The 57,671-nt window shown below is 44.7% G+C and carries 54 protein-coding genes and 2 pseudogenes (1 of these 56 cut by a window edge); 41 read left to right on the forward strand and 15 right to left on the reverse strand.

Annotation, left to right across the window (positions count from 1 at the left end):
• Positions 1 to 54 precede the first annotated feature (54 nt).
• From QMK20_RS07080 to QMK20_RS07160, 17 genes are all read left to right on the forward strand, one after another.
• Complete coding sequence (locus QMK20_RS07080; protein ID WP_283655166.1) at positions 55 to 891, forward strand: hypothetical protein; 837 nt, start codon at positions 55 to 57, stop codon at positions 889 to 891.
• An 80-nt stretch (positions 892 to 971) separates the two neighbouring features.
• Positions 972 to 1,328: a FlxA-like family protein gene (locus QMK20_RS07085; protein WP_283655167.1), complete on the forward strand. Its 357-nt coding sequence runs from the start codon at positions 972 to 974 to the stop codon at positions 1,326 to 1,328.
• Positions 1,329 to 1,600: 272 nt separating this feature from the next.
• Positions 1,601 to 3,070: a hypothetical protein gene (locus QMK20_RS07090; RefSeq protein WP_283655168.1), complete on the forward strand. Its 1,470-nt coding sequence runs from the start codon at positions 1,601 to 1,603 to the stop codon at positions 3,068 to 3,070.
• Between the two features lie 175 nt (positions 3,071 to 3,245).
• Complete coding sequence (locus tag QMK20_RS07095; protein WP_283655169.1) at positions 3,246 to 4,889, forward strand: helix-turn-helix domain-containing protein; 1,644 nt, start codon at positions 3,246 to 3,248, stop codon at positions 4,887 to 4,889.
• A 95-nt stretch (positions 4,890 to 4,984) separates the two neighbouring features.
• Positions 4,985 to 5,965 (forward strand): ABC transporter substrate-binding protein, encoded by a 981-nt coding sequence (locus QMK20_RS07100; RefSeq protein ID WP_283655170.1) that lies wholly within the window; start codon positions 4,985 to 4,987, stop codon positions 5,963 to 5,965.
• On the forward strand, positions 5,966 to 6,991 hold the full coding sequence (locus QMK20_RS07105; RefSeq protein WP_283655171.1) for an NAD(P)/FAD-dependent oxidoreductase: 1,026 nt from the start codon (positions 5,966 to 5,968) through the stop codon (positions 6,989 to 6,991).
• A 194-nt stretch (positions 6,992 to 7,185) separates the two neighbouring features.
• Entirely contained in the window at positions 7,186 to 7,611 is a 426-nt protein-coding gene (locus QMK20_RS07110) for a GNAT family N-acetyltransferase (protein ID WP_283655172.1), read from the forward strand.
• 63 nt (positions 7,612 to 7,674) lie between these two features.
• Positions 7,675 to 8,166 carry an 8-oxo-dGTP diphosphatase gene (locus tag QMK20_RS07115; RefSeq protein ID WP_283655173.1) on the forward strand — a complete coding sequence of 164 codons (492 nt, stop codon included), beginning with the start codon at positions 7,675 to 7,677 and terminating at the stop codon, positions 8,164 to 8,166.
• 2 nt (positions 8,167 to 8,168) lie between these two features.
• Positions 8,169 to 9,176, forward strand: coding sequence for a phosphotransferase family protein (locus QMK20_RS07120; protein WP_283655174.1), 1,008 nt, complete (start codon positions 8,169 to 8,171; stop codon positions 9,174 to 9,176).
• A 40-nt stretch (positions 9,177 to 9,216) separates the two neighbouring features.
• The gene (locus tag QMK20_RS07125; protein ID WP_283655175.1) at positions 9,217 to 9,738 is read left to right on the forward strand and encodes a GNAT family N-acetyltransferase; all 522 of its coding nucleotides are present in this window, start codon (positions 9,217 to 9,219) and stop codon (positions 9,736 to 9,738) included.
• A 199-nt stretch (positions 9,739 to 9,937) separates the two neighbouring features.
• Entirely contained in the window at positions 9,938 to 10,387 is a 450-nt protein-coding gene (locus tag QMK20_RS07130; protein WP_283655176.1) for a hypothetical protein, read from the forward strand.
• A gap of 16 nt (positions 10,388 to 10,403) precedes the next feature.
• A complete protein-coding gene (locus tag QMK20_RS07135; RefSeq protein ID WP_283655177.1) occupies positions 10,404 to 10,907 on the forward strand; it encodes a DinB family protein in 504 nt (167 codons plus the stop codon).
• 155 nt (positions 10,908 to 11,062) lie between these two features.
• Positions 11,063 to 12,097: an NAD(P)/FAD-dependent oxidoreductase gene (locus QMK20_RS07140; protein ID WP_283655178.1), complete on the forward strand. Its 1,035-nt coding sequence runs from the start codon at positions 11,063 to 11,065 to the stop codon at positions 12,095 to 12,097.
• Positions 12,098 to 12,480: 383 nt separating this feature from the next.
• Complete coding sequence (locus tag QMK20_RS07145; protein ID WP_283655179.1) at positions 12,481 to 13,146, forward strand: HD domain-containing protein; 666 nt, start codon at positions 12,481 to 12,483, stop codon at positions 13,144 to 13,146.
• A gap of 168 nt (positions 13,147 to 13,314) precedes the next feature.
• Positions 13,315 to 14,376, forward strand: a complete 1,062-nt coding sequence (locus tag QMK20_RS07150) for an SPFH domain-containing protein (protein WP_283655180.1) — start codon at positions 13,315 to 13,317, stop codon at positions 14,374 to 14,376.
• Positions 14,373 to 15,425, forward strand: a complete 1,053-nt coding sequence (locus QMK20_RS07155; protein WP_283655181.1) for an NAD(+)/NADH kinase — start codon at positions 14,373 to 14,375, stop codon at positions 15,423 to 15,425. Before QMK20_RS07150 ends, QMK20_RS07155 begins: the two co-directional genes overlap by 4 nt.
• Positions 15,426 to 15,501: 76 nt before the next feature.
• Positions 15,502 to 15,681, forward strand: coding sequence for a hypothetical protein (locus tag QMK20_RS07160; protein ID WP_014280513.1), 180 nt, complete (start codon positions 15,502 to 15,504; stop codon positions 15,679 to 15,681).
• 100 nt (positions 15,682 to 15,781) lie between these two features.
• Here the strand turns inward: QMK20_RS07160 and QMK20_RS07165 are convergent, their stop codons facing one another.
• Positions 15,782 to 16,894 carry a LuxR C-terminal-related transcriptional regulator gene (locus QMK20_RS07165; protein WP_283655182.1) on the reverse strand — a complete coding sequence of 371 codons (1,113 nt, stop codon included), beginning with the start codon at positions 16,892 to 16,894 and terminating at the stop codon, positions 15,782 to 15,784.
• Between the two features lie 333 nt (positions 16,895 to 17,227).
• Between QMK20_RS07165 and QMK20_RS07170 the strand changes: the two genes are divergently transcribed.
• The 13 genes and pseudogenes from QMK20_RS07170 to QMK20_RS07225 all read left to right on the forward strand — a co-directional run bounded on the left by QMK20_RS07170 (position 17,228) and on the right by QMK20_RS07225 (position 26,207).
• On the forward strand, positions 17,228 to 18,013 hold the full coding sequence (locus QMK20_RS07170) for a class I SAM-dependent methyltransferase (RefSeq protein ID WP_283656222.1): 786 nt from the start codon (positions 17,228 to 17,230) through the stop codon (positions 18,011 to 18,013).
• Positions 18,000 to 19,085 (forward strand): saccharopine dehydrogenase family protein, encoded by a 1,086-nt coding sequence (locus QMK20_RS07175; RefSeq protein ID WP_283655183.1) that lies wholly within the window; start codon positions 18,000 to 18,002, stop codon positions 19,083 to 19,085. Before QMK20_RS07170 ends, QMK20_RS07175 begins: the two co-directional genes overlap by 14 nt.
• A gap of 400 nt (positions 19,086 to 19,485) precedes the next feature.
• On the forward strand, positions 19,486 to 19,665 hold the full coding sequence (locus QMK20_RS07180; RefSeq protein WP_283655184.1) for a hypothetical protein: 180 nt from the start codon (positions 19,486 to 19,488) through the stop codon (positions 19,663 to 19,665).
• A 24-nt stretch (positions 19,666 to 19,689) separates the two neighbouring features.
• On the forward strand, positions 19,690 to 20,403 hold the full coding sequence (locus tag QMK20_RS07185) for an HAD family hydrolase (RefSeq protein WP_283655185.1): 714 nt from the start codon (positions 19,690 to 19,692) through the stop codon (positions 20,401 to 20,403).
• Positions 20,400 to 20,849: pseudogene (locus tag QMK20_RS07190) on the forward strand (GNAT family N-acetyltransferase); the annotation flags it as partial. The gene QMK20_RS07185 and the pseudogene QMK20_RS07190, both read left to right, overlap by 4 nt.
• A gap of 295 nt (positions 20,850 to 21,144) precedes the next feature.
• Positions 21,145 to 21,633: a ribosomal maturation YjgA family protein gene (locus tag QMK20_RS07195; protein ID WP_283655186.1), complete on the forward strand. Its 489-nt coding sequence runs from the start codon at positions 21,145 to 21,147 to the stop codon at positions 21,631 to 21,633.
• Positions 21,634 to 21,693: 60 nt separating this feature from the next.
• Positions 21,694 to 22,905, forward strand: coding sequence for a rhamnogalacturonan acetylesterase (locus QMK20_RS07200; protein ID WP_283656223.1), 1,212 nt, complete (start codon positions 21,694 to 21,696; stop codon positions 22,903 to 22,905).
• Between the two features lie 117 nt (positions 22,906 to 23,022).
• Positions 23,023 to 23,169 (forward strand): hypothetical protein, encoded by a 147-nt coding sequence (locus tag QMK20_RS07205; protein ID WP_283655187.1) that lies wholly within the window; start codon positions 23,023 to 23,025, stop codon positions 23,167 to 23,169.
• A gap of 56 nt (positions 23,170 to 23,225) precedes the next feature.
• Positions 23,226 to 24,170, forward strand: a complete 945-nt coding sequence (locus QMK20_RS07210; protein WP_283655188.1) for a class I SAM-dependent methyltransferase — start codon at positions 23,226 to 23,228, stop codon at positions 24,168 to 24,170.
• A gap of 48 nt (positions 24,171 to 24,218) precedes the next feature.
• Positions 24,219 to 24,635 (forward strand): HD domain-containing protein, encoded by a 417-nt coding sequence (locus QMK20_RS07215; protein WP_283655189.1) that lies wholly within the window; start codon positions 24,219 to 24,221, stop codon positions 24,633 to 24,635.
• Positions 24,636 to 24,667: 32 nt separating this feature from the next.
• The gene (locus QMK20_RS27580; RefSeq protein ID WP_404520071.1) at positions 24,668 to 24,784 is read left to right on the forward strand and encodes a TetR family transcriptional regulator; all 117 of its coding nucleotides are present in this window, start codon (positions 24,668 to 24,670) and stop codon (positions 24,782 to 24,784) included.
• Between the two features lie 277 nt (positions 24,785 to 25,061).
• Positions 25,062 to 25,619, forward strand: coding sequence for a hypothetical protein (locus QMK20_RS07220; RefSeq protein WP_283655190.1), 558 nt, complete (start codon positions 25,062 to 25,064; stop codon positions 25,617 to 25,619).
• A gap of 30 nt (positions 25,620 to 25,649) precedes the next feature.
• The gene (locus QMK20_RS07225) at positions 25,650 to 26,207 is read left to right on the forward strand and encodes a GNAT family N-acetyltransferase (RefSeq protein ID WP_283656224.1); all 558 of its coding nucleotides are present in this window, start codon (positions 25,650 to 25,652) and stop codon (positions 26,205 to 26,207) included.
• A gap of 5 nt (positions 26,208 to 26,212) precedes the next feature.
• Here the strand turns inward: QMK20_RS07225 and QMK20_RS07230 are convergent, their stop codons facing one another.
• Entirely contained in the window at positions 26,213 to 26,554 is a 342-nt protein-coding gene (locus tag QMK20_RS07230) for a GIY-YIG nuclease family protein (RefSeq protein ID WP_283655191.1), read from the reverse strand.
• A 33-nt stretch (positions 26,555 to 26,587) separates the two neighbouring features.
• Positions 26,588 to 27,346 carry a DUF2087 domain-containing protein gene (locus QMK20_RS07235; RefSeq protein WP_283655192.1) on the reverse strand — a complete coding sequence of 253 codons (759 nt, stop codon included), beginning with the start codon at positions 27,344 to 27,346 and terminating at the stop codon, positions 26,588 to 26,590.
• A gap of 358 nt (positions 27,347 to 27,704) precedes the next feature.
• Here QMK20_RS07235 and QMK20_RS07240 point away from each other — a divergent pair, with 358 nt between their 5' ends.
• The 3 genes from QMK20_RS07240 to QMK20_RS07250 all read left to right on the forward strand — a co-directional run bounded on the left by QMK20_RS07240 (position 27,705) and on the right by QMK20_RS07250 (position 36,375).
• Positions 27,705 to 29,714 (forward strand): fibronectin type III domain-containing protein, encoded by a 2,010-nt coding sequence (locus tag QMK20_RS07240; protein WP_283655193.1) that lies wholly within the window; start codon positions 27,705 to 27,707, stop codon positions 29,712 to 29,714.
• A 97-nt stretch (positions 29,715 to 29,811) separates the two neighbouring features.
• Positions 29,812 to 35,640 (forward strand): RHS repeat-associated core domain-containing protein, encoded by a 5,829-nt coding sequence (locus QMK20_RS07245; RefSeq protein ID WP_404580025.1) that lies wholly within the window; start codon positions 29,812 to 29,814, stop codon positions 35,638 to 35,640.
• 12 nt (positions 35,641 to 35,652) lie between these two features.
• Positions 35,653 to 36,375 (forward strand): hypothetical protein, encoded by a 723-nt coding sequence (locus QMK20_RS07250; protein WP_283655195.1) that lies wholly within the window; start codon positions 35,653 to 35,655, stop codon positions 36,373 to 36,375.
• An 856-nt stretch (positions 36,376 to 37,231) separates the two neighbouring features.
• On the opposite strand, the gene QMK20_RS07255 is transcribed toward QMK20_RS07250, so the two are convergent.
• Both QMK20_RS07255 and QMK20_RS07260 read right to left on the reverse strand, forming a co-directional pair.
• Positions 37,232 to 37,453, reverse strand: coding sequence for a helix-turn-helix domain-containing protein (locus QMK20_RS07255; protein ID WP_010349271.1), 222 nt, complete (start codon positions 37,451 to 37,453; stop codon positions 37,232 to 37,234).
• A 210-nt stretch (positions 37,454 to 37,663) separates the two neighbouring features.
• The gene (locus QMK20_RS07260; protein WP_283655196.1) at positions 37,664 to 37,876 is read right to left on the reverse strand and encodes a helix-turn-helix domain-containing protein; all 213 of its coding nucleotides are present in this window, start codon (positions 37,874 to 37,876) and stop codon (positions 37,664 to 37,666) included.
• Positions 37,877 to 38,160: 284 nt separating this feature from the next.
• On the opposite strand from QMK20_RS07260, the gene QMK20_RS07265 reads away from it, so the two are divergent.
• On the forward strand, positions 38,161 to 38,565 hold the full coding sequence (locus tag QMK20_RS07265) for a hypothetical protein (RefSeq protein ID WP_283655197.1): 405 nt from the start codon (positions 38,161 to 38,163) through the stop codon (positions 38,563 to 38,565).
• 47 nt (positions 38,566 to 38,612) lie between these two features.
• Here the strand turns inward: QMK20_RS07265 and QMK20_RS07270 are convergent, their stop codons facing one another.
• The 5 genes and pseudogenes from QMK20_RS07270 to licT all read right to left on the reverse strand — a co-directional run bounded on the left by QMK20_RS07270 (position 38,613) and on the right by licT (position 45,018).
• On the reverse strand, positions 38,613 to 38,918 hold the full coding sequence (locus QMK20_RS07270; RefSeq protein WP_283655198.1) for a hypothetical protein: 306 nt from the start codon (positions 38,916 to 38,918) through the stop codon (positions 38,613 to 38,615).
• Positions 38,919 to 39,075: 157 nt separating this feature from the next.
• Positions 39,076 to 40,347, reverse strand: coding sequence for an MFS transporter (locus QMK20_RS07275; RefSeq protein WP_283655199.1), 1,272 nt, complete (start codon positions 40,345 to 40,347; stop codon positions 39,076 to 39,078).
• Between the two features lie 326 nt (positions 40,348 to 40,673).
• Positions 40,674 to 42,136: pseudogene (locus tag QMK20_RS07280) on the reverse strand (glycoside hydrolase family 1 protein).
• 24 nt (positions 42,137 to 42,160) lie between these two features.
• Positions 42,161 to 44,071, reverse strand: coding sequence for a beta-glucoside-specific PTS transporter subunit IIABC (locus QMK20_RS07285; RefSeq protein WP_283655200.1), 1,911 nt, complete (start codon positions 44,069 to 44,071; stop codon positions 42,161 to 42,163).
• Between the two features lie 113 nt (positions 44,072 to 44,184).
• The gene (gene licT / locus QMK20_RS07290; protein ID WP_283655201.1) at positions 44,185 to 45,018 is read right to left on the reverse strand and encodes a BglG family transcription antiterminator LicT; all 834 of its coding nucleotides are present in this window, start codon (positions 45,016 to 45,018) and stop codon (positions 44,185 to 44,187) included.
• Between the two features lie 232 nt (positions 45,019 to 45,250).
• Between licT and QMK20_RS07295 the strand changes: the two genes are divergently transcribed.
• The 5 genes from QMK20_RS07295 (at position 45,251) to QMK20_RS07315 (ending at position 52,061) form a co-directional block, all read left to right on the forward strand.
• Complete coding sequence (locus tag QMK20_RS07295; protein ID WP_283655202.1) at positions 45,251 to 45,604, forward strand: hypothetical protein; 354 nt, start codon at positions 45,251 to 45,253, stop codon at positions 45,602 to 45,604.
• Between the two features lie 139 nt (positions 45,605 to 45,743).
• Positions 45,744 to 46,778: a hypothetical protein gene (locus QMK20_RS07300; protein ID WP_283655203.1), complete on the forward strand. Its 1,035-nt coding sequence runs from the start codon at positions 45,744 to 45,746 to the stop codon at positions 46,776 to 46,778.
• A 407-nt stretch (positions 46,779 to 47,185) separates the two neighbouring features.
• A complete protein-coding gene (locus QMK20_RS07305) occupies positions 47,186 to 50,077 on the forward strand; it encodes a 2-oxoglutarate dehydrogenase E1 component (RefSeq protein ID WP_283655204.1) in 2,892 nt (963 codons plus the stop codon).
• A 5-nt stretch (positions 50,078 to 50,082) separates the two neighbouring features.
• On the forward strand, positions 50,083 to 51,393 hold the full coding sequence (gene odhB / locus QMK20_RS07310) for a 2-oxoglutarate dehydrogenase complex dihydrolipoyllysine-residue succinyltransferase (RefSeq protein ID WP_283655205.1): 1,311 nt from the start codon (positions 50,083 to 50,085) through the stop codon (positions 51,391 to 51,393).
• Between the two features lie 137 nt (positions 51,394 to 51,530).
• The gene (locus tag QMK20_RS07315; protein ID WP_283655206.1) at positions 51,531 to 52,061 is read left to right on the forward strand and encodes a YfiT family bacillithiol transferase; all 531 of its coding nucleotides are present in this window, start codon (positions 51,531 to 51,533) and stop codon (positions 52,059 to 52,061) included.
• 121 nt (positions 52,062 to 52,182) lie between these two features.
• Here QMK20_RS07315 and QMK20_RS07320 read toward each other — a convergent pair whose 3' ends face one another.
• From QMK20_RS07320 to mnmL, 4 genes are all read right to left on the reverse strand, one after another.
• Positions 52,183 to 53,160 carry an alpha/beta fold hydrolase gene (locus QMK20_RS07320; protein ID WP_283655207.1) on the reverse strand — a complete coding sequence of 326 codons (978 nt, stop codon included), beginning with the start codon at positions 53,158 to 53,160 and terminating at the stop codon, positions 52,183 to 52,185.
• 26 nt (positions 53,161 to 53,186) lie between these two features.
• Positions 53,187 to 54,161 carry a type I phosphomannose isomerase catalytic subunit gene (locus QMK20_RS07325; RefSeq protein ID WP_283655208.1) on the reverse strand — a complete coding sequence of 325 codons (975 nt, stop codon included), beginning with the start codon at positions 54,159 to 54,161 and terminating at the stop codon, positions 53,187 to 53,189.
• A 160-nt stretch (positions 54,162 to 54,321) separates the two neighbouring features.
• On the reverse strand, positions 54,322 to 54,903 hold the full coding sequence (mnmM, locus tag QMK20_RS07330; protein WP_283655209.1) for a tRNA 5-(aminomethyl)-2-thiouridylate-methyltransferase MnmM: 582 nt from the start codon (positions 54,901 to 54,903) through the stop codon (positions 54,322 to 54,324).
• Positions 54,904 to 55,857 carry a tRNA modification radical SAM protein MnmL/YtqA gene (gene mnmL, locus QMK20_RS07335; protein ID WP_044646677.1) on the reverse strand — a complete coding sequence of 318 codons (954 nt, stop codon included), beginning with the start codon at positions 55,855 to 55,857 and terminating at the stop codon, positions 54,904 to 54,906.
• Between the two features lie 305 nt (positions 55,858 to 56,162).
• Between mnmL and QMK20_RS07340 the strand changes: the two genes are divergently transcribed.
• Both QMK20_RS07340 and trmB read left to right on the forward strand, forming a co-directional pair.
• The gene (locus QMK20_RS07340; protein ID WP_013370066.1) at positions 56,163 to 56,360 is read left to right on the forward strand and encodes a hypothetical protein; all 198 of its coding nucleotides are present in this window, start codon (positions 56,163 to 56,165) and stop codon (positions 56,358 to 56,360) included.
• Between the two features lie 104 nt (positions 56,361 to 56,464).
• Complete coding sequence (gene trmB / locus QMK20_RS07345) at positions 56,465 to 57,178, forward strand: tRNA (guanosine(46)-N7)-methyltransferase TrmB (RefSeq protein WP_283655210.1); 714 nt, start codon at positions 56,465 to 56,467, stop codon at positions 57,176 to 57,178.
• A gap of 23 nt (positions 57,179 to 57,201) precedes the next feature.
• Here the strand turns inward: trmB and QMK20_RS07350 are convergent, their stop codons facing one another.
• Positions 57,202 to 57,671 carry the 3' end of an MGDG synthase family glycosyltransferase gene (locus QMK20_RS07350; protein ID WP_481857716.1) on the reverse strand. Its footprint extends 664 nt past the window's final position, so the window shows 470 of its 1,134 coding nt (coding positions 665-1,134); its start codon lies beyond the right edge, outside the window — the gene reads right to left on this strand; its stop codon occupies positions 57,202 to 57,204.

Here is a 57,671-nt window from a genome sequence, read left to right on the forward strand (position 1 = left end):
ATGAAAGAGGGGTGGGCAACTAAAAAAATGATGTACACTGAGAGGGGATCTACTTTGTCACTATCCATTAACAGGCATCTGATCACGACTTCCTATGATACCTCGAATACGGTGAAGTCCAACGAGACTGGATTAAATAACACAGGTAACACCACACACAAGAAATCGAGTGATTCACTCGAATTGAGCACGGAATTTATGGAATATGCGGGTGGAATGCAAACCTCGCTTCCTACGGAAAATTACAGTTATGATTACAAATACGACCAGGATAAGCTTACGTTGACTACGGATCAACAGAAAACATTATTATCCGAGCTGCAAAGCTACCTGACCTCCTCAAGCGCCTTATCTGAAACAGATGAACCTACTAGAAGCAACACCAAGAACCCGCTGGCTTCGGTTACCGAGTTATTATCCAATCGGGATATTTCGACGATAACGGATGAGGAAGTATCGGATCTATTCGATAAAGTAGCAGAAACGATCCAGAATAATCGGCCTGCACCGCCGCCCAAAGATGACTCATTCCAGTCGGAAGTCAATAGCAGCGGTCTACCTCCTATGATGCAAGCGATGGGTGGAATTATGCCTCCGTTCGCATGGAATATCCAAGAGACCTCCAACCAAGAGGACAACAGCACTACATCTGACAAGGAACTTACCGTAGATGAAAAAAGATCTCTCCTGAGTGACTTGCAAAGTATTTTGAGTTCCAGTCTGGTGTCCGGCTCGACGTCTTCAGAGGATGATCAAGCAACGGATCTGTTGTCTGCATTAAAAAACGCATGGGGCAGTACGGACGAATCGAATGCGACAGATGAGGAAATATCGGCTTTATTTGATAAAATCGCTAAAGTTTTTGAACAATCTGTTTCATCATCTTCATAGTCATACTTTGCAATACCATTACTTAGAGTATAGTTAGCCCACAACTGTAAACACATACTATTATAAAGGCGGAATCTTTTATGAACATTTCATCGACATCCAGCAGTTCTATATCTATTGCAAGCACCTCATCTTCATCGAGTACCAATGATACAGCTAGTCTGGAAAAGCAAAAAGCTCAACTTGAAGCGGAGTACAACAAGGTACAGCAAAGTAAGGATAATAAAGACACAATAGAAACAAAAATGAAGCAGCTTCAGCAGCAAATTAAACAAATTGAAGCGCAAATTGCCCAGCAGAGCTCTCAATCCACCGGCACGTCAACTCCAAAAGCGCAACAGCCAGCTCTACCAAGCAACACGGAAACCACTCGTGTCAACACTGCTAACAGTAGCGACATTACCGGTGTTGGGAAGTCATTGGATATTTCAATCTAATCAAACTTTCTCTTCTCATTTTACGGCAGACAATAGACAACAGAAGACAGCAGTTAGCAGGCTCTCCGCCTCACCGGGGGGCCTGTTTTTTTAGCATTCAGCAAACCTTCAGTAAGCACTCATTTTATTTTCAATCTAGTGTTCTAAAATGAGTTTGTAGCCGATAAGGACAAGCAATTCACTCCTTATAAGCTCCCTGACACCTTGTAGAACCATCAAGTCTATGCATACAGGCTTCACCAAAAAATACTCTATGAAAAGGGATGGATTTTATGAAAAAGAAATTGAATGTAATCGCTACGGCTGTACTGCTGGCTTCCATTACTGCATCGTATGCTTATGCCAGCTCATCGACGGACGGGACGACCGCTACTTCTACTTCATCATCTGTAACAGCCACTCAAGAGGATCCCGCTACAGTAACTTCCACAGACACCAGTACCACAGGTACTAGCGCAACCGTAGAAGCCCCACCGGAAGGAACGCCTCCGGATGGCGAGCCACCCAGCGGACAACCAGGTGAAGGCTCGGACAGCTATACAGATAACGGAACAGCAAAATACACACAAAGCAGTAAAAGTGTAACCCTGTCCAAGCAGACGATTGCTGCGGATCAGGCAGATCAGTCGATTGTCAAAGTAACGGACAGTGGAAAATTAACACTTTCCAAATCCACTCTGACTAAAAAAGGCGCTACCTCATCGGACGATTACAGTAACTTTTACGGCCTGAACGCCGGGGTTTTAGCTGCTTCTGCCAGCACCATTCAGTTGTCGGATTCCACTATTAAAACGGATGCCAACGGAGCCAATGCGGTGTTTGCAACAGGAGAAGGCTCTACCATTAATGTAAAAGATGTTACCATTCAAACCAGCGCCGACTCCTCGCGTGGACTGGATGCTACCTTGAAGGGAACGGTTCATGCAACGAATATCAAAATCCAAACGGCTGGTGAGCATTCCGCCGCTATTGCGACAGACCGGGGTAACGGTACGATTAATGTGACCAAAGCAACGGGCAAAACAACAGGAAAAGGTTCCCCAGGCATCTATTCGACAGGTACGATTACTGTATCCAATTCGGATTTGAAAGCAACCGGATCGGAAGCGGCTGTCATTGAGGGTAGAAACAGCATTACGGTCAATAACACCAGCCTGTCTGGAGATGTAGATCGTGGCGTCATGCTGTATCAAAGCTTTTCGGGCGATGCCGAGGTCGGAACCAGCGTCTTTACGATGAATGATGGTACATTGACGGCTAAGGCGGGTCCGATCTTCTATTCTACCAATACAGAAGCTGTGGTTAACCTGAAAGGGGCCAAATTAAAAGGAAATACAGAAGTATTGCTGAACGCTGCTGCTGACAAGTGGGGAACCACAGGTTCAAACGGGGCGAATGTGACACTGAACGCAGATAACCAAACATTGCCAGGCAGCATCACTGCGGATAAAATCAGTTCCATTACAGCTAATCTGAAAAACAAGACAACCCTGAAAGGTTCTATAAATTCGGAAAACACAGCTAAATCGGTTACTTTAACCTTGGACAAAACGAGCAAATGGGTCGTTACAGCGGATTCCTATCTAACCTCTTTGACAGACAGCGACATTAAGCTCTCAAACATCGTGGATAACGGACACACCATCTATTATGATGCAAGTGCGAGTGCAAATAGCTGGTTGAATGGGGAGACCATTACTTTGTCTGGCGGCGGCAAGCTGACTCCAGTCAGTGCCTCATAAGTAGCTCGTTTGATAGAGCTGTTAGTTGAATCTATAAAAAAGATTGTGTTAAAATAGCTAAAGCCCATGTTGGATTCTTCCGTGCATGGGCGTATTTGTTTTAAATAATAAGAGCATTCATCTTAAAATCGTTGACATAATCATTTATATTTGCAGGAACAGGAGATTAACAATATTGACTCGAGTACAAGCACAACCAAATGAGAACGCATGGATTGCGAAATGGGAGTCAACTCAGCCGTTAACTGATAAATGGCTTACCGTAGGAGAAATACATTATTTTCTTAGCCATGCACTGATTCTCATTACAGACGGGCAAGCGGTTTGGAATATTAATGGGCAGCATGTCCATGTTGCATTTGGGTATTTGATTGCAATCGAAAAGGGATCGTTGATTGAGGTTCTAGAGGGTGGGAATCTTGATCTGGCTGGCTGGAAAATTCAGTTTGATACGTATTCTTTCCACCAAGAACGAGAAATCATGAAATTTGAATGGCATGTACCTACCGGGGAAGCCTATCAAAAAGTGCAGTTAACCCGCGGTTTTTTAGCGAGTATACGTGACCGTTTGAGTGAAGAACAAGTTTGTGATGGAATTAGTGAGATGATGGTTGAGAATCAACATCTTTTGTATGGATTATTGAAGAATTTATATCATAAACAGCCAACTGAGCAGCAGACCACTGAAAATGGAATTATACGTTCAATCACCTATATGCAAGAACATTACGATGAAGTGATTACACGTGAGCAATTAGCACAGATGGCAGGCATAAGTCAGTGGCATTATTCTCGGAAATTTAGTGAATTATGTGGCCAACCTCCTCTAGAGTATCTAGCGAAATACAGGATTTATCGCGCACAAGAAGAGCTGTTATTAACTTCAGCGAAATCTCAAGAGATTGCTAAAAAAGTAGGTTTTGAGGATGCTCATTATTTTAGCCGCCGCTTCAAACATTTTACAGGTGTGTCGCCAAGAAATTATGTTCGAACCTTGGAGCAACGCAAAATTTTATCGATATCACCGCTTTGTGCTGACGTTTTAATTGAATTAGGCATCATACCATATGCGGTTATGGTCACCCCCCTGCTATTACCACAGCATCAACGGCAATTATTTGAGAAACATCAAGTAGAATTGCTGGAAGTACCACAATACGATATGAATATAACTTTAATTCAACAAAAGAAGCCGGAGCTGATTATTGGACATCTGTTAACGGAAGATATAAAGAAGAAATTGCGCACAATCGCACCCATTATCACAGGTCTTACCATCAATTTGGATGTTTTGCTTGATCAATTTGCAGCCTTATTTAATAAAAAGGCAGCAGCAGAAAAGCTCCAGGCTCAAATGGAAGAAGTAGTGAGAGCAGCAAGAAAACAATTAAAAAGAATAGTAGAATCCTCTGCTACAGTCATGGTTCTAAGAGTAGAACCCTTTGGATATCGATATCTTGGGGGATATTCAAGCGAGGTATCTCAATTGCTGTATCAGAAGTTAGGACTATCACTCCCAGAACCGCTAAAGGCGGGAGAAGCATGGTTTAATCCATGTTCCCTTGAGCAACTACTTATGGCTAATCCTGACTATCTATTTGTGGAGAAACGTGTGATGGAGAATTTCAGCGCAGAGGAAAATATGAAGAAACTCATGGAGAGCAGTCAGTGGGAAAATGTAAGAGCAGTTAAAGATCATCGGGTGTTCTATATAGATACGAGTCTGTGGGTGGATGGTAGTGGAGTTGTCGGGTATACGATGATTATGGATCAAATCGTGAGCAGTTTAATGGATTCACCAAATAATAGAGCACAATAATCCACTTCAATACGCACTGTTAGCTATGGAAGGATATCTTCTTATTTGATAATCTTTGATAATGATAATTATTATCAATAGAAGAGAGGGCCATCATGTCAAAACGGGCGATGATACGATTGGGAACCGTACTGTTAGCTTTTACCTTCGTATTAGCAGCGTGTTCCAATGCATCAAATCAGAAGGAAGCGGCTTCTTCCGTAGAGAATCAGGAGAGCAGTGGAACAAGAGTCGTGAAGGATGCTTTTGGAGATGTGACGATCCCATCTCATCCGAAAAATATGCTTGTTATGAGTTCCAAATATGCAGAGTATTTAATTGAAATGGGAATTACGCCACAAATGGTTTCATTTGTTCCCGAAATAGAACCGGCTTATCGTCTGCCATATTTTGAAAAGCATGGAGTTAAAATGATTCAAGAGCAACAGTATCAAATGAATTATGAAAAATTGCTTAATTTATCGCCGGATTTGATTATCACACAAGGAGAGGGGATGGATGCACAAGTATATGAAAAGGTATCCAGGATTGCTCCAACTATTGCTTTACAGGCAGGTAGTGGCATGTATGACGCAATGCCCAAATTAGCAGACCTCTTCGATAAGAAGATAGAATCCGAAAAGGTATTAGCTGAATTTAGTGAGAAGGCGACAAGGGCGAGAGAAAAAATTCATCAAGCTATTGGGAATAAAACGGTGCTTATTCTTCGAGTAGACCCAAAACAATACCGTTATTTAGGATCACAAGCTGGCGAGAGCAGTGAATTCTTTTATAAAACACTTGGGCTAAAAATCCCTGAAATATTTAAAGACTCAAAAGACTGGTTTACACCATTTTCACTAGAGATTTTACCTGAAATCAAACCGGATTTTGTTTTCCTTGAGAAGAGAATGATACAAAATTATAATAGTGCAGATTCACTGAAAAGTTTGGAAGAAAGTCCGTTATGGAAGAACATGGACGCAGTTAAAAATAACCATGTATTTCCACTAAAAACAAGTGATTTCGTTGAAGGTGAAGGTCCAATTGGATCAAGTCTGCTTATTGACTATATCGTAGAAAAGTTGGTGCCTTAAATGAATACAGTGCAACGGGATATTTACGATATCACCATTATTGGCGGCGGCCCTGCTGGTATGTATGCTGCTTTTTATAGTGGAATGAGAGCGATGCGTACCAAATTAATTGACGCTAAACAGGAGCTAGGCGGATTTATGCGTACATATCCTGAGAAATTAGTCTGGGATGTGGGCGGAGTAGGTCCGATACGATGTGAAAGATTAATTGATGCTTTGGAGAGACAAGCGAAAACATTTGATCCCACCATTGTGTTAGGTCAGGAAATCGCACATTTTGAACGTCATGATGATGTCTTTGTACTGACATCAAAAACGGGTGAATGCCACTACACACGTACTATATTATTATGTGCTGGAAGAGGAATGACACAAGTTCAAAAGCTGGATGTTGAAGGGGCCAATCGGTATGAATTGACGAACCTTCATTACGTGATTACAGATTTGTCCAGATTTAAAGATAAGCGAGTTCTGATTTCAGGGGGCGGAGATTCTGCGGTTGATTGGGCGAATGAAATGGTAAAGCTGGCCAAAGAAGTTATTGTGGCTCATAGACGAGATGAATTTACTGCACATGAACTGCCTGTAGCCCAAATGAAAGCATCCGCTAAGGTCATGACACCGTACATGATAGATTGCTTATATGGTACGGGGGATTCTATTCAAAGCGTGTCTCTCAAGCATATCAAGACCGGTGCTATAGAGCAGGTTGAAGTAGATGAAGTTGTAGTCAGTCATGGATTTGATCGTGATTTTGGTGATGTATTGAAATGGGGACTAGACAGGGAAGATTATGGTGTCTCTGTTGATGCTCGAATGCGTACAAGCATTCCGGGAATCTTTGGGGCTGGAGACTTTATCACCTATGGCAGTAAGGTTCGTTTAATTGCAGGAGCATTTAATGATGCCGTATTAGCCGTAAATAGTGCTAAGCTCTATCTGGAACCAACCGCTTTAGATATGGCTGGTGTTTCGTCTCATCATTCTGCCTTCTTTGGAAAAAATAAAGCGATCTTACAAGGTTGATAAGAGATCACAGTAATTGACGAGATTTTTCTCGAATCATTACTGTGATCTTTTTGGTGTAATAAGAAAAATGAGAAGGTGACTTTACATGGAAATATTTATACAATATAAAACAGTAACTACGATGAAGCTTAACGTGAAAATCTTATTTCAAGCGATTATAAATTTTAATTTTAAATTGGAGGATTTATGCCATGACGCTGGAACCTCAAATGAGTCGAAGCAGTAAGGATGAAGCGCGATTTGTCAGGAACAAACTGATTGAATTTAACGCAAAACACATACCTGAAGATATCCAAACCCGATATGAGGAGATCAATCTTACCCTCAAAAACGACGATGGTCAGGTGATCGGTGGTCTTTTAAGTGTGCTGTGCTGGAACTGGGTGGAGGTAGATATTTTGTGGATAGATCAGAGCTACAGAGGGAAGGGCTATGGTTCACAATTGCTTGGTGAGATCGAACAAATCGCCAAAGATAAAGGGTGTACCTTTATACAACTCAACACATTTACTTTTCAAGCACCCGATTTTTATGAAAAGTATGGGTACGAAGTGATCGGCGTCATTGATGATGCCCCCCGAGGCTTTAAGCACTATTATTATAAGAAAAACATCTAGCGAGGACTCTAATATATGCGGCTAAAGGGAGTTATACTATAAAGAATAGGGATAAAGAAAGGTATGATCGGATTGACGACGGAAGTAACACACAAAATATATACCATGTGCATGATTCAGGATGGAACCAAGGTACTGCTCCTCAACAGACCGGATAAAAAGGGCTTTCCAGGTTACATCGCGCCAGGAGGGAAAGTAGAATTTCCAGAGAGCATTGTGAATGGGGCCATTCGTGAAGTGAAGGAAGAAACAGGATTAACCGTAACGGAAATTGTATTTAAAGGAATTGACGAATTTTGTGACCCTAGCAAAGGGTTAAGATACATGGTATTTAACTATTTGGCTACTGCGAGTGAAGGGGAGCTGCTAAAAAATCCTCCAGAAGGAGAACTGCTATGGGTGGATATGGAGGAAGCGCTCGATCTGCCGATGCAGGATTGGTTTAAACAGAGATTCCCATTGTTTTTCGCTCCCGGAACCTTTGAGGTGAGCCAGGTGTGGATACAGGACACGAATGAAACTTTGGAAGCAACGGTCAAAAACTATGGGGTGTAGAGATGACGACGACCATTTATTTTTCCTCTAACCGGTTGGGGGAGGTAGCAGATGATCAATTACAGAGGATGCTGGATCGTTTCAATCTGGGTCGCCTGCGATCTTCGGGGAAAACGGCAGAAGGCGTCATGGGACAAACCCTCTATATTTCTTCGACGGCTGGACAATTTGTATTGAAGGGCAACCCGCTTTTTCAAGGGCAATGGGTGGAAGAGCAGTTTATAGTGGAGCAGCTACATACAAGGACCCAAATTCCTGTGCCTGCACCGTATCTTGTGGATGAAACCGAGGATATTTTTGGCTGGAGCTATGCTGTTATGCCTTGTTTAGACGGTCAGCATATACATACGCCCGAGCTGCAAGCGAGACTGACACCGCCTGGTCAACAACAGATGGCTGAAATGCTGGCTACTGTACTACTGGAGCTTCATAGCTGGAAGGTTGAGAACAGTGGAGAGCTGGATACAATCAGTCTGGCTATTCGTCCTTTTGATGTCTCTTATCGGGCGTGGTTATATGGACGTATCCGTTACTGGCTAGAGGATGCCCGAAAATACTCAGACATTTCTGCACAGGACATAGCATGGGTAGAGTGTATTTTGGAAGGCTCACGCCAAGCATTCGATCAACTGGATACCAACACATTTGTAATGGGAGATTTTAAACCGCAAAATTTCCTTGTTAAAAACGGCGATGGTGGTTGGAGAGTCAGTGGGCTTTTTGATTTTACGACAGCCTATTTTGGTGACGGGGTTGCAGACCTTCCGAAAATAACCATAATGTATCTGGAGAATGGAGAGGAAGAGCTGGCCAGACGTTTTCTTACAGCTTACTTGAAAGGGATGGAAGATAAAAAAGGATTTGTAGAACGCTTCCAGGTGCATATGCTGCATCAGCAGATTTTAAATTGGGGCTGTGCCAAAGCGATGAAGCAGGTCACTTGGGATGACAAGCAATCTTTTACAGATTGGGCCCGTAAATTCACGGATATTGAGATATATGAACACTAGGCAAGAAGAATTGCGAGTTTAATAGGAGGAAGTGATAGGCGTGCAAACAGTGAGCTTGGTAAAGCCGGAAAGTGTATGGAAGGAAGCTTATCTTTCTTTTTATGAGGAATGGAAACAGAGTCAGGAGCTTATGGTACCGTGGGTAATTTCTACAGAACCGTATGATTTTGAAGGTATGCTGACGTTTTTGAGCAATCAGGAAAATGGAATTGGTCTGTCGGAAGGCTGGGTCAAAACCTCAACGTATTGGCTTGTGACTGCAATTGAGCAGGTCGTCGGAGTGGTAAACATCAGGCATGAGCTTAACGAAAAGCTGTTAAATACCGGAGGGCATATCGGCTACGGTATCCGTCCTTCCGCACGGGGGAATAGCTACGCTGTTACTATGCTTGCGTTGGCACTGGAAAAAGCAAAAGAGCTGGGGATTTCCAGAGCTTTGGTCGTATGCGACTCCGATAATATCGCCTCCAAAAAAACAATCCTTGGCAACGGAGGAACACCGGATCAGGATTACGTTGATGAAGATGGAAATCGTATGAATCGATTTTGGATAGAACTGTAAGTGGATTTTCGCATATACGCTTGCTCATACATGGGTCTGAATTCTCCACGGTTATTCGGAGACACCTTGCTATAACGTCCGATTCTGCCGTTGGAATCTGTTATATTGGCATTAAACGGAACCGAGTATCCCAAATAAAGATTTTGCGAAGTCGTGGTATACAACAAGAAAGTAAGAAGGAGGGTAGCGCGAAAAGCTTATGAAATTACAGCCTGAATATGCGCAAAACATCATTGTGGGTGTCATTTTTGAAGGACAATGGAACTGGTATGTGACCGAAAGAGAGTATTGGTTTCTGAATACAGAAATGGAGGAACGGTTTGGTATTCCCATTTTGGATGAAACAACGGCAGGAGCATTTTTGGGGCATATCTGTGAATATAGAGTAGCTGCTGATGAACTAACCTTACTGCTCAGTATGCTGGCTGATGCCATTGAGCATAAGGATGAGGTGTTAGAGTTCTGCCCTGCGCTGTATGTTGATTTTGACCAGAAAATTCTCTATTCGCTGTTTCCAGAGCCAGCATCGTTTGAGCATTATGTTCCAGCGGGATGGAATGGGGAATATCAAAACTTTTTGAACGAGGTGTCTCCGTCTGAGCGGTATTGGATTATAGATGGGAAGTCATTTTTTGAAAAATTCATATGAGAGGAGCAGGAATAATATGGATTCTTCCATACATGAGTTTAAAATCATCTCCAAGCACAGAATGAACGATCAATACTTGGTAAAGCTGCGGGCCTGCGTCGAGGTTTTGGACGAACAGGTGCTGTGGCAGGTTGGTGAAGGGGAAACGAACAGTATAGGTGGTATTATCAATCATATCATGGTGCATGTGCGTAGAAACGCAGCTAAGCTCATAGATCCGACGATTACATATAAGCAAGGGATGGAGGATAGCTTCACACCTTCGCTACAAGACAAGGTGCAGCTTATGGTTGAGGTGGAAGAGGCTTTTTCATCCTTCTGCGCAGCATTGGACAACACAGGCGCGATAGATATGTACAATGTTTACCATGTGGTGGAGCATACGGCTTATCATCTGGGGCAGATCATAGACCGCGCACAGAGACTGGCAAATTACCGTTTTCAATTTGTACAGACAGGACTTAATGAGAAGGCGTTACGTGCTATAGTGCAGCAATTCCTGAATACCTCAGAAAAATGAGAGAAACAACAGCCATATATACCGTATAAAAATGTAGTTCCAAGGTCACAAAAACTCCCGAAGCGGATATGTTTTTAATTCTTAATTGATATTGATAATTATTATCAATTATAATAGGAGCAGACATATCACGCTAAGGTAGGGAGAGTTGCAGAGTGAAAGAGTCCTTGGAATTATATGATGTAACGATAATCGGCGGTGGTCCTGCCGGTATGTATACCGCATTTTACAGCGGAATGAGAGATATGAAGACCAAGCTGATCGAAGCCAAGCATGAGCTGGGCGGACGGATGCGCATTTACCCGGAGAAGATGATTTGGGATGTTGGAGGTGTCACGCCGATATTATGTGAAAAGCTGATTGATCAGCTAGAGCAGCAGGCGCGGACGTTCGAGCCTACGATTGTGCTGGGACAGCAGATCACAGGTTTGGATCGGCAAGAGGATGGAACCTTCCTATTGACCTCTGCGACAGGGGAACAGCATTGGACACGTACGGTGGTGCTGGCAGTAGGCTATGGCATTCTCAAAATGGCCAAGCTGGAGATTGAAGGAGCTGACCGCTATGAGGTTACAAACTTGCATTATACTGTGCAAGAATTGGAGCCGTTCCGAGGCAAGCATGTCCTGATTTCCGGAGGAGGCGACTCGGCTGTGGATTGGGCGAATGAGCTGGAATCTATTGCCGCAAGTGTGACAGTAGTCCATCGTCGAGAGCATTTTGGCGGTCACGAGAAAAATATAGTTCGCATGAAGGCGTCTTCTGTTCATGTCCTCACACCTTACGCGGTGAGCCAATTGCATAGTAATAATGGCGAGACGATTGAACAGGTGACGATCAGTCATGTAGAGACGGGTGAAACACAAGTATTGAACGTCGATGCAATCATTGTGAACCATGGTCTGAAATCGGATTTTGGCCCGCTTCGGGATTGGGGACTGGATATGGGTGAGTGGCATGCCAGAGTGAGTGAGAAGCTGGAAACGAATCTGCCAGGGGTTTTCGGCGCAGGCGATTTTGTCGAGTACGGAAGCAAGCTGTATCTGATTGCGGGTACGTTTACGGATGCTGCCCTTGCGCTGAATAGCGCCAAGCTGTACATTGATCCCGCAGCAGATAAAGTGGCCTATGTATCTTCCCACAACAGCCGTTTCAAGGAAAAAAACCGCGAGCTTGGTGTCGTGGAGTAAGATACGTAAATAAGTCTGATAGGATAGAGATAGGATAGGCAAAACGCAAAAGAACTTCCGAGACCACTGTTGATGTGGAATTGGTAGTTCTTTTTTGTACGGTCACTAACTCCATCACAAAGGTTGGATGCCATACACCATATAGAATAAAATAGAGATAGCCTGTCCTTTTCGGCCTTATATAGCAGATTTTGAGTAGAAAGATAAGGAGCGGTGTACCCTTTTGGGACATATGGGTATGAGCTAGCAACCGGGCGATTAAAGCTGGCAGCCCGTAAGGCGCTTTCTATGATCCGCAGTAAGCAAATGATTAGGTAAATGAACAAGCGTTAGAAATTAAAATAACTCGCCTTGGAATACAAGGGTGGAGCAGAAGGTGACTTATGGAGAAACGAACGGAGCAACAGGAAGCTATTTTGGCAGATATTATTCAACAGGCAGAACCTTTTGTACAGCAGCAGTTGGAGCATGACCACAGCGGTCACGATTGGTGGCACATTGACCGGGTGAGAAAGCTCTCCCTCGAAATTGCTGCCAAAGAAGGCGCAGATACGTTTATTTGTGAACTGGCAGCGCTGCTGCATGATGTAGCGGATGAAAAATTAAACGACTCCAAACAAGCGGGACTCGACAAAGTGGAGCACTGGCTGCGTCTGCATGTAAGCGATCCGGGCGTGATTACGCATGTGATGACCATTATCGGTACGATGTCCTATAATGGTGGACAAAATCCACCTATGGATACGCTGGAAGGTCAGGTTGTGCAGGATGCAGATCGGTTGGATGCACTTGGAGCGATTGGCATCGCGAGGACTTTTATGTATGCAGGCTCCAAAGGCAGCATGATGCATCACCCCGAAAAGGATTTTTCACAGTATGATTATCGTGCTGCGGGAAAAAGTGCCATATACCATTTTTACGAAAAGTTGTTAAAGCTCAAGGATTTAATGAATACAGCTTACGCTAAAGAACTGGCGGCTGTCCGGCATCAATGGATGGAGATGTTTTTGGAGCAGTTTTATAGAGAGTGGAATGTGGATGATAAATAAGGATTTCAATAAGGCTGTTACCTCTAACCGAGTGTATCGGAGGGGAAGCAGCTTTTTTTATATATAAATGTCATATTGATATTATTGAAAATGTATGCTATTTTATTGTTAATAACAAATTGATAATAACAAAATAATAAAAACTATAAGGAAGGCGAGGAAGCGGCTATGTTCGGATTTAATTTTGTGAAATTTCAGCCCAGTGAGTATGTGATGAAGGTGAAGAACGGGAAAGTAGTTCGGGAAGGTGTGGGATTATCCTTTTATTATTACGCTCCAACAACCTCGGTCGTCGTCGCTCCTGTTTCCTCTATTGATGTGCCGTTCATATTTGAGGAAATGACCCACGATTTTCAGGCGGTGACGGTGCAGGGGCAACTGACTTATCGGATTGTGGATTATCGGAGATCGACGCAGATTTTGAATTATACGTATGACTTGAAAGCAAATCGCTACATTTCGGATGACCCGGGCAAGCTGGCCCAACGGGTGATTAACATTGCAAAGGTGCTGACCAAAAAATATCTGGAGCGTGTTCCGCTCAAAGAGGCTGTTCAATCCAGTGAACGTTTGGCCCAAAGCATGGCGAAGGATATCGCTCAACACGCGGAAATCGAAAAGCTCGGTATTGAGGTGATGGGACTGTCGATTTTGGCGATTTTACCGAATAAAGAAACGATGAGAGCGCTGGAGGCGCAGGCAAGGGAGGAAATTCTTCGCAATGCGGATCACGCCCTGTATGAGCGTCGGAATGCTTCCATTGAGCAGGAGCGGCGTGTGAAGGAGAATGAGCTGAACACCGAAATTGCAGTGGAGACGAAAAAGAAGCAAATCCGCGAAACCCAGCTCGATGCCGAACGTTCAGTGAAGCAGAAGCAAAGCGAGATGAAGGAGGAGCAAATGCTTTTTGACACGGCTTTGGAGGAGAAAAAGCGTGAGCTGATTGAGTTGACCGTAATGAATAAAAAGGCGGAAGCCGATGCCAAGGCTTATGAACTGACGGCAGTCATGAAATCGTTGCAGGATGTCGAGCCGAACGTGCTTCAGGCTATGGCGAACATGGATATGAGCCCGGATAAGCTGATCGCCATTGCATTCCAGGAGCTTGCAGAAAATGCAGGGAAAATCGGTCAGCTAAACATTACACCGGATTTGTTGCAAGGTCTGATGTCCGCTAAGGGAACAGGCGGATCGGAAGGAACGAGAGGATCCGGAGGAAGAGCACGATGAGTACCCGGATGACAGAGCACAGGATCATTTTGGTGAAGCGAAAAACACGTCTGGAGGAACTGATTGTCCGGTATAACACGGTGCAGCAGGCCCAGTTTTTTATAGAACGGCTAGGTGCGGATTTCAGTGATTATGTGCTGGAGGATGAAAATTACCGCAGAGCGGTGGCAACGGCAGCATCGGAACTGACGACCTTGGGGAGGGTTCAGATTGTGGAGCGGGAGCATGTGCCCAACTTTATTTTTGGTGAGCAGGATACGGTGGTGGTGCTGGGTCAGGATGGGCTGGTGGCCAACACGTTAAAATACTTGACCGAGCAGCCGTTGATCGGTGTGAATCCAGATCCATTGCGCTGGGACGGAGTATTGCTGCCATTTACAGTATCGGATTTGCGCTGGGTTGTGCCAGATGTGTTCGTACACAGACGTCCGATCAAGGAGGTTACGCTGGCTAAGGCACAGCTAAATGACGGTCAGTCGTTGTACGCTGTGAACGATTTGTTCATCGGGCGCAAAACCCATGTTTCTGCGAGATATGAGCTGAGGCTGGAGGATCAGGTAGAGCAGCAATCCTCCAGCGGCATTATCGTTTCAACGGGGCTGGGCGCGACAGGCTGGTTGACCAGCGTGCTTGCCGGGGCGGCAGGGATTGTCGGCAGCGCTACGCAGCGCCCGATTTCGCTGACTCCAGATCATCTGGTGACGGGCGCCGTCTTCCATCAAGAAGCAGCAGCAGAAGGACAGCAACGAGGCCGGAGAAGCAACGGGCGCGACCATGGCAGTGACGATGACTATAGTCATGACAACCGCGCAACATGGAGTTCGCCATCGCTATATTTTACGGTGAGAGAACCATTTCCCAGTCGGACGACTGCTGCGGATCTTGTATTTGGTCAGGTGGAAGCTGAAAAACCGCTGCGGATTGCTTCGCAGATGCCGGAACATGGAGTCATTTTCAGCGATGGAGTAGAAAGCGACTTTCTGGAGTTTAATGCCGGGATAGAGGCGACCATTGGTCCGGCGGAGAAAAAAGGGCATCTGGTCGTGTAGAGGTTTGCACAGGACGGCAATGGGGAATGTTGAGTAAGGTACATCAATCAGATGAAGTCAAAAAGGAGGAATCAACATGAGCGACCACACTCAAGACGAAGCGAAAATCCGCAACAAGAAGAACGAGGACGGAGATTCCTTGATGGAGAAAAACAAGCTGGAAAATGGCGTGGATATCGAGCCAGAGGCTGACGAATGGATTGCGAAGCCTTCACCTGTGTCCTACGATGATACGAAAACCTCTTCGAAGCAATAAGACTCTTGCGTCCAAATAGAGCAAACATGCAGAGACAGATGATCCTTAATCGGGTCATCTGTCTCTTTGGCATGTATTATTGTGGAATAGGCGATTGAAATTAGTTGAATCTGGAGTATACCTTCCATACCAGCTCACGGCGGCTGCTTACACCTGTTTTCAAGAAAATCGCTTTCAGATGATCTTGCACCGTGTAGGCTGAAATATGAAGTGCGCTTGCCAGCTCTCGGGTCGAAAAGCCTTGAACAATGAGCCGGACAAGCTGTCTTTCCCGCTCGGACCATGCAAACATCTCGGCCATGAGCGGCAGCATTTCAGATGCTTTAGCAGGCTCAAACCATACGGCAAGCTGTTTTTCATCTTTACTTTGCCCGCTTTGAAGAAGGGTGGCCCTGAGTGTTACCCACGGGGTTTCTGCGTCTGCGGCGGGTATACATAGTTTGGCTGGTGAAGCGGAAGTAGTGAAAGCTCCCGGAAGGGCTGTGGATAGTGCGCGAAAGCATACCGCCCGAACGGGCGCGGGAAGGCTATTTTCGTCGATGCCTTCCTGCTGCCGAAGCAACTTAAGCCACTGGTCTGCCGTTGGATTGGAGGAAATCGGCTCCAGCTTGCCAGAAAGCACCAGAACCCCTGGCTCCATATCATTTTCCATAATTATAGCGGAGTCTGGAGATAAGCCCACACTGGCCTGACGCAAATGGTAGGCTATAGACGGTGCTAAGGCTTCAAGAAGCTGCTGCTCTTCCTCACTAAATACCGGCTCCGTATGAACGCGAAACAACGTGAGAAATCCCCAGCAGGTTCCTTTGTACATTAACGGAACACGTAATTCATCCCCGAATCCGGCAGGCTGCAAAACATCCCTGTAACGTGCGCTCCGATTCGGATGACCTCCTGTAGCTCCGTTTAGAGTCGCTATGGATTGCCCCTCCCGCACCAACTGGTCGTATTTCATCACATCATTGCGCAGATATTCGTACTCTAACAGCTTGTAATGAATGCCATCCACGCCTGATTCGGTGAATGCCCCTGTGGAAAGCAGCGAATGCGGATCTATTGATGTACAACACGCCGCATCGAACGGAACCTGAGTACGTAAGCGGTCGATTAGCGTATGTTTGTAAGCTTGCGATGAAGGGGCTTTTTCTCCCAGTCGAATGATTTGCTGTCGAGCATCTTTTAGCTGTGAAAATTGTGTATATTGTGCGCTCATACATTGCTCCCATCGTGAAAAGCTGGAGTTTCGCAACATTGTATCGAAGTAAATCCCACATCTATGGGATGGTGAATATACGTACAGTCGTTATAATTGAGAATGATTCTTAATTCGGGATTTTGCAAAATCCTCAATTAAATCAACAATATACGAATGCTAGGGGAAGATCAAGGCTAGATGTAAGGCCTGTCGCATCTTTTTCCAGCTGTTCGATTTTGGAGGGAACTATATATGGAATATAGCAGTAGTAAGTCAAACGATCCTAAGGACGCTCATCACACAGGCAACAGCCGTCATACAAGCGCTGAACATAAAATTCCTAACCAGCCTATGAGCTGGAACGATCCGAATGTAAGCAAGTACCCGGACACGATTGCTTTAAAAATACCGGGATATGCTCATCTGTATGAGATGACGTGCCGCTTGATAACCGCACAGCTTGAGGCTCAGATCCGCACGGAGGCGACGGATCCGAATGTACTGATTATCGGGGCTGGCGGCGGTCAGGAGCTGATTACACTCGGAGGACAACATGCGGCATGGTCTTTTGCGGCAGTTGATCCATCTGAACGCATGCTGGATTTGGCACGTCAGCGTGTGGCGCAAGCGGGCATAAGGTCAAAAATATCATTTGTCACAGGCACGTTGGAAGAGCTGCCCGGAGAACTACTCCAAGAACAGCCTAAGGAGCAGTCTGGAAAACAGACCGAAGAATTACACGCGGAGCCGATTTATGATGCTGCCACCTGCCTGCTGGTGCTTCATTTTCTTCACAGCTTGGAGAGCAAACGGGCATTGCTACAACAGATATCTGCTCGTCTCAAACCGGGCGCGCCTTTTTGCCTGGCCTCCATCAATGGAAATCCACAGGAGTCTGCCTTTTCCATTCAAATGCAGGCGTGGAAAAGCCATATGCTGGATCAGGGCATTCCTCTGGAGGATTGGGAGCGATTCGCTGCCTCCATTGGCCGTGAGTCAGACCCGGTGTCCAATACAGCAATACAGGGAATGCTGGTAGATGCAGGCTTTACCCATATCACCCGGTATTTTGGCGCTTTTTTAGTGAATGCGTGGTTTGCAGTTAAAGGGGGAGAAGCAACTCATGACAAAGGATAGCATTATCATCATTGGCGGATACGGTCATGTCGGAAAAATTTTATGCACGGAACTAAGTGAAATGTTTCCCGGCAAGGTGTTTGCCGCAGGACGCAGTATGGAACGTGCCACTGAATTTAGCAAGCAATCGGGTGGTAAGGTGCTGCCTTTACAGCTTAATATTCATGAGCCGATAGACCCGTCGATTTTAAAGCAGGCCAAGATCGTTATCATGTGTCTGGATCAGGAAAAAACAGACTTGGTACGTGCCTGCCTTCAGCATGGGGTGCATTATATGGATATTACCGCGAATGCAGCTTTCTTGAGTCAGGTGGAGCGGTGTCATCAGGAGGCACGAGCTTATCAGGCCACTGCCCTGCTAAGTGTGGGATTGGCCCCGGGATTGACGAATCTGTTGGCATTGCAAGCGACGCAGCTTATGGATCAGACAGATGAGTTGAACATATCTCTGATGCTGGGCTTAGGAGACGAACATGGTCAGGCTGCCATTGAATGGACAGTGGACCAGATTCATACCGATTTGGATGTTATGGAACAGGGTCGCCCGGTGATTCGAAAAAGCTTTAGCGACGGGCGAGTGGCAGACTTCGGCGCAGGAGTGGGGCGTCACCGCGCGTATCGTTTCCCATTTTCCGATCAGCATACACTTCCACGTACGCTCGGAATTCCTACGGTCAGCACACGTCTTTGCTTCGATTCCCGGTTAACTACCCGGCTTCTGGCAGGGCTTCGGACAACAGGGATATCTGGTTTACTCCGACAGCAATCCGTGCGTAACGCAATGGTTCGCAGCTTTAGCAAGCTGCATCTGGGAGGGAACGCCGTGGCAGTCAAGGTAGACGCGCGAGGAACCCTCCATGGCAAGGAAACGAAAGTCGAATGCCAACTAAGGGGACATCATCAATCCGATTTAACCGCCAAGGCAGCAGTCTTTGCAGCGCTGGCGCTATACCGTTCTGAGCTTCCTCATGGTGTATTTCACATGGAGCAGTGTTTTTCGTGGAATCGTATGCGGGAATGGCTGGGGCAGCAGGTAGCCGTGGATATTCAGGTGAACGGACAGCAGGTATAGAAGTGATATTTTCTGACACAAGAGGGACTTATGTAATCCAAGCTTATTCGGCAACTCATTGCGGATGGGTCTTGGATTTCTTTTCCTGTTAGATTACACTAGTACGAAGTACATATTTCAGCATTTTGCATCATTCGATTCCCAACGCTCGAAAGTACAATAGATAGACGAATTAAACCGTTTCGATCTATATTGCTGATTTGAAATCGCTCTTGGGATTGTTGCAAAATGCTCATTTTTGAAAAGAATTGAGTCATGTTGGTAGTTTTAGATGGAACACGATGATACAAACAGTTCCTGCCAGTAAATGGAGGTGAGTTAACATGACCTCGAGTCTATCCATACAGGAGATTGCTGAGGTCGAAAGCAGTAAGTTAAAACGAAGAAAGGGGAGAATGAAGTGAAGGTGGAACAGGATTTGGAAGACATCAAGGACAGACTGGCCCAGATCGAGGAAAATCTGGAACGAAGGTCGACTTCCGGAAGAATACTGAAAACGATGCTTATCATTTTCTTGTCTGTATTTTTCTTGCTTTTGGTGATCGGAGTTGTTCAATTTGTTTCCAACTCATCGGTATAACGAACCGGAAGAAGGGAGTTCGTGATGTCCATAGAAGCGATCATTTTTGATCTGGATAATACGCTGATTCATCGTAAACAGGCGTTTGCGGCATATACGGAGCGTTTTGTGGAACGCTTCATTGTGGCGGAAGATCCGGCGAGCAGGGCAGCAATAGTCGAGCACATACGCCTGGCGGATCAGGATGGATACCGTGACAAAAGGGAGCTGTATACGGAGCTGCATGCAGAGTTGGAACTGAAAAATCCGGATACGACGGTACAGGAAATGCTGGGCTTTTGGTATGGTGAATTTCATAAGTTTACGGTACTGATGGATGGAGCCAAGGAAGTGCTGTCCGAGCTGCGGTCGCGGGGTTTGAAGCTTGGTATCATCACCAATGGCTCACTCCGCACACAACAAGCAAAGATCAACCGTGTGATGCTGAAGGATTATTTTGATTCCATTATCGTCTCGGGAGGCGTCCGCGTGGAGAAGCCTAATCCTCGCATATTCGAGTTGGCGTTAAATGAGCTGGAGATTACAGACCCAGGCAACGTCTGGTATGTAGGCGATCATCCGACGAATGATATTCGTGGTGCCCAAAGTGCAGGCTTGCATACGATCTGGCTGGAGGGATTTATGCCGTGGCAGGAAACGGGCATTGTGCCGAATTACAGGATTGGCAGTTTGCGCGAAATTATTGGTTGGCTGGATCATGCCAGCTATTCGGGGAAAATGGAGGAGGGAGCATCATGAGTAAGGTGCAGACGGATCAGACCAGCCCCATTTTATTATCGTTTCCGGAGCAATTCCAGACAGAACGGTTGACGCTTCGCGCTCCACAGTGGGGTGATGGGGCGATGGTCAATGAAGCCATACGGGAGAGTGTGGAAGAATTGCGTCCCTGGTTGCCTTTTGCAAGAAATCTTCCTACGCCAGAGGAATCTGAAATCCGTTCACGCCAAGCCAGACTTCAATTTCTGGACCGGTCTGACATGATGTTGTACGTATTTGAGACGGTATCGGGAGCTTTTGTAGCCAGCAGTGGCTTGCACCGGATCGACTGGGCTGCACGCAAGTTTGAAATCGGGTACTGGCTCAGAACGTCTTGCACAGGAAAAGGCATGATAACAGAGGCAGTACACGGTATCACGGATTTTGCCATACAGCATTTGGAGGTGAGCGCGGATTCAAGGAACAGCATACGGTCCGGTTTGTAAATGAAGCGGGCAAAGCGATCAAGGCGGTGGACAGGGATTTCAGAGGGGATACATTGTTACTACAGGAAGATAACCATATTTACAAGCTGCGTTTGTACGATATTGCGGAGGCTCGTTATGATGAATTGGATCATGAAAAATACAGACAAGCTAGTGTGCATACAATATGACATCAGCAGGAATATCAGCACTCTTGCAAGCGCTAACCTAAGGGGATACTCGACGAGATTCCAGCAGCTTGGCGAAGCTTTTCCAACGTTAGGTCAGGTGATTTAGCATGGGAAGAACTCGTAAAAGCGTCGACATCGACAGGAAGACGAATCGGAACACAGGTGTGAAATCCCGCTGGAAGGCCCGAGCTGTGTATCTGGCTTCGGTGCTGGTCGCTATCCTGTTGGGCTTGGGAAGCCGGACCTTTTCCTCCCGGTTGCCTGAATTCATTGCCAATCATTTTGGGGATGCCTTGTGGGCGTGCATGATTTACTTTGGGCTGAGGATGTTGTGGGTGGATCGTCGGTTGTCTGTAGCGCTGTGGGGCAGTTTGCTGTTTTGTTTCGCCATTGAGTTCAGTCAGATGTACCAGGTTCCCTGGATTAATAGTATCCGGGCGACGACACTGGGCGGGCTGGTGTTGGGAAAAGGATTCCTGACCGCCGATCTGGTTCGGTACACGGTGGGTATTGCGGTATCCTGGGCATTGGACCAAGGTTATAGAAGGCTGGCAGGCATCACTACACGTATAGACAATGACGAGTCATTCAAATAATCTGCAAAGCGAGGGTTGCGCTTGAGACAAAAGGGAAAGCGTTACAGGTTGTTGGGTAAAATGATCGGATTATGCGCAGGGTTCAGCTTGTTGTTTGCGACCATACTTGTTCCGGGGCAGGCATTGGCCGATAAACAGCTTGCGGGGCCTCTTCGTTTTGACTTTGGCCCAGGTAGCGTTGCTACAGGCTACACTCAGGTCACCGCCAAGGATGCATACACGCCTGAACGAGGCTATGGATTTACCGATCTTTCCAAGGTGAAAGAAGAGGATCGTGGTGGAAATGACGCTATTCGTTCGGATTTCGTTCGTGTTCAGGGATCATCCTTTGTCGTCAACTTGCCGCCTGCGGATTATACGCTTTCCCTGATCGCCGGGGATACAGACGGAAGCACAGATATTACGGTAAAGGCCGAGTCCATCGTCAAGGTGGAGCCTACCACCAAAACAGCGGGACAATTTGTCGAGGCCACATTTGAGCTTGCGCTCATCGATGGTCAGCTGGAATTGTATTTCTCGGGAAATGATCCGAAGATTAACGCGCTGGTTATTACGCCAAAAGAGACTCGAACGCAGAGTGACCATCCTTCCGTATATCTTGCAGGGGATTCCACGGTCCAAACCTATAAAGCCTCTATGAAGCCTCAGGCTGGTTGGGGACAGATGATTGCGCCGTTCTTTACAGACGAGACGACTTTTGTGAACCGTTCTATTGGTGGACGAAGCACGAAGACATTCCTTGTACAAGGAAGACTGGACGATATTTTGCGGACCATCCGACCGGGTGATTATTTGCTCATCCAGTTTGGTCATAATGATGCGGCAATCAACAACCAAGAGCGTTATGTTTCCCCAGCGGATTATAAAGTCTATTTGAAAACCTACATTCAGGGAGCGACACAGCGCGGGGCCACACCTGTGCTGATAACCCCTGTTGGCCGCAGGGATTATGACGCCGCAAGTGCTTCCTATCGGATCAGTTTTCCGGAATACGTGCAGGCCATGAAGGAAACGGCATCGGAGACAGGCGTTGCGCTGGTCGATCTAAGTCGGTTAAGTGTGGCGTACTATAATACGCTTGGTCTGGAAGGAACGCTTCCGTTATTTTTACATTTGGAGCCGGGAGTGTATCCTGCGTTCCCTGATGGAGTGCAGGACGATACGCATTTTCAGGAGTATGGTGCGGAGCAAATAGCCCGTCTGGTAGCCCAGGGGATCCGCGAGCTGAATATCCCTTTATCCTCTTATGTACGGACGAATAATTCACCATAAAACGCTATTTCCATACGCATGGTATACTTAGAAAACAAGCTGGCCCTACCCGAAGATGGCTCTGTTCCGGCTTGGGTAGGGCCTTAACGTTCCGGGCAAAAGAAGGAGAGACCAGGCGTGAGTAAAATAAAGGACGGTATGTTGGGTCTGTGCATCGGGGACGCGCTTGGCGGGAATTTATTATGGGCTTGGGGAGATTCCGCAGCATTGGCTTACGTCCTTGGCGAGAGTAGAGGATATCATCAAGTGGTGCGAGCAGTTTGAGCATTCATTGGCAAAATAAAAGCTTCATTTAACTTGAGCCACGGGAGGAAACGCTAATGTCGGTTGCCCAGTTGAACAGACTCATTGACGGTCAAATACTCTATAATCAGCATCGGAGTTTGTTTTATATGCATGAGGGGAACGCCCTGATGGGTCCTTCACCGGAAATGACGTATTGGCTGACACAGAGAAGCCCGGAACTGCTCCTCATGCTCCAAAGCTTGAAGCGTCAGCATGAGTATACCGCTTTTGTCACGGGCGTCGCGGCAAAAACACTGCACCAGTTTGTGAGCGTCAATCAGTATATTCATTTTCAATCAGATCATCTTAATGAGCTTACACAATTGTATGATCGACTTTTCACCCGGATTCAAAAGCTGTTCCAAAACCAGGCTATGAATGAGAGCATACTAAATTTACTGCTGCAACAGCATTACGGGCATTTAAGAGATTTTCTAATTCGTACCAACGGACGGACGATGTTTGCCAAGTATGCAGAGAGTGAGTACACCTTTTGGATACCTTGTGAGGAATATACGCCTGAATTGCAGGCAAAGCTGCTAGGATTGGACATTGCTCGTTTGCAGGAGCCTGTTCTCGATGTAGGCTGCGGATCAGAGGCACGGCTAGTCGGCTATTTGCGTTCCCTTGGGATTGAGGCTTATGGAACAGATCGGTTGGCTGAAAAGGGAACAGGTGTTACTCAGGGAGATTGGCTGGAGACAACCTTCAAGGAAGGCACATGGGGAACGATTATCTCTCATATGGCGTTCTCCAACCATTTTATACATCATCATTTGAAATCGGACGGCAATATTCACGAATACGCCCACAAATATATGGAATTGCTTAGGGCAATCCGGCCGGGAGGAAGCTTTATTTACAGTCCGTGCCTTCCTTTTATGGAAGATCTTTTGGATATCCAAGCTGGTTATCGAGTAGAGCATATCCAGTCATCTAAAGGTTATGAAGCCACGAAAATAACACGATTACGTTCATAATGGCTAAGGGTGTTCAAAGGTAAAAAGCAGAGCATGGAGGGGCGCACAATGAACATAGAAACAGCGATTGCAATTGCGGCACAGGCTCACCAGGGACAGACGGACAAGGGCGGTCAGCCTTATATTTTCCACCCCCTTCAGGTCATGAACCGAGTAGAGCATATGGATGAAAAAATAGTTGCCGTGCTGCATGATGTGCTGGAGGATACAGGGGTCATAGCGGATCAACTGAAAGAAGCGGGCTTTGGCAAACACATCATTGAAGCGGTGGAAGGACTCACTCGGAACAAGGGAGAGGAGTACAGCGATTTTATACGCCGAGCCAAAAACAATCCATTGTCCAGAGCAGTGAAAATAGCGGATATTCAGGAAAATATGAATCTGGATCGCATCCCTCATCCCACGGAGAAGGATGCAGCACGAATAGAAAAGTATAAGCAGGCGCTGCAAGAGCTTTTGGATTGAACCCATTTTAAAGAAAAGTAACTGAATTATTCATTTCCCAAGGCTACAGCACCACCACCATTCGGCAAATTGCAGAAGCGGCGCAGATTGGGCGAGGCCATCTGTTGCTTCATCTATATAAGGGCTTAATCGGAAATATACATGAATGACATTATTTTAAATTTGGGCACACCCAAATGATTGGCAACCCAGGTATGTATGATTGAAGATTTATCACGGAGAAAGGCCGGACTTTAGTCCTTTTATTTGTCAGAGTTCATCTTGGAATGGTAGTATAAGGATAGATATTACTCTATTTGGGATTCTGTTAACGATCTAAACCATATTTTCCTAAAAGCCGATATATCTGAATGAGGCGAAAACACACACTGTTATTGTACCCGTCCGAAAATGGATGTATATGATTGGGTTAGGAGAGTAGAAGAAGTGTCGGATTTGTATACGAAAAAAGAAGTAAAAGACTATGTAACGAATGTAGTTTTTGAGCGGCCTTTAGGTGTAAGTATTGCAGCCATTTTACTGATTTTTAATGGAGCTCTTCTGCTGGTGACACAGCTGTTGACGCTTAATGCGTTGAATGAGGCTTCTACGTTGGTGGGAATTTGCAGGGGGATGTTTCAAGGATTCATCGCTTTGCTCGGTTTGTCAGGGGCAACTGCCGGTGTCGGCATGTTATTTGGTAAGAAGTGGGCCTGGTGGCTTGCTGTATTTTATTTTACATATGAAACGATGCGTTATGCGTGTGCGATCCTGTTTATTCCGGATGTACCTCCAATGTTGGGGGGCGTACATCTAAGTCCTGCCCTATACTACGTAAAGTATGGTATGCGTATTGTTTGGAATTTGCTGTTTACGGTGTTTATGTGCCGTAGTACAGTGACTGGATTTTTTCAAACAAGTGGAATAAATAAGTGGAAGGCATGTATTTTATTATTTTTAATCAATGGGGTGATGGTCGGAATCGGCTGGTGGCTGATGAAATAGTATCTTCATATATGAGGAAGGAGATAGATGATGACAAAGGAAATGTTTCCGGTGCTGGAAACCAGCCGCTTGCATTTAAGACAGCTTACGTTGGGAGACGCGGAGGATGTGTTCGCCTATTTCTCCAAAGATGAGGTTACGAAATATTATGATCTGGAAAGCTTTACAGAGGTAAAGCAAGCAGAACATTTTATTCGTTCCATGCGATCCAAATATGAAAAGCAAGAGGGCTTTCGTTGGGGGATTACGTTAAGAGAAGCTCCTGAACGTGTAGTTGGTACTATTGGATTTCATAACTGGCACAAGAAGCACTCTCGTATTGAAATCGGCTATGAGCTGGCACCCGAATACTGGCGACAGGGCCTGATGGCAGAAGCGATGAAGGCAGTGATTCATTATGGATTTCATTTGCCGCAGGTTCACCGTATTGAAGCCTTCATTGATCCAGATAACGAAGGCTCCAGACGGTTATTGCTCAAAAGTGGTTTTACCCAAGAGGGTCACTTGAGAGACTATTTTTATGAAAAAGGTCAGTTTGTCGATGCTGTTATTTTTGCTATCCTTCGAGAAGAATATCGTGCGGATTAGTAATTTTACAAATATCCTTTTTCTCCGTAAGGCTGGAGCCGATCAAGCCAGGTCTGCTCCAGCTTGGACAGCGCATCTTTGACATCGAAGAATTCCGAATCTTTTTTCTTCAAAAGTTCCAGCACCTCAAACTCAAACGCATCTTCGCCATACTCATTCCATTCCTGTTGCAATTGTTGGTTCTGACAAGTGCCCATTTGTAACTCAAACCGACGACCGTTCAATGATTTTAAATTAGGTGTGCCAGCAACAAAAATTTTCCCGTTGTGTGTATTGCGAATGCAGTAGATTCCGGCTTCTGTCTTGATCTCCATATACTGCTGCACCAGTTCTTTTCTTCGATTCATTTTGAGTCCTCCTTATTTTACAAATATCGTGCTTCAAGATTCCTTCAACCAATATTCACTGCCATCCGGCTTGCGATCCAACAGACTATATTCAATCATATATCTTCGCACCGTGACATAATCGTCATACACTTCCTGTAAAATGGCATTAATATCCTTCTCATGATACGTCCGTCCTTCCTCAAAACGTCCCGCAATTTCACGCAGCACAATCAACTTATGCTTTTCCTGCATTTTGAAGGTTTTCAGGCGACCCTGTGTACCATCTGGAAAATACTTTGCCAGTACCTTTTGCCTTTCGTCTTCGGTAATGTTGTAGCGTTCATCCACCATCCGTGCCCGTACAGGCACTTCGACGATAGCGGGAGCGTGGCGGTCTTTTTCTTTTAGCAGCTCCATCAAGGTCAGAAATACCTTGGCCTGCCGTTCCTTTTCTTTGAGGCCAAAGCGATGATTGCGGATGGTGGATGCGCTGCCGATTCCGGTTTCCTTTTGAATATCCGCATCGCCCATGCCTTGATAAAACAACTGGAGTAATCGATTCTGATGATCCGTCAGTCCGGTCAGCTTTTTGTCCAGGCCGATCAAATAGTCAAAGACCGAACTGTACGTCCGCTCAATATGAAGACGCATATACCGCTCTGCGTCATAAAATACCCCTTGATCCTGATATATGATTCCTTGCTCGTAGTGCTGTCCGTCCAGCAGACAAATCACCTGCTCCCCTTGACGGATATATCCACGCTTCAGTTCCTCGATTCCAGCATTCCAGAATAGCTCGGAATGATCCATTTTTACAAACACCTCGATTAAATGTTGATTATTTTATAGACAATATAACATTTTGTTTATATAAAATCAATGGATGAAGTGAAGGGGTTAATTATACTGGTCATTCAAATGGAATTATGTTTAAAAAAGATATTTATTATTTTAAGTATTTTTAATGGTAATTTAAAAATATTTCTCTAATTTTCTTTATTTCGACATTATTCGCTATATACAAATTAAATGCGACATTGTTATCATATGAAATACAAATATATCCTTTTGAAGAGGGAGGAATATGAGAGGGTATAGGAAAGAATATTAATTTTAATATTCTTTTAACAACGTATTGTTACTAATTTTGAGGAGATGGATTTTAAAAATGAAATATAATTTTTCCGAATTGGGGATGAAGGAAAAGGGAAAGAAAGCTAAGTCACTCGTTTTAACTATACTTGGCTTATTTGTTTTTTTATCTCCATGGAGCACAACTGTGCTTCCTCAGGCAGTAGTGTCAGCAGCGTTTACAGGTGGAATACCCATAAATATTTATCCACGACCAGACAGGGGCGGATCAATAGGGATACCAGAAGACAGTCAAACACCGACGACAGAGCCATCATCTACACATGAAGCAGTAACCTTGTCAGACGGTTCGATTGTACATGTGCAGGCGAGTTCTCCTTATATCAATTTTATTCGCAACAATGTAGTCGTTTATTCCAAAGATCTTGGGGCTGCATTATCGGTTAAATTTTACAGTGCTTCTGCATCTTCTAATAACGCTATTACTGTCAATTACTTTTACATTAATGAGAATAATGGAGCTAAATCCTCGGGGAATTTTACATACTCAGGAATTGTTTTAACCACTCCAGCCAGCCCACGTATGAGTACCAATATGACAGGGATAACGAATCAAAATGTCCCTATCCAATTGGATGGTGTACCTGCTAATTCTAAAAGCGAGTATAAAATCGGTGTGAACGGTACGTGGACTCCATACAGTAACCCATTTCAAGTGTCTGAAAACACTACTATTTTTGCTCGTTGTACAGATAAATATGGGAATATAAGCGCTGTGAATTCATTAGTAGTCAATAACATTGATAAAGCACCGCCTGCGCCGCCATCATTCAGTCATAGCCCTGCGGGTGAAATAGCCAACAATATCAGAGTTACAATGAACTACCCTTCTGATGCAGTATCAAGGGAATATCGTATCAATCAAGGCGAATGGAAGGTGTACAATTCACCAATCGATGTCAATGAGTACGGGATGCGCATACAAGCACGGGCAAAAGATAGCGCTGGAAATGTTTCTCAGATTGCAGATTCTGTCATAAATTTGATAAACAGAGGCCCCGTAGCTATTAAAACCATTCCAGCAACCACGATTGAAATGGATGAGGGAATTTCAGTTAAAGATTTATCCGAATACTTTACAGATCCTGACCAGCAGCAGCTTCGGTATTCCGGTGCGAATTCAAATTCATCTGTTGTCACACATCAATTGGTTAAGTATTCAAAAGGGAATACCTCGATACTAAATTTGCAACCGCAAAGCTCGGGAGAATCGACGATAACGATAACTGCTACAGATCCGTTAGGCAAGTCTGTATCCCAGAGCTTCGTTGTAAAAGTTCTAGATACCAAATATGTACAACAACTGGCCAAAACTACAGCAGCGGTAGTACAAGCTGAGACTTCTAAATTACAAGTCGATGTAACAGCAGCTGTAGAACTAATAAACAAGCTGCGTGATCCAGACAAGGGCAAGCTTGTTGAAAGGGTAGTAGCCATACAGAAAAATATTGATGCAAAAGCTGCCTATACTGAGCAATTGACCACAGCTACACAAGCAGTTGTAAAAGCAGAAACTTCAAATTTACAAACTGAGATTAATATAGCCCGTGCTTTGCTTGTGCATCTCAATGATGCGGACAAGCAACAGCTTAACGATCGATTGGATCGTATACCGGCTATTGATGATTTACCTAAGGATATAACAAGCCCTTCCAAACCGAAGAAGCTGGCAGGTTCCAGACCTACACCGGACCGTATTATTTTAACGTGGGAAGCATCTACCGATGATGTTGGAGTCGTTAGCTATGATGTTTATCGTAATGGTCAGATGATAGGCAATACCAAGGAATTAACCTTTCAAGTAGACCAATTAGAACCTCAGAAAATATATATGTTCGCAGTAAAAGCCAAGGATGCGGCTGGTAACTATTCGGAATTTAGCAATAGTGTTAAAAGCGGCTTATCCAGAAAGTATAAATACATTTATGACGTTAATGGAAGGCTTGAACATATTGAACAGGATGGCCAAGTTGTTTTCCAATATCAATATGACTCCAATGGTAACCTGATACAGATTATAAAGTGAGCAATTTCTAAATAAATGATATGTAACCAAATTTAAAGTCGGGAATGGAGAGAAGAACTTGCGATTTAGAACAACAAGACGTCATATAGCAATAATCATGATTATCACATTTATTTTCGGTACAATTAGCGGACTTGTTCCTCCAAATGTATTCGGTGCGGGGAATGACAATTCGCAATACTCGGCGGATCAAATGGCTGCCAGATTTGGAGTCACGTCATCTTTTTTGTCAGAACAATTAAGAAAAGGTTATTCTTTAAACCAGATTTATACGGCGTTATATTCGGCTGAACAAGATCATATTAGCTATGAACAAGCAGCAGCTTCGTTATTTCCTATAGAAGAGAACCAATCACAAACCGTCACAAGTGACGTATACAATAAGCTATCGGATGCTCCACTAGATAACTTGATCTCTCATAATGTTACAGATGATGTTTATCCAACAGATGACCTTGCTTCTACGAACAAAGTCACTGAAGATGTATATAAGACAGATTTCCTGAAACAGAGTCTCGTGGCGAATGTACCGCAGCTTCCACCCATTAGAGAAGAAGCACCAGTATACAATAAAGCTTCTTTTAATGAAGCTCCTTATTCTGTTGGCGACGATAAAGAATCTATATCCACTTTATCAGGCAGCCTATCGCTGCAAAATACAGATTTAACACTGCCTGGACGAAACGGACTGGGCTTTTCTTTGACGCGTCAATATGATACGAATCGGGCTCAATTTTTCGACAAAGGCGCTGAAATCATTGACAACAGTGCTGCTGTGCAGAACTATTATGTCTACTTTAAGGCGATGATGATACCTGTTACCAAGTCGTACAAGGTAGCCTATCAGCAAAAAAGATGGGTACAAGAGGATACAGACGGTGATGGGAATGTTGATGTTAATACCTATAATCTCCAGCCTGAAACCAAAGTTATAGGCACATACACGACTTATGAAGCTGCTAGCCAAGCAGCGAGACAAAAAATAACCTATACTATACCCTCGGAATCAAGAGTAGAAAAGGACTCTGAAACTGGAAAGTGGGAGAAGGCCTTCCCAGACTCAATAAAGTATAGTAAAGATGGATTTACAGGAACTTTAAGCAAAGATGGACAAGCCAGAGTCATCAAGGGATCATATACGGGTCCAAGTTCTAAAAATATATTCTGGGAACAATGTAGTGTCATGAATTCGTACTATTATGATAGTGCGGGTAACGCTTCGCGATATTTTCCAGGTAGCCCGGTATGTGGGGACTCTAAAATGCATTACGACAGGGATTCATATGTAGGGGATTTATCTTTATCATCTATGCTGGTTTATCCAAGATGTCCCATGTACTCTCCTGGTAGAGTAATGTGTACCGAGTCAGGATCAGCGTTTTATTCAGGAACAGTTTTCAATCAGGGAACTGCCGATACCCGAGAATGGAGACAAGATTATAGCGGAACCGTTACGAAGCCCGGTTATACAAGCGATATTGGTTATAGCGAGTGGACAAGTAATGGCAAAGGTGGAAGGACAAGAACAGCCTTTACTATGGAAGGATCACCGCAAATTGAAACGATTGTTTCAGAGGGGCTCGAAACGGCTGTTCGCCGACAGACAATCCCGTTTGAAACCATTTCTGAGGCAGAACACTATAGAGACTTAATTAACAGTAGTCCTCCGACTGTATTTCAGGGTGACGATGGGAATAAATACTATATTGCAGCAGATGCGGATGCTACCATTTTTGCTGAAATTGTAGCCTATCAACCTTCATTTATTTTTCAAAACCGAACTTATCCTGCGCTTGAAGATCAACTGAATCCTCTTGGCAAGGGGTGGTCCTGGAATCTACCTTATGTAGAAACCAAAGAGGGCAAGCAGTACATGCACTTGGGGGATGGCGGCAGCTATGAAATTGAGGGAGATCAGCTTAAAGGTTACGACTGGAAAGGCCTGACTTTCACACCCGATACTTCAGTAACGGTTAGTGGGGAGAACTCAGCTTCTGTATTAACTTCTGTTGATGGAGCGAAAAAACAATATTTCTCCAAAGACGGTCAGTTGCTGCAAATTGAAGATGCCTATCATAATGCCATTAAGTTTAATTATGAACTCAATGCTACGTATAAACGCAAGCTGCTTAGCAAAGTAGAAGATGCAATCGGTAACTCGATTGATATTCAATATACGGCTACAGACGTCACTCTGTCTAAAGGAAACCGCACTGTTGTCTATCGTAAACATACAGAACAAGGCGTTGAATTACTGGATTCCGTGACAGATGCCGAAGGTAGAAAAACCACATATTCATATACATTAGCACCGGCCAAGTTTAATTTGAGTGCTTCGCATCCGGAAAGACAAATATCTAACCCGTACGCTTTATTAACCAAAGTATTTCATCCTACAGGAGCCTCTACTCTGTATACTTACGAGGACCAGCCAGTAAAACGCTATATTGGCTCCAACTCAGTAAACGAGGCATATAGAGCGGTTTCACGTGTAGATCAAATCACTTATCAAAACAATAAAACCGAAAACTATAATCAGGAAACCATTCATTACAATTCTGATATGGGTGAGAGCTATGTGAAAGATACTTCGTTCTCTACCATCACAGACAATGGATTAACTCGTTCAACCTTCAATTATAATAAAAAGTTTATTAGTGCAGACACGCCACCGCAGTATTACCTGGATCAGTCAGTAGTTAAAGCAGGAGATTCTGAAAAGAACACAGCGTATCAGTACGGCAAGCAGGTGACAGGCAAAGCTTATACCGTACCTGTTCCTACCCGTACCTCGTCCAGCAATAATCAAAATGGAGACGTTTTGACAACGACTGCTGAATATGATGATTACGGTAATGTGACAAGCTCAGTGGATGAGAAGGGTTCACAAACGGCGTATACGTATGACGACAAGCATCGGATTAAAACGGTTACTGAACCGATTGACTCCAAAAGCACTGGAGTTACAGAGTACACTCGAAACCCGCAAGGGAAAGTAACGCAGGTTATGGTTTCCAAGGATCATCCCGGGGGTGAATTACTACAAAAAGTAAATTATTCAGGTATAGATGCTTACGGAAATACAACCGTTCAAACTATTGCAAATGGTAACAAATCCGTGACGACAACGACGGAGTATAGCAGTGATGACGATCATGCTTTTCCAACGAAACAAAGTGTAGAGGTTACGAATATAGATGGAGAAAAATCTACAGTTACCATTCAGTCGGATTATGATAAGTTAACTGGTTTAATCACTTCCTCGCTGGATGGAAAAGGTCAAAAAACAGAGTACCAATATGATGCTATTGATCGCGTAAAGGCTGTAACCTATCCGGACGGTAAAAGTATCCGTGTAGCCTATGATGATCTTGAGAACATCGTAACGGTGACGAATGAGCTGGGGATACGAGCAAAAACACGTTACAATGCTTTAGGCTGGAATATCGAGTCAGGGCTGTATGAAGGTAACGATTATGTGATTAAGTCCAAATCAGCTTATGATCCCAACGGCAGATTAGTATCCAGTGAAGATGCGCTTGGACATCTTACGCGCTATAGTTATGACGCTTGGGGCCGTACTACATCAACAGCCTATGCGGACGGTTCAGAAGCTGTAGTAGGATATAATGATGCTCTTCGTCAAGTAACGCAACGAGACGGTGAGTTGAATGAACAAATTCAAACCTACGACAAATGGAACCGATTAGTACAAAACGAAGAAAAATCAGCAATGGATGGTAATCAAAAATTAACTTCCAAAGTGGAGTATGATGCTGTAAACGATCAGATTTTGAGTCAAACCGATGCGAATGGAAACGAGACCCAATTTTCATATAATGCCTTGGGCGATCAGACAGCTGTGACGGAGCCAAACGGCGAAACGACGAAGTACACTTACGATATGCTGGGTAATCTCACTCGGATCACGTATCCGGATGGTCAGGCCAAGGTGAAGTCGTATGATGAATTGGGTAGAGTGATTCAAACCAAAGATGAGAAGGGCCAGATAGAAAAGAGCTATTTTGATACCAACGGGAATTTATCCAAGAAAATAGACCGTAACGGGAATGTCACTTCTTTTGAATACGATAGCCGTAATCGGTTGAAGTCGCGTGTAGGTAAGGATGAAACGGTCAGCTACGTATACGATGCTACGGGCAAGCGGCTGAGCATGACAGATCGAACGGGCACAACCTCCTATGCGTATGATCCGTATACGGAGCAATTAGACACCTTGTCTTACCCGGACGGCCTAAAGCTTTCCAATCAGTATGATTCCAATGGGAATCGAACCGAAATGACTGGGCCATTTGGCGAGCAAGTAAACTACACGTATGATCAATTGAACAGATTGAAGACCGTAGGCAGCACAAAAGATAAGCCCGTTTCAGAATATGCCTACACCAAAAATGGATTGCTGGACTCAACGGTATCTGCAAATGGTTATCGCCAGCAAAACCAATATAACGGGATTCAGTTAGTTGAATTGAAGCACACCCGATCCGATTCGGAGACCAATAGCTTTCAATATAGCTACGATCCTGGTAAAAATATCACCAAACGTACTCAAAATGGTGTAGAGGATGCCTTTACGTACGATAAGCTGAATCGGATTACGACTTCGAGCGAAAATCAGGATGCATATTCGTATGATGCCAGAGGTAACCGTCTTACGATGGAAACAGAGAGAGAGCCTCATACGAAGCCGAGGGAGAATAGCTTCGACGATCAGAACCGATTGACTCAAGTCAAGATCGACGGAAAGAGCGTAGAGTACCGATACAACGGGGATGGATTACTGACAGACCGTATACAGGATGGCGTTCAAACCCGATACTACTACGATGGAAACAGTGCCCAAATCATAGCAGAAGCTACGATTGAAAATGGGAAACCTGTTTTAAAAGCCAATTATATTCGAGGTCTAAAATTAGAGGCCATAGCATATGCAGATCTAACGGAAGCCTATCCCGTCTACAATGGTCATGGAGATATTATCGAAATCAGGGATTCCTCCGGAGCCTTGCTGAATCAATATCAATATGATATTTGGGGTAATGAAGAGGTCAAGGAGGAAAAAGTCCACAATCCATTCCGTTACTCTGGTGAATTGTGGGATGATACAACGGAATTACAATACCTGCGCGCCAGATGGTATGATCCTGATAGTGGAAGATTTATCAATGAGGATACGTATGAAGGAGATATCGATAGTTCTCTGAGTTTGAATTTGTATACGTATGTGTTAAATAACCCACTTAAATATGGCGATCCAACAGGCCATCTTCCACAATTTGGAGATACAGCCTATGGTATTTATGCACATAGATCCTTACAGTTCATATTTAAATTTGTTAACTATGTAACAGGAAAACAAGTAGCGTATACAGAACAGACTATTAGATTAACTAATGGGAAGATCGGGTATGCTGATTTTATCTTGAAAACAGGAGAGAATGCTTATGAAGTTTATGAATTAAAGCCAGTATCTTGGAGTAAGGAAAAGAGTCTAGCATTGCACGCATCGGGTAGAAAACAATTGCAAAATTATATTGATGGTATTAATGTGAATGGTTTCAAAGGAAAAAGAAGCTTTGCTTATATAGGTAATAAATGGAATCCGAATGGGCTTTCTATCCCAAGTCCATATAATTCAAAAAAGGAAATCACCTACTATACTTATCCAAATGATCAGGGGATGATATATTATGGTGAGAGAAATCGTAGGGACAAAAATTTGGATGAACGAGTTCCAGTTACAAGAACGGTTTGGGATAAAATCAAAGACTTCTTTTCTGCTGATTATTACCCTGAAGGTGTTCCATTGCCTAATGGTATGCCAGGTCCGAGTGGTAGCTCGTCACATGGAGGAGGAGGAGGATTTCTCCCTGTTCCACGGATGCGTGTGCCAATTATTCTGTAAGGAGAATGTTGCATGAAAATATCCATGATTATTAAACAAACTATAGGTAAGAAATTGGCTACTTTAAATTTTGTTTATGAGCATTTAAACAATACTTGGTTTTTTACAAGAGTAGTCAATGGATTTAAGGAAACAATCCAAATCGATAAAAGTTATTGGACGGAGAATGCAATACGCATTACTTTTATGACTGAATCCGAATCAGTTAATAGTTTTTTTTTCATTGATGGATCAAAGATGGAGAAATTTCATTACTATGAGGATGAAGAGTCATTACGAGATATATTTATCACCCTAGAAAAGATTATTGATCAGTTTGCTTTAAAATGGTTTGAAGAGAATGTGCCTAAAGATACGCTTCCTCCTGCTAACTTTTTAGATAAAGGATGGTTTGAGAAGCTACAGAAATTTGTCGAGGTAAATAATCTAAACTTTAAAGATGAAAATTCATTAAAAACCATCGAAGCTTTGCTAAGTTCAGAACCGACGGAGGAAAACGTTCTGTTATCAAGCTATTTCTTAGGAGAATTTTTTATCCATACGTTAGATGGTGAGTGGTACTACGATCAAAATTATGGTCCTTCTATTAAAAATATAGGTGGAATTAGTAATTTTAATAGAGAGCCATATCAAATCTCTAACAGTTTTGCTTCTAATCCTCAAAATAATTCAATTATTAATCACTATCAGGCCATTGCTGGAACTGTAAAGAATCTTCAAGGTAATAGGAAATAATCAAATTAAATTGAGAGCAAATACATGTTCCGATTTTTTATTCGGTCCAAGATGATTCTTTAATAGTGAGTTTGCACTCCAACCACATGGATAAATTCTGTGTGGTTTTTCTTTTCTAAGGGTTTAAGAGGAGTTGGGAAACTGTATCGATTATATAAATTTATATAGGATAAAAAAGGTTTAAATGAGAAAAATATATAAATGAACTATGGATTTATGCAATCACCTTTCGACATGAAAGAATACTCAGAAATGAACAAAAATGAAGCGAAAGAACATTTTAATTGGTTTAAACAACAAGTACCTTCGCGTTTAGAGCACCTTGGCGCATTTTCACAGATACATCTGGATTTATAGTGATCGTTCGCTCATAGATATTTGAGAATGGTATCTAGGGAGTGTACAGATTCAAAGTAAAAGTGCTTCGGAATTAGAAGAGGAGCATTCAGAAACCGAAGAATGGTTGAAGAGCTATATATGAGAATAAACTCGACACAAAATCTCAAGCTTTTACACTGGATATTTCCATTTATCTAGGAGAGGTTGTAAAAAGTAATCATAGTGGGTTGGATTGGGGCATTGTTTTTAAACCAAAGTCTTATATTAGCGTTAATCGCCCTGTTATTGTTGGATTCAGGAAAAAAGATATGGATGTGATCAGGATTGTATCGAATAAAATGTACGCAATTTTAAAAGGGCAACGTAACCCTAATGCATTATTTGATATTTATCATACGTGGGAAGAGTTTATTTGAAATCGCTGATAGGAAGGGATTATGATCTTCGAACCTAATTTGAGTGGGAAGATCGTTAAAAATTTGAATATTATATAAAGAACAGAGAGCCGTTAAGCATGTTAACGGCTCTCTTCGTCGTCTTCTGGCAAGTATTCGATCAGTTCACCAGGGAGTACGCCAAGGGTTCTACAAAGTGTGTTCAAGGTTGGAAAGTCAATTCGGGCGTTTGCGTTGGAGGCCAAAGCTTTAACTGTATTCCTATTAATTCCCGTAATAGAAACAATATCTTTCTGTTCGAGTCCACGGTCCTTCATAATTTTATCAAGAGAAAATCTAATCACAACAATTCCTCCAAAAGTAATCAAGTAAACTAGTTGACATGTATAGAATAGAAGTGTATATTTGTAAATAAGTAATCTAGTTAACAAGATTATAAGTAAACTAAGTTGATCCCTTCATAGTATCAAAATGCTTTAAAATTAGCAACAGTTACTATTTTGATAATCCTAAACAAATAAATGCGTGAGGAGGGGGAAATAAACGGAAGGGATCTAGTCTGTATCATCCTCTACATACTCGATAACATCTTGAACATGGCAGTGTAGAGCCTTACAAATTTTATCTAGCGTATCAAATTTCACACCGTCTGTTTCTTCGTTGTAAAGTTTGGTGATTCCGTTTCTATGTAATCCAGTCATGCGGGAAAGCTCGGCAATATTTATTCGTTTTTCGCCCATAATACGGGAAAGATGAATCTTTATCATATTTTCCTCCAGCTAAATGCATTCTATAGTGTTAAAAAGAAACATCAAAGTATTGACAATAAACACTATTGGATGTATTCTGAAAACAACAAAAATAACACTGTAATGTGCATTAGGTTTATTGAAATGTTATTTGTGAACGTCGTAGTAATATGCTTATCGTACCAAAACGTTTTACAATTAGCAATTAATTATCGTTCAACCACCTAGTTTGAAAAACTACCTGTAGAAGAAAGTATATTGGCAAATAAGAAACTTTGAACAAAGGAATGGAGCGAGGATGTATGACAGAATCAGTAATGGGATTGGAGCGGGTCTCAATGGTGCAGGGGCCGTATGATTTCCCTCATATGTATGAGATATGCGAAGGGGTTCTTTATGACCATCAATACTTCTTTTACCTCGAAAATGGCATACTGTGTTTGCGCCATGTGAAGAAGGTGGAGCAATCATATCATACGCATCTTTACCTGGATGGAGAGAGCGGAGGTCTGCAACTGGCAGCGGGTGTACAAGGGGAGGTTATGCAAGTTGTCACGGAGATCATCGAACGCTTATGCGCCAAGGATGGACTGACATTTTTATTCGATGAACTGCTGTGGCTACATGGTAGGGGACCCATTGAATTAAACCTTTTCAATAAGAAGGATGAAGTGACCCCAAGTGGCAGACAACTTACTACAAAATAAATGACCCTTATGCTCTATATCATGGAACTTACCGAATAGAAAACAGCTTATGATTTCAGTGAATGTACCAGTTGTTGACTGATGAAAATGAGCGGATTCCGAATCCATATGGTCAATTCCAGCATCGCGGCATCGGCAGAAGGACTAAAGCCCCAATCACCTCCGAATAAAATGTTTTGCTGCTGCTCTAATATAGGTGACTGAGGTTCTTCCAAGCCATATTGTTCTTTGAGTCTCTCTTTAGTTTCATGATCTATGACAAGGTTATTCTGTGCAAAGGTACAGCTGACAGGAACGCTTAACTGTATTAAAAGAAGTAATGCTGCGGGTATTAACACTTTTTTGCTTTGCATGGTTAACTCCTATGATCTCCGTTTTTGACCTCTTAACTTTTGTATCTACCATAATGTACGTGCTTGTGGAGCATTTGAGGGGAGCTATGGTGAAGCCACCTCTGCACTGGATATGGAGACAGAAGTGGCAATTCAACTTAGGACTCTTTTAATCTGCCTATAAAGATTCCTGAAGGACGTTAGAAGAAGTGCCGTAATCAGCATAACGGGGGAGCACAATAGTGTAATATATTCCTACAATAACGGTACAGATCCCGACTAATAAAAATAAGACTTCAATTGAAATAAATGAAGGAAAGCTTACAGCAATGAAACCTAATGTAAGAGACTGGGACAGCATCATTAACGGATTAATTAAACCTTGCACACGTCCCATCATTTGAGGATCTACAATACAAGGCAGCCATCCTCCTATGCCAATATTGATGAACGGAAGTACCAGTGCAATGGCGAAGTTGATAATCAAAAATACATAGAGGTGATTAACAAATCCAAGTGTGCATATACCAATTCCGGCTACCAGAACTCCCGCTGCAATCATTTGGTGTAACTTTAGCTTGGTGGAGATAAGAGAAGCGATTAAGGTGCCAAGCAACACACCTGACCCAAAAATAATACCTGCCCATACCATATACTGCTCATAGTTGCCTGGAGCTAGCTTATATTTAAGAATAAACATCGGTAAAACGCTAAATCCACCATTTAAAATACCGAACATAAAAAAGCCTGAAACCAACCAAATCAATAGTCTGTTGCGTAATATGTAAAGAAACCCTTGTTTAAAGTCATGCATGACCAGTTTAAATTTTAATTGCTTAAATTGATGTGCCCCGTTTGGAAGGAGTACTTCCTTTTGAATTTTGCAGGAACGGATAAGCAGTGCAGACACAATAAAAGAAACAGCATCAATTAGGATGGCTCCAGTAATTCCAAAATGCCAGTAAACGACGGCCCCCAGAGTTCCTCCAAACAACATGAAAAGACTCCCCATCATTTGATTGAGGCCTGCGGCAATGGTGTAATCATCTTTGTTTAAGATTCCCTGTATAATGGCACTTTCGGCTGGGAAAAAAAATTTGGAAGCAGCACTACGGATGAAGAGGCAGACAAATATCAAAGGAATCGAATCAACCCAAACAAAAATAAGCAAACATAAGGATAAAAAAGCGCTGATCCAATCACAATTAACAGCAATTTTTTGTCGGTCCATCCGATCTGCAAGTACTCCAACTACGAGAAATACTGCCAGCATCGGGAGCGAATACATTAACTCGGCAAGCGTTGCATAGTATGGCTGATTCGTAAACCGTTTCAACAAATAAAACATGAATGCAGTAACCCCAATAATTCCTCCCATTTGTGAGGCGAACGTTGCCAGAAAAAGCCTGACATAATTCTTGTTTCTGAGTACTTGTTTTAATCCAGTCACAGTTCCATCCCTTTCGCTTTCAAAGCGGTTTTTAGATGCCTAATTAAAATAATAGTGAAAAGTAGGAATTTTGTACAGAAAAGTGACTTTAATGTCATATTAAAATTTGAGTTTGCATCGTATCGGACCATCTGTCTTTTAAATTCTGCTATTAACGATAAACATAGTAGGGTGGACTGGGGAGTTGTTTTTAAACTCGTTTGGCGTAGTATGAGGTGCAACATAAACTAAATAACCAGCCGTCGGTTGATATCCGACGACTGGCTGGTTAACTTGCCAGGTGTTTGATTCCTGACTCACAAATGGGGGGCAGTCTCTAATCTAAATTAACCCAAATCCTCGCCATTCGTAGCAATCACTTTTTTATACCAGTCGAAGCTTTTCTTTTTTTGCGGTTAAGGGTTCCGTGGCCTTCGTCGTCCTGATCCACATAAATAAATCCGTAGCGTTTGGACATTTCTGAAGTGGATGCACTGATGATATCAATTGCTCCCCAACTGGTATAGCCAATCACTTCAACGCCATCCAGAATAGCTTCTTTTAGTTGTTCAATATGCTGTCTAAAATAGTCAATCCGGTAATCATCTATAATGGAGCCGTCTTCTTCGACAGTATCCTTGGCTCCCAGCCCGTTTTCTACCACAAACAAAGGCAATTGATAGCGATCATACAATTCTTTCAAAACCGTTCTCAAGCCAATCGGGTCCAACTGCCAGCCCCATTCCGTCACCTTCAGATTTGGATTTTTGACGGTACTGTACAGGTTACCTCCAGTAACTCCATACTTCTCCGGCTTTGTAGTGGAGACGAGGGATGTATAATAGCTGAAGGAAATAAAGTCGACAGTATTTTCTTTCAAAATCTGATCGTCTTCTGCTTCTTTTACGATATGAATTTGATGATCCTCAAAATAACGCTTGATGATTGGCGGGTAGCTACCGCGTACCTGGACATCGGTGTGAAGCAGGTTCATCTGGTTGTCGATCTGAGCTTGCTGTACATCTTCCGGGCTGCTTGTAGCAGGATAATGGATCATTCTGGCCAACATACAGCCGATTTGGAAGGCCGGATTGATTTCACGTGCTCTTTTGGTTACCAGGCTGCTGGCAACAAACTGATGATGTAATGCTTGATAGGACGCTTGCAACAGGTTTTCTTCCTTGTCCCCGACAATTCCGCCGCCTGTGAACGGTTCAATAAGGGTTGTATTGATTTCATTGAACGTCAGCCAGTATTTTACTTTATCCTGATATCGGTTCATAACGGTCTCGGCATACTTCACAAAGAACGAAATGACCTTTCTGTTTTTCCATCCGCCATAATTCAATACCAGCGTCATCGGCATTTCATAATGCGATAGAGTAACCAGAGGTTCAATATCGTATTTACGTAGCTCTTCAAAAACATTGTCATAAAATTGTAGGCCAGCCTCATTTGGCTCCTGATCGTCTCCATTAGGGAAAATGCGGCTCCAGTTAATGGAAAGACGGAATGTTTTGAAGCCCATCTCAGCAAATAACGCAATATCTTCTCTAAAATGATGATAAAAATCAATTCCATAACGCTTCGGATAACCCTCGGCTGTTTTTGTTTCCATGGCCTCTGCAATCGTTTCACTGGATACGTGCATGAGGGCACTAAGATTGGCATAATCTTTTTTCTTATAATAAGGAACCATATCTGCGGTAGACAAGCCTTTGCCGTCTGCGTCAAATGCGCCCTCAGCTTGATTGGCGGCGATAGCGCCTCCCCATAGAAAGTTCTCGGGAAATACTTGTGCTTTACTCATAAGTGTGTGCTCCTTTATCGTTTTTTAGATTTCTACCTTCAGTACGGGTTCCTTCATGATGATATCCCCCAGCTTGATTGGAAAAACAGATTGATAATCGCTTGTATTGGTGACAACCATGGCTGTTGTGATATCATATTCTTTTGCGATATGCTCCAGATCAAACGTGAGCAGCTTATCGCCTGCTTGAACTACATCACCAGCCTGAACATGAGCCTCAAAAAACTGCCCGCGAAGCTTAACAGTATTGATTCCCACATGGATGAGCAGCTCTGCACCGTCGTTGCTGCGAATAACCATGGCGTGCTTCGTTTTGAACACATTCAGCACGGTGCCGCTTACAGGTGAGGACAATTCGCCAATGGCAGGAACAAAGGCCACGCCTTTACCCATCAATTCGTCACCAAATGTCGGATCATTCACTTCCTTTAGTAGAATCGACCGACCTGTCATGGGAGCATAAATTGTCTCATTCGAAGCGGGAATATTTACATCTTCCTGTACCTCATTAGAGGAATCCGTTGAGCTGTCACGGTTTGCTGGAGAGACGGCCGTTTCGCTCGTGGTTTGCAAAGCTTCGTCGCTCAGTTCTTCGTTAATCCCCATCAGTATAGCTGCGATTGTGGCTACAACGAATGCGATTACCATACCGCCAAATGCATACCAGAACGTCGGTCCAATCAGTGCAGGTAGCCCCGGAATCCCACCGTTGCCCGCCAGTACATAGGCATTCGCACCAAAGGCAAGGGAGAAGCCGCCACCTGCGGCACTACCGATCATACCCGCTACAAAAGGCCGTTTATATCTCATATTAACTCCATACATAGCAGGCTCGGTGACACCCATAAGTGCTGTCAGACTTGTAGAAAATGCTACAGATTTCAGCTTCTTATTCTTTGCACGGAAGAATACTCCCATGGTTGCTCCTGCCTGCCCCATATTGGAGATGTAGGTCAGCGGCAGAAACTTGTCAAAACCCAGTTTCGCCAAATTACTGATCATGACTGGAACGAGCGCATAGTGCATGCCTGTCATCACGATCAACGCCATAGCTCCGCCCAAAATAATACCTGCGAACAAGCCGCCTTCGGAAATCAGCCAATTAATACCGCCTGACAATCCATTACCGATCAGAGTACCCAGCGGTCCAATAGCGATCAATGTAACCGGAACGACAATGAGCATCGTAATCAATGGGACAAGTAATAGCTTAAAAGAAGAAGGAATGATACGGTCTACGCCTTTTTCGATATAAGACATCAGCCAAATGGCCAGAAGTATAGGGATAACGGAGGACGCATAGGTAACGGCAGTAACCGGAATACCGATAAAAGAAACAGCTTGACCACTCGATAATAACGTTCCCATGTCCGGGTACATGAGTGCTGCACTGACGGCAACGGCGACATAAGGGTTACAACCGAATTTTCGGGCGGCACTCACAGCAATCAATAGCGGCAGAAAATAAAAGACTCCGTCTCCGATCGCTGAGATAATTCGATACGTATCAGTGCCCGCTGTAAGCCAGCCCACGGATACGAGCAAAGCAATCAAACCTTTGAGCAAACCCGCACCCGCAATGGCAGGCAAAATAGGAGCAAATACACCTGCAATGAACTCAAATAATCTGGAGATAGCATTTTGTTTCTTTTTTTCAGAAGGTTTTTTTTCGCTGGAGTCACTCTTTAAAACAGGATATAGCTGCGTCATGGCATTGAATACGCTGGCCACTTCGTTGCCGATAATGACCTGAAATTGATCACCAGATACATTTGTGCCCATAACCTTGTCCAGCTTCTTTAATTCATCCAGATTTACCTTGTCGTTATCCTTGAGATCAAAGCGCAAGCGTGTAACGCAATGATATACAGAATTAATATTGTCTGTTCCACCAACGGAGGCCACAATTTTTTGGGCTGTTTCCTGTTGATCCATCTTGAATCCCCCCATTTTTAGGTAAAAAAATACCCGAATGAGCAGACCCACGTATCGTGAGCCTTTTTCATTCAGGTTTTGCCTGATTTAACAGTTACAAGCCTTGAAAATATTTATTTTCTTTTGATGAGACGCTCCAAATGCAGTGTCAGATACAACTGCTCAGAATGCGTCATGGTATACTCGTAATTTTTTTGAATAAATCTTTCGATTTTACCAATGCATTTAAAAGTGTCTGCATAATTTTTCTTCACGACTTCATACAAATATTCTTCTGCATCATCATGGCTCGAATGCGTAATAACGCGTTGGCAGAAATATTTGAGGTGTGTAATAAAACGGAAGTAATTCACGCTGTCCTCATCAAATTCCACATTAAAATGATATTTAATAATGTTCATGATCTCCTGAAGCAACTGCATCATATGAGTGACATCATTCATCGAATCATTAATTTCAGCATTCACGAAATGAAGGGCAATATTACAAATCTCTTCCTTAGGGAATTCAATACCCAGACGTTCGCGCAAAAGCGTCAACGATTCTTTGGCAGCGTCATATTCAGCCTTATAAAAATGCTGAATTTCCCATGATAGTGGGTTGCGTACGATCATGTCATGCTCCATACGCTGTATGGCAAAATGAATATGATCGGATAGGGATACATAGATACCGTCACTTATTTTTTTGTTCAACTGTGTGCGCGCCAGACTAACAATGTCATCGGTGACTTGTAAAATATCAATCGGAACTTCCATGACGATCGCTTTAAACTTCTCATAAATATTTGCATCCTGAAGACGGAAAATTTTCTCAATCCGATTTTCATCAATCGGGTCACCCGCACGGAAGTTAAAGCCGATACCCCGGCCGAGGATAAGCAGCTCCTGATTTTTATCGTCCACCGTACTGACAATATTATTGTTGAAGATTTGTTTAATTATCACATTGAACCACCCATTTTGAGGAATAAAAAAGAGCAAAACTACAACAGAAATAAACATCATCATTTCTGTTGTGGTTTTGCCCGCATTACCGGTAACAAGCCTCACGGATAAGTTATCATGATCTGAAAACGTTGTCAACTTTTTTTGAGATTAGAAGTGAACCACCAGTAGAATCTTTTGCTATACTAAAAAAAAAAATTTTACAGAATCATGTTACATAAAGGAGATTACGATGATACCATCCGTTGGAGATATTTATTGTGTGTACTCGGACAAATTGCAGCAATATGTAGCCTGTCAGATCACCATGCTTAGAGAGACTGATTCTAAAAGAAACCCACAGCTTGCCGCTGTACTTGAACTGGATTGGACAGGAGATCGTCTACCAGATGAGGCAGAACTACATACGATGAAACCTCTCGTTTGCGATTTTCACTTCTGGAACAATCGCTTAGATCATAGTTTTGTCGGAGCCAATGTCCCGCCTAACTATACTTTGGTTGGCAATATTCCACCCTTAGTTCAGGAGGAAACGAACAGTTACAGTGGCGGGTGGCATGTGAGGAAGCCTGCATCGTCAGCGTAATTGGGAAAAGATTGATCCGGGTAAACGGGAACAATTTAAAGCTGCTGCAAACGATGACACCTTTATTGAGATCGGGGGTCAGAGCATACGCCGGGATACCAGTAAAATTAACGTTACGATCCTGCAAGTGATAGACGATATGTCTGAATTGGACAAGCTTCCTTGCCTGATGACGATACACACCGATAACGCAGATCAAGCACTGATTCATTATGTAAAAAGCAATCCATTTATCAATGAACTTCAGCTCATATCATGTAGCTCAAGCCAACTGGATCTCAGAAATAGTCATGTGAGTCGGCTTATTTTGAATGCAGAAGGTATCGAAGAACTTTATCTGAACGAGGATCTGGAACAACTCATGTTAAGCGGCACCCTTTCACCCGGCCTGACGATTCATGCTCATGAGGATGGACGATGGATGGGTGTTCAATATTCTGCCGATGTTCCGACATTTCACGGACTTGATCGTTTAAATGCGCTTTCTTTGACCAATGTTAAAGAAATCAATATGCAGCAAATTGTCGTTCGTTTTCCTCATCTGTATGAATTACGGATCTGGGGCAAGCCGGGAATCATCTCTAATCTGCATAGCTTAGAGCGACTCAAGGAGCTGCGCCAATTCACTACATACGACCTGTTCGGATTCAAGGGTGAAGAATTTCCTGCTCCAGACCGATTGCCGCATTTGTCCATGTTGTGGATGACCAGCTTACCAGCAGACGCAGGCAAGTTGATTAAGGCTGCTTACAAAAAAGAAGTCCCACGTGGACTAGACCTCTCCATTACCAAAGCGCGTAAACCGGAATGGCTGACTGAAAATCTGGACAATCCGTTTCGGGATTGGGATGGACGCGAGCAGATCACAGCAGCCAATGCCAAAAAATCCGCCCAACTATATAAAAAAATGCTGGCAACTGTACGAACACTGGATGAACAAATGGGCATAAATACAGTGAATGCAACATTGAAATCGCTGGTGACGGAATACACAGAAGCTTTTAACGAAATGGATCGACGTACCGGGTTTATCGAAACGGTAGAACGCGAAGAAATTTATATGGTGCTGGCAGGTCTATTGGATCAAGTGGAGCAGCAGCTTGGTGAGCAAAGGAAGGCTTTCGTTGACAGAGATCCGTTGTTTGAGATTTTTGATCAACTACGTGATTTTTAGAAAAATGGATGTGAAGCAGATACGACAACTACTCCGATTCTAATTCAAATGGCGGCGGGTGGAGTGTACAGTCGTCTGCATACTGCCCAATTTGGTTCCTGATACTATGATTTGTACGATAAAAGCGCCAAGGCTGGGGGACAAACCAGTCTCTGGCGCTTGTTTTCATACGAAATAACCTGATTGATCTAATTTATGCATTGGTATGTTGAGAAAAAGGAAATGCTCATCGACGGAAAAGTTTATACAATGGAAGAAGGATAGGAATTGTGAAATTCGACTTTTGATGAAGGATTTCATATAATGTGAGCATATTGTGAACAACTTAAATTGAGAATTTTGCGAAAACTGAAATGAAAATGATTTCCGTCCAGCTATGAATTTCAAAATTTGACGGAGGGAACGAGATGACAATGGAAGAGAGCAGCAGACAGGTACCTTGGCAGAGTTATTATGGACCTAATTTAGGTTATGTGCAGGACCAGTATGAAAAGTATGTAGCGGACCCCGGAACAGTTGATCCGGCTTACCGCGAGCTGTTTGATCAATGGGGTGAGCCGCCGCAATCCGAATACTCGGCTGCTTCCATGATAGACTACAAATTGCAAGGCCCCCCGGCAAGCGCTCAGGGACATCTTGATTCGAACACATTACAGAAAGCGGTTACAGCTGGGAAAATGGTGTGGAACATCCGTGAATACGGACATTTGGCTGCACAAATAGACCCGCTGGGACTGGATGCCGAGCAGGATACACGCTTGCTTGATCCGGCATCCTACGGTTTAACTGAACAGGACCTAAAGGCTTTTCCGGCCTCTTTAATATGGGATAACGCTCCCGCTGGAACACTTAACGGCTGGGAAGCCATCCAACGCTTGCGTGTGGCATACACAGGCCCGATTGCCTATGAATTTAGTCACATTCATAACGAGGAGGAACGCCGCTGGCTGAACAGCTACGCTGAATCCGGCTGGTCCTCCAAACCACTCACCACACAGGAACGCAAGGCGTTGCTAGGCAGACTGGTAGAGGTGGAGCAGTTCGAAGAGTTTTTGCATAAAACGTTTGTCGGACAGAAACGTTTTTCCATCGAAGGTAATGATGTCCTCGTACCAGTACTCGACGAGATTATCCGTCTTACGACGAATGCAGGTGCAAGCCACGTGTTGATGGGGATGGCGCATCGTGGTCGTCTGAATGTACTGGCCCACGTACTGGGCAAGCCTTACAGCAAAATTTTCTCTGAATTTCATCATTCTCCGAATAAGGATCTGATTCCGTCGGAAGGCTCGACAGGGATTAATTATGGCTGGACCGGAGATGTAAAATATCATCTGGGTGCCAATCGTTTTGTAAAGGATGGGGAAGCGGTACAGGCCCGTCTGACATTGGCGAATAACCCGAGTCATCTGGAATACGTGAACCCGGTCGTGCAGGGCTTTTCCCGCGCAGCACAGGAAGATCGCAGTGAGGCAGGCTATCCGAAGCTGGATGTCAGCAAGGCGGCAACCATTATCATGCATGGCGATGCGGCTTTTCCAGGTGAAGGCATCGTGGCGGAATCACTTAATTTCACGAATTTACGCGGCTTCCGTAATGGCGGCTCGGTTCATATTATTGTTAACAATCGTCTGGGCTTTACAACAGAAAGCGTGGATTCACGTTCGACCCGCTATGCAAGCGATCTGGCCAAAGGCTACGAAATTCCGATCGTACACGTGAACGCGGACAATCCCGAGGCGTGCATTGCAGCAGCTCGAATGGCTGGCGAATATCGCAACCGTTTCAAGAAGGATTTCCTGATTGATCTGATTGGCTACCGCCGTTACGGTCATAATGAATCCGATGATCCGGAAACAACGCAACCGCTGGTATACAGCAAGGTGAAAAACCATCCAACGGTTAGCAAATTGTACGCTCAAAAACTGATTAAGCAAGGAATCGTGGATGAAGCGTTTAATGCTGGACTTATCGAAAAGGTACAAAATCGACTCAAGGAAGCGCATGAGCATGTGAAGAATAACCCGGAAGAGGAGCCTGCAATTGCTCCTTCCAAGGCAAAACGGGGTCAGGATTCTGTGGTTCGTACGGCTGTAGAGTTGAAAAAGCTGCGTCAGATCAATGAAAACCTGCTGAAATGGCCAAAAGCCTTCCAGGTATATCCGAAGCTGGATCGTATTTTACAGCGTAGAAAAACGGCTCTGAACGAAGGTGAAAAGGTGGATTGGAGCTTGGCGGAAACGCTCGCTCTGGCTACGATTCTGGCAGATGGCAAACCGATCCGTATGACGGGTCAAGATGCGGAGCGGGCAACGTTTGCTCACCGTAACCTCGTGTTGCACGAGCCTGAAACGGGCAATACGCATTGTCCTTTGCACACATTGCCGGAAGCACGTGCTTCGTTCAGTATTCATAATAGCCCGTTGTCTGAGGCGTCTGTCCTTGGCTTTGAGTATGGCTATAACGTGTACTCTCCTGAAACGTTAGTGATTTGGGAAGCGCAATTCGGTGATTTTGCCAACTGTGCGCAGGTTATTTTCGATCAGTTCATTTCCGCTGGCCGTGCCAAATGGAGACAGAAATCCAGTCTGGTAATGCTGTTGCCGCATGGTAGTGAAGGGCAAGGACCGGAGCATACAAGTGCACGTCTGGAACGATTCCTCCAACTGTCTGCACAAAATAACTGGACTGTAGCTAACTTGAGCAGTGCCTCGCAGTATTTCCATCTGCTGCGCCGTCAGGCTGCATTAAGCGAGAGTGAGGAAGCTCGTCCGCTTGTGATGATGTCGCCGAAGAGTCTCATTCGTAATAACCGTGTGGCTTCGCCTGCTTCCGAATTCAGCGAAGGAACATTCCGTCCCGTGCTGGAGCAGCCCGGATTGGGTGCGCGCCCGGATCGTGTAGAACGGATTGTACTATGCAGTGGCAAGATTGCCATTGATCTGGAAGAAGCGTTGGAGAAGGACAAGGCTGAAGCGGAGGACCGTCTGCACATTATTCGTGTCGAGCAGTTGTATCCTTTCCCAGAAGAGGAAATTCGGAATATTTTCAGCCGTTTCCAGCATGTTAAGGAATTCGTATGGGCACAGGAAGAACCGAAAAACATGGGTGCCTGGAGTTACATTGAGCCTCGTTTGCGGAATGTTGTGCCGCAAGGAGCGGAAATCCGCTATGCAGGCAGACCGGATCGTTCCAGCCCAGCGAGCGGTTATCAGCAAGTACACAGCCTAGAGCAGCAGCGAATTATTCAATCAGCGTTGAAGCAGGATTCCAAAAACAATATTACACTGGGGAGGTAGCGGCTGTGAGCGATATTTTAGTGCCAGCAATGGGAGAATCCATCACGGAAGGAACAATCTCCAAATGGCTTGTGAAGGAAGGGGATTCCATAGGACAGGGGGATGTTCTACTGGAGCTGGAAACTGATAAGGTCAATCTGGAAATTAGCGCAGAAGAAGCGGGCGTAGTCCAGAAAATCCTTCGACAGGAAGGGGAAACGGTGGTTATCGGTGAAGCTGTAGGCTTGATCGGAAGCGGCAGTGGGAGCGTTAGCGCAGGATCATCCGGTGCCGGAGAAGCAGCAGCGACCAAAGCGCCGGAGGCACCGCCTGTAGCCACTTCGCCTGCTTCCACAGCAGGCGATGGCAAATCAGCAGCGGAACAGGCCGCACAGCCTATTCCGTCCCACGGTGACGGGAACGGTCAGACGGCATCTCCCTCTGCCCGGAAGCTGGCGCGTGAGCGCGGAATTGATCTGGAGCAGGTACAGGGGAAGGACCCGCTTGGACGCGTGTTCCAGGAGGACGTTAAAACGCATGGGAACAGCGCCGATGTTTCGCGTGCTGCATCACCTGCACCTGCTTCTCCCGCTGCGAATAAACCTGCTGCGTCTCCGTCTCAGACAGAGTACAGCAAGCCGGTAGAACGTCAGCGCATGTCCCGCCGCAGAGCGACCATTGCCAAACGTCTCGTTGAGGCACAGCAAACGGCCGCTATGCTTACGACCTTTAATGAAGTGGATATGACCGCCATCCTTGATGTTCGCAAACGCCGCAAAGATAAGTTCAAGGAGAAGCACGATGTTGGGCTGGGCTTTATGTCCTTCTTTACGAAGGCAGTGGTCGGTGCGCTCAAGCGTTTCCCTACTGTAAATGCGGAAATTAACGGCGATGATATCGTACTGAAAAAATACTATGATATCGGGATTGCTGTATCTGCGAAGGAAGGGCTGGTTGTACCCGTTGTACGGGATGCTGATCGTCTCGGCTTTGCCGAAATCGAGAAAAGCATTGCAGATTTGGCTGGCAAAGCACGTTCCAATTCGCTTTCTCTGGCGGATCTGCAAGGTGGAACCTTTACCATTACCAACGGAGGTATTTTCGGTTCCTTGCTGTCTACGCCGATCCTGAATTCACCGCAAGTGGGTATTTTGGGAATGCATAAAATCCAGCTTCGCCCGATTGCCATTGACGAGGAACGTATGGAAAATCGTCCGATGATGTATATCGCGTTGTCCTACGATCACCGGATTATTGATGGCAGCGAAGCGGTTCGCTTCCTGGTAACGGTCAAAGAATTGCTGGAAGATCCGGAATCGCTGTTGCTGGAAGGATAAATAGATCAACAGTTGTATCCAATCTTTACGTATATGAAAAAGCAGGCTCTTGCGGGTCTGCTTTTTTTCATGCATAGTTATAACATAAGATTACAGGTAGTAGGATACTCAGATGCAGAGAAGGGTGGGGAACTGTTTTGGATCATGATTTGCGCTACCCGATTGGGCCATTCGTCGTTCCGGATACCATTACAGAAGAACAGCTTCTGGCATGGACTCACGATATTGCTGAACTGCCTTCTCAGCTTCGTCAGGCGGTCGAAGGGCTGGACGAACAACAGTTGAACACGCCTTATCGCGAAGGAGGCTGGACGGTTCGGCAGGTTGTCCATCATTTGGCAGACAGCCATATGAACGGTTATATTCGCTTCAAGCTAGCGCTAACAGAGGATACACCCACGATTAAGCCATATGATGAGGGGCGTTGGGCCGAAATACCGGATGCAAGGGAGCTTCCGCTGGAGCCTTCTCTGCAATTGCTGGAAGGGCTGCATGAACGGTGGGTGGTTGTGTTGCGTTCGCTGGGGGATGATCAATTACACCGAACGTTTATCCATCCGGAATCGGGTCAGACGATCCGCCTGGAACGAAACATTGGCATCTATGCCTGGCACGGCAAACATCATATAGCTCATATTACTTCCCTAAGAGAACGGAATACATGGTAATCTCCTAATAAGCTGAACTGAAAAGTTACTTGTGGTGTCACGACGCAGACAAAGAAATAAAAAGAAACCTTTAAACTCACTTTAACCGTGGTTTTGAAGGTTTCTTTTTATTAAGAGCTATTTATGAAGATGCCTCAGAGCCTCCAGACATAACAGAAACGGAGGTCGCTGCTGTGTTAATATGGCGATCCAGCCAATCAACGATATCGGTCATGACCTCATGGCGATTCGTTTCATGCAGCATCTCATGTCGGCCGTCAGGATAGAGACGATATTCTACATCCTGAAGCTTCAGACTCCGGTACATATCCACCAGCGTTAGAACACCTTTACCGAACAACCCCACCGGATCACGATCCCCGGCAAAAATATAGATTGGCAGCTTGGGATTGATTTTTTCGAGTGAGGAGGGCCAATGAATTTCCTGCAAAAGCCGGAAAAAATCTAGAAAAAAGCCTGTCGTGCAGATGGCACCGCATAACGGATCATGTACGAATTGGTCTACTTCATCGGGATCGCGGGATAACCAGTCGAACGCTGTACGCACCGGACGAAAGGCTCGATTAAATCCGCCGAAGACCATAGCGTTGAGCAGTATGCTGCGGTGATCCATTCCTTGCAGTTTGGCTTGCAGCAGGGCAACTTGTTCTCCAAGTTTCAGCAGGCCACGCCGTCCGTTCGTTCCCGATAAAATAAATCCGTGATACTGTTGCTTATCATCATACATGATTTTCTGGGTTAAAAAGGATCCCATACTGTGACCGAGCAAAAAACGAGGCTGATCTGGAAACTCCTTGGCCGCAATTTCGCCCAGATCCAGCATACCGCTTGCCATTCGTTGGAATGCATTCGCCCCTGGCATGCCAAGCTTATCAGAATCACCGGCGGTACGTCCGTGGCCGATATGATCGTTGGCATATACACCATAGCCGGAAGCTGTAAGCTTCTCAGCCAAGCGAATATAGCGGTAGGATGTCTCGCACATCCCGTGCGAAATCTGAACGATTCCCCGCACGGGCGTATGCTGATCCGGTAGCCAGCGGTAGGCAAAAAGCTCCGTTCCGTCATTTTCAGCGATGGTGAAGGTATATTCCCGCATAAGTTAGACAACACACCCTTTAAGCTTTAAGGAAGATAAGATCTAAGGACAGTCATTCCGTCATTCAGCGTGTAACCACCCAGATTAGCGGGGAGCAGGAAGCAATCTCCAGCTTTGCAGGAGAGAGACGACGAATGATTGTCCCACGTTAATGTACCACTGCCTTCGCAAATCACGAGAATGGTAAAGCTGTCATCGGTTGTGGAAAGCGCCCAGCTTCCCTCTACGATACCCTTTTCCACGACAAAATACTCACAGGCTGCGAGTTGAAGCCATTCACCCGGCTGTAAACCACCTGTCTTCATTGTTGTTGCACCAGCCCCCTCGTAAGAGGTCACATTGAGGGAATCCTCGATATGCAGCTCACGGGGCTTGCCATCCAGACCAGGACGGTTGTAGTCATATAACCGATAGGTGGTATCTGAATTTTGCTGAATTTCAGCAACAACAACGCCTGCACACAACGCATGTACGGTTCCAGCAGGGATGAAGAATGTGTCGCCTGCCTCAACAGGAACCTGACGCAAGCTACCCAGGATGTCTCCGCTTTCAAGGGCGGTACGCAGGCTGTCCCGGGTCACGCCCTCGGTCAAACCGTAAATAATTTTGGCATCCGGCTTGGCATCAAGCACGTACCACATTTCGGTTTTTCCCAGCTCTCCGGCTGGAAGTCCTGCATAATCGTCTGTCGGATGCACTTGCACGGACAGATCGTCATTGCAATCCAGCAGCTTGATCAGAAGCGGAAAACGTCCGCCTTTTTCCGATACACCCTTGGCCCCGAGCCAGTCCTGCCCGTAGGTTTCGCGAATTTCATCCAGCCCCTTGCCAGCCAGCTGGCCATTGATGACCGTTGTGGTTCCATTTGGATGATCGGCAATCATCCATCCTTCCCCAATATGCCCTTCCGGCGGGGTTAAACCGAATTGCTCCAAGGCTCGTCCTCCCCAAACTCTCTCTTTGAACTCAGGTTGAAATTGCAGCGGGTATGGCTTTAGCATAATTTCTCTCCTCCATAATGAGTAATGAGTGCGACCAGAAACATGCCGCTGGGGCAATAAAACTGGGGTGAATAGCCCGTACGACGCTCAAAAAAAGATATATGTAAGGCGGCTAAAAAAGCCGCTCATAACCTGAATATGCAAATTTAAAAATGCGACATTATTTCTTTTCAACCGCCACTACGTAAGGCGAAGCAGCTCGTTGTAATTGGCGGTAAATAATGCTTTGACCACTGGATACCGGGAGGGTGGAGGCCCATTGAAGGACAGCTTCGGCTTCCTCGCCGCCTCCAGCGTGTCCCGGATACAGTATGGCGGTCAGAATACCGCGCGGACGCAGCAGATACAGTGCCGCATCAAGAGCGGCGAGTGTACTGTCGGTATGCGTGATAACAGATGGATCAGCGCCTTCGGAGGGCAAGTAGCCGAGATTAAACATGACCGCAGCGACTTTGCCATGCAGTTTGTCGGGAACGGCTTCCCGCATCTGCTCATGACCTTGCAGCAATAGCGATACCTCCGCCAGTGAGAGGGATTCGTCTTTGTCCAGCCGACGACGAGCGAGCTGCAACGCCTCCTGCTGGATATCGAAGCCATAGACACGTCCCCGTCTTCCGGCAGCCTTAGCCAGGAACAGCGTATCCGCTCCGGTGCCAACTGTGGCATCTATAGCCGTATCGCCCGGCTGGACTCGCGCAGCTACCAATTGATGAGCGTAGCTCAGTACAGACAGGAAGCCCATTTAAGGCTGCCTCCAATACTTACCTTGCCACGTTTCCCGTGATTTTAGTTCATCGTCAATGGCGTTAAGTACTTCCCATTTTTTGAGCGACCACATCGGACCCATCAGCAAATCCCGTGGTGCATCCCCGGTCAACCGATGAACGATCATTTCGGGCGGCAAAAATTCAAGCGTATCGACGATCAGCTTGACGTATTCATCTTTTTCCAGAAAGCGAAGTAATCCGGCTTCATACTGCTTGACCATCGGCGTTTTGCGCATGAGATGCAACAGGTGGATTTTGATGCCCTGCACATCCATAGCCGCCACTGCACGACCTGTGTCCAGCATCATTTCATGCGTTTCCTGCGGCAGTCCGTAAATGATGTGCGCGCATACGCGGATATTGCGCTTGCGCAGCTTTTCCACCGCTTCCAGATAGCATTGAGTGTCATGGGCGCGGTTAATCAGCTCCGAGGTGGATTCATGGACGGTTTGCAGGCCCATTTCGATCCACAGGTATGTGCGCTCGTTCAGCTCGGCAAGGTAATCCACTACATCGTCAGGCAGGCAATCGGGACGTGTAGCGATGGACAGACCGACAACGCCGGGCTGCTCCAGAATGACCTCGAAGTATTCGCGTAGCTCCTCAACCGGGGCATACGTATTCGTATAGGCTTGAAAATAGCCGATATATTGGGCGTTTGGCCATTTTAGATGCTGTCGGTCCCGAATCGTATTGAATTGGGTGACGAGATCGTCCCGGCGGCGTCCGGCAAAATCACCAGATCCCCGTGCGCTGCAAAAGGTGCAGCCTCCTTTGGCAATGGAACCATCCCGGTTCGGACAGGTAAAACCTGCATCCAGCATGACTTTAAACACTTTATTTTGAAATTGCTCGCGCATTTCGTAATTCCACGTATGGAACCGTTTATCTCCCCACAGGAGAGAAGCAGGCAACAAATCTGTTTTCATGGGTGTACTCCTTTTTTTTGCGATCACCCTATTGTAACAAAAATCAGTCGGAATTGGGAATCACTTGAGAGCGAAAGGCAAGAGAAAGTGCGGATTTTATTGGATTCAGGATTGAAAAAGGTTACACCATGTGTTATATTGTAAGCGGTACCAGACATAAGATCTAAGGACTGTTTTCGATCCTGAAAATAAAAGTTAACCATCGGCTAATGATTATTTTTCAGGGCAGCTATGCTGCTTCTATCGCCTGCTTTAGGGTAAATGCACGTCGGTTCCATCACTAATAACCCGTGAGGTGATCTTTTATGAATACGCAGGATAAAACGCGTATGGATAAAGTTACTGTTGAGTTAACCTTTGACGAGGCATTGGCGCTGACTGGTGTCCGTTTTGGGCAAGACCGCCAGATTGGAACGGCCGCACGTCAAAAAATCAGAGCCGCTTGCCAAAAGACGATTGATTTTTCACCTGCTGATGGGGTAGACTATGAACAATTAAATTAGTTGGACCCCAATCCAAATATATTGAAAAAGGAATTTCATTTCCGTATCTTCAAGCGGGGGTGAGATTCCTTTTTCCTTGATAACAGAGTATATGGAGGAGTAACATGCGTTTACGCGGAAGAAAAGGAATACGGGAAAGTCTGGAAGAGCAGCAGGACCTGGTGATCTTGGAGCCGGGACAGTATAAAGGAAAGTGGCAGCAGCTTTTTGGCAATGATCGTCCGATTCATGTGGAATTCGGTATGGGCAAAGGTCGGTTCATCAGTCAAATGAGCTATCGGAATCCGGAAATCAACTATATTGGCTTTGATATGTATGATGAACTGGTGCGTCGCGCAGCGGAAAAGTCGCGTCTGGCCTGGAGTGATACAGAGGTTGATACGCCGCCTAATATCAAATTGGCGCTTGCGAACATTGAACAGATTGAGAATGTTTTTGAACCTGGGGAAATTGAACGCATTTATTTGAATTTTAGCGATCCGTGGCCTAAAGCCAAGCACGCGCGTCGTCGTTTGACACATCCGCGCTTTTTGGACAAGTACCGGCAACTTTTAAATAGCAAGGGGCAAATTCATTTTAAAACCGATTCGGAGACGCTGTTCGAGTTCTCGCTGAATTCGTTTGCTGATAGTGGTCTGCAAATGACGAATATATCGTTGAATCTTCATCGTGATGGTATCAACGAAGAGCATGTCATGACTGAGTATGAGCATAAATTTATGGGCAAAGGCATGAACATCCATCGTGTCGAGGTGTTGATTGGCAAAGATGCATTGGAAGAGTATGAGAAAATGCGTCTTGAGAAGTATGGGAAATAAATAAAAAAACAGGGTGCTTCCTTTTAGGAAAGCACCCTGTTTGGTTCCAGTATATCCAAAATACTCTGTGCACTCTGAAGAGGATAATATCGCGCTACATTATGAACGTGATCCTGTCGCTTGCGAACGATTTCCGGAAATTCGTGTAACAGCCGGTTCATCCATTTAACGACAACATCCAGCGAAGTAATCGGTTCTCCGAAGCCTTGAGCCGTAAAGTATTGACAATTTTCTTCTTCCTGTCCGGGAAGAGGTTTGTGAAACAACATCGGAATCCCTTTTGCCAGCCCCTCGGTGCATGTCATTCCGCCGGGCTTGGTAATGAGCAGATTCGATACCTCCATTAATTTGTCGATTTCCCGCGTAAATCCGAAAATATGAATATTCGGATGAATGAAGCGGGGATCCAGCTGCATTTTACGACGAATTTTATCATTATGACCCAGACAAAAAATAAATTGAATGTTTTCTCTCCAGTGGGTAAGCGAGCGAT

Origin of the sequence: Paenibacillus sp. RC334 (assembly GCF_030034735.1) — a bacterium.
GTDB lineage: Bacteria > Bacillota > Bacilli > Paenibacillales > Paenibacillaceae > Paenibacillus > Paenibacillus terrae_A.

Coding starts and splice junctions, on each gene's coding strand:
- QMK20_RS07085 (WP_283655167.1), top strand. CDS start 972: ATGAACATTTCATCGACATCCAGCAGTTCTATATCTATTGCAAGCACC.
- QMK20_RS07090 (WP_283655168.1), top strand. CDS start 1,601: ATGAAAAAGAAATTGAATGTAATCGCTACGGCTGTACTGCTGGCTTCC.
- QMK20_RS07100 (WP_283655170.1), top strand. CDS start 4,985: ATGTCAAAACGGGCGATGATACGATTGGGAACCGTACTGTTAGCTTTT.
- QMK20_RS07105 (WP_283655171.1), top strand. CDS start 5,966: ATGAATACAGTGCAACGGGATATTTACGATATCACCATTATTGGCGGC.
- QMK20_RS07110 (WP_283655172.1), top strand. CDS start 7,186: ATGACGCTGGAACCTCAAATGAGTCGAAGCAGTAAGGATGAAGCGCGA.
- QMK20_RS07115 (WP_283655173.1), top strand. CDS start 7,675: ATGATCGGATTGACGACGGAAGTAACACACAAAATATATACCATGTGC.
- QMK20_RS07120 (WP_283655174.1), top strand. CDS start 8,169: ATGACGACGACCATTTATTTTTCCTCTAACCGGTTGGGGGAGGTAGCA.
- QMK20_RS07130 (WP_283655176.1), top strand. CDS start 9,938: ATGAAATTACAGCCTGAATATGCGCAAAACATCATTGTGGGTGTCATT.
- QMK20_RS07135 (WP_283655177.1), top strand. CDS start 10,404: ATGGATTCTTCCATACATGAGTTTAAAATCATCTCCAAGCACAGAATG.
- QMK20_RS07145 (WP_283655179.1), top strand. CDS start 12,481: ATGGAGAAACGAACGGAGCAACAGGAAGCTATTTTGGCAGATATTATT.
- QMK20_RS07150 (WP_283655180.1), top strand. CDS start 13,315: ATGTTCGGATTTAATTTTGTGAAATTTCAGCCCAGTGAGTATGTGATG.
- QMK20_RS07155 (WP_283655181.1), top strand. CDS start 14,373: ATGAGTACCCGGATGACAGAGCACAGGATCATTTTGGTGAAGCGAAAA.
- QMK20_RS07160 (WP_014280513.1), top strand. CDS start 15,502: ATGAGCGACCACACTCAAGACGAAGCGAAAATCCGCAACAAGAAGAAC.
- QMK20_RS07165 (WP_283655182.1), bottom strand. CDS start 16,894: ATGAGCGCACAATATACACAATTTTCACAGCTAAAAGATGCTCGACAG.
- QMK20_RS07170 (WP_283656222.1), top strand. CDS start 17,228: ATGAGCTGGAACGATCCGAATGTAAGCAAGTACCCGGACACGATTGCT.
- QMK20_RS07175 (WP_283655183.1), top strand. CDS start 18,000: ATGACAAAGGATAGCATTATCATCATTGGCGGATACGGTCATGTCGGA.
- QMK20_RS07185 (WP_283655185.1), top strand. CDS start 19,690: ATGTCCATAGAAGCGATCATTTTTGATCTGGATAATACGCTGATTCAT.
- QMK20_RS07195 (WP_283655186.1), top strand. CDS start 21,145: ATGGGAAGAACTCGTAAAAGCGTCGACATCGACAGGAAGACGAATCGG.
- QMK20_RS07200 (WP_283656223.1), top strand. CDS start 21,694: ATGATCGGATTATGCGCAGGGTTCAGCTTGTTGTTTGCGACCATACTT.
- QMK20_RS07210 (WP_283655188.1), top strand. CDS start 23,226: ATGTCGGTTGCCCAGTTGAACAGACTCATTGACGGTCAAATACTCTAT.
- QMK20_RS07215 (WP_283655189.1), top strand. CDS start 24,219: ATGAACATAGAAACAGCGATTGCAATTGCGGCACAGGCTCACCAGGGA.
- QMK20_RS07225 (WP_283656224.1), top strand. CDS start 25,650: ATGACAAAGGAAATGTTTCCGGTGCTGGAAACCAGCCGCTTGCATTTA.
- QMK20_RS07230 (WP_283655191.1), bottom strand. CDS start 26,554: ATGAATCGAAGAAAAGAACTGGTGCAGCAGTATATGGAGATCAAGACA.
- QMK20_RS07235 (WP_283655192.1), bottom strand. CDS start 27,346: ATGGATCATTCCGAGCTATTCTGGAATGCTGGAATCGAGGAACTGAAG.
- QMK20_RS07240 (WP_283655193.1), top strand. CDS start 27,705: ATGAAATATAATTTTTCCGAATTGGGGATGAAGGAAAAGGGAAAGAAA.
- QMK20_RS07245 (WP_404580025.1), top strand. CDS start 29,812: ATGATTATCACATTTATTTTCGGTACAATTAGCGGACTTGTTCCTCCA.
- QMK20_RS07250 (WP_283655195.1), top strand. CDS start 35,653: ATGAAAATATCCATGATTATTAAACAAACTATAGGTAAGAAATTGGCT.
- QMK20_RS07260 (WP_283655196.1), bottom strand. CDS start 37,876: ATGATAAAGATTCATCTTTCCCGTATTATGGGCGAAAAACGAATAAAT.
- QMK20_RS07265 (WP_283655197.1), top strand. CDS start 38,161: ATGACAGAATCAGTAATGGGATTGGAGCGGGTCTCAATGGTGCAGGGG.
- QMK20_RS07270 (WP_283655198.1), bottom strand. CDS start 38,918: ATGCAAAGCAAAAAAGTGTTAATACCCGCAGCATTACTTCTTTTAATA.
- QMK20_RS07285 (WP_283655200.1), bottom strand. CDS start 44,071: ATGGATCAACAGGAAACAGCCCAAAAAATTGTGGCCTCCGTTGGTGGA.
- QMK20_RS07295 (WP_283655202.1), top strand. CDS start 45,251: ATGATACCATCCGTTGGAGATATTTATTGTGTGTACTCGGACAAATTG.
- QMK20_RS07300 (WP_283655203.1), top strand. CDS start 45,744: ATGTCTGAATTGGACAAGCTTCCTTGCCTGATGACGATACACACCGAT.
- QMK20_RS07305 (WP_283655204.1), top strand. CDS start 47,186: ATGACAATGGAAGAGAGCAGCAGACAGGTACCTTGGCAGAGTTATTAT.
- QMK20_RS07320 (WP_283655207.1), bottom strand. CDS start 53,160: ATGCGGGAATATACCTTCACCATCGCTGAAAATGACGGAACGGAGCTT.
- QMK20_RS07325 (WP_283655208.1), bottom strand. CDS start 54,161: ATGCTAAAGCCATACCCGCTGCAATTTCAACCTGAGTTCAAAGAGAGA.
- mnmM (WP_283655209.1), bottom strand. CDS start 54,903: ATGGGCTTCCTGTCTGTACTGAGCTACGCTCATCAATTGGTAGCTGCG.
- mnmL (WP_044646677.1), bottom strand. CDS start 55,857: ATGAAAACAGATTTGTTGCCTGCTTCTCTCCTGTGGGGAGATAAACGG.
- QMK20_RS07340 (WP_013370066.1), top strand. CDS start 56,163: ATGAATACGCAGGATAAAACGCGTATGGATAAAGTTACTGTTGAGTTA.
- trmB (WP_283655210.1), top strand. CDS start 56,465: ATGCGTTTACGCGGAAGAAAAGGAATACGGGAAAGTCTGGAAGAGCAG.